61 protein-coding genes and 1 tRNA gene (2 of these 62 only partly in view) are annotated in these 54,314 nt (G+C 57.6%); 25 read left to right on the forward strand and 37 right to left on the reverse strand.

Annotated features, from left to right (window positions below; all coding sequences use genetic code 11):
• From P1Y20_RS17400 to P1Y20_RS17450, 11 genes are all read right to left on the reverse strand, one after another.
• Positions 1-1,423, reverse strand: partial view of a primase-like DNA-binding domain-containing protein gene (locus P1Y20_RS17400; protein WP_245203387.1) — the 5' end (the start) only. 2,915 nt of this gene lie to the left of the window's left edge; only the first 1,423 of its 4,338 coding nucleotides appear in the window; it begins with the start codon at positions 1,421-1,423; its stop codon lies beyond the left edge, outside the window.
• The gene (locus P1Y20_RS17405) at positions 1,389-3,605 is read right to left on the reverse strand and encodes a VirB4 family type IV secretion system protein (RefSeq protein ID WP_368662192.1); all 2,217 of its coding nucleotides are present in this window, start codon (positions 3,603-3,605) and stop codon (positions 1,389-1,391) included. Before P1Y20_RS17405 ends, P1Y20_RS17400 begins: the two co-directional genes overlap by 35 nt.
• Positions 3,589-4,710, reverse strand: a complete 1,122-nt coding sequence (locus P1Y20_RS17410) for a TraC-like domain-containing protein (protein ID WP_304449972.1) — start codon at positions 4,708-4,710, stop codon at positions 3,589-3,591. Before P1Y20_RS17410 ends, P1Y20_RS17405 begins: the two co-directional genes overlap by 17 nt.
• A 6-nt stretch (positions 4,711-4,716) precedes the next feature.
• Positions 4,717-5,778, reverse strand: a complete 1,062-nt coding sequence (locus P1Y20_RS17415) for a TrbL/VirB6 family protein (protein WP_304449973.1) — start codon at positions 5,776-5,778, stop codon at positions 4,717-4,719.
• A gap of 2 nt (positions 5,779-5,780) precedes the next feature.
• Complete coding sequence (locus P1Y20_RS17420) at positions 5,781-6,611, reverse strand: hypothetical protein (protein ID WP_304449974.1); 831 nt, start codon at positions 6,609-6,611, stop codon at positions 5,781-5,783.
• Positions 6,608-8,341: a DUF8186 domain-containing protein gene (locus P1Y20_RS17425; RefSeq protein WP_368662193.1), complete on the reverse strand. Its 1,734-nt coding sequence runs from the start codon at positions 8,339-8,341 to the stop codon at positions 6,608-6,610. Before P1Y20_RS17425 ends, P1Y20_RS17420 begins: the two co-directional genes overlap by 4 nt.
• Positions 8,342-8,370: 29 nt before the next feature.
• Positions 8,371-8,790 (reverse strand): DUF7985 family protein, encoded by a 420-nt coding sequence (locus P1Y20_RS17430; protein WP_136718234.1) that lies wholly within the window; start codon positions 8,788-8,790, stop codon positions 8,371-8,373.
• A 6-nt stretch (positions 8,791-8,796) separates the two neighbouring features.
• The gene (locus P1Y20_RS17435) at positions 8,797-9,075 is read right to left on the reverse strand and encodes a hypothetical protein (protein WP_304449976.1); all 279 of its coding nucleotides are present in this window, start codon (positions 9,073-9,075) and stop codon (positions 8,797-8,799) included.
• 207 nt (positions 9,076-9,282) lie between these two features.
• On the reverse strand, positions 9,283-9,465 hold the full coding sequence (gene xseB / locus P1Y20_RS17440) for an exodeoxyribonuclease VII small subunit (protein ID WP_304449977.1): 183 nt from the start codon (positions 9,463-9,465) through the stop codon (positions 9,283-9,285).
• A gap of 2 nt (positions 9,466-9,467) precedes the next feature.
• Positions 9,468-10,520 (reverse strand): exodeoxyribonuclease VII large subunit, encoded by a 1,053-nt coding sequence (gene xseA / locus P1Y20_RS17445; protein WP_304449978.1) that lies wholly within the window; start codon positions 10,518-10,520, stop codon positions 9,468-9,470.
• A gap of 71 nt (positions 10,521-10,591) precedes the next feature.
• On the reverse strand, positions 10,592-11,020 hold the full coding sequence (locus P1Y20_RS17450; protein WP_304449979.1) for a hypothetical protein: 429 nt from the start codon (positions 11,018-11,020) through the stop codon (positions 10,592-10,594).
• A gap of 126 nt (positions 11,021-11,146) precedes the next feature.
• Between P1Y20_RS17450 and P1Y20_RS17455 the strand changes: the two genes are divergently transcribed.
• Positions 11,147-12,394, forward strand: coding sequence for a magnesium transporter (locus P1Y20_RS17455; RefSeq protein ID WP_304449980.1), 1,248 nt, complete (start codon positions 11,147-11,149; stop codon positions 12,392-12,394).
• A gap of 129 nt (positions 12,395-12,523) precedes the next feature.
• Entirely contained in the window at positions 12,524-13,009 is a 486-nt protein-coding gene (locus P1Y20_RS17460) for a cation:proton antiporter regulatory subunit (RefSeq protein ID WP_304449981.1), read from the forward strand.
• Positions 13,010-13,017: 8 nt separating this feature from the next.
• Here the strand turns inward: P1Y20_RS17460 and P1Y20_RS17465 are convergent, their stop codons facing one another.
• Together P1Y20_RS17465 and P1Y20_RS17470 are read right to left on the reverse strand one after the other, a co-directional pair.
• On the reverse strand, positions 13,018-14,217 hold the full coding sequence (locus P1Y20_RS17465; protein WP_304449982.1) for a cation:proton antiporter: 1,200 nt from the start codon (positions 14,215-14,217) through the stop codon (positions 13,018-13,020).
• 59 nt (positions 14,218-14,276) lie between these two features.
• Positions 14,277-14,759, reverse strand: coding sequence for a cation:proton antiporter regulatory subunit (locus P1Y20_RS17470; RefSeq protein ID WP_304449983.1), 483 nt, complete (start codon positions 14,757-14,759; stop codon positions 14,277-14,279).
• Positions 14,760-14,914: 155 nt separating this feature from the next.
• On the opposite strand from P1Y20_RS17470, the gene P1Y20_RS17475 reads away from it, so the two are divergent.
• Positions 14,915-15,781 (forward strand): ion transporter, encoded by an 867-nt coding sequence (locus P1Y20_RS17475; RefSeq protein ID WP_304449984.1) that lies wholly within the window; start codon positions 14,915-14,917, stop codon positions 15,779-15,781.
• 251 nt (positions 15,782-16,032) lie between these two features.
• Here the strand turns inward: P1Y20_RS17475 and P1Y20_RS17480 are convergent, their stop codons facing one another.
• Positions 16,033-16,431, reverse strand: a complete 399-nt coding sequence (locus P1Y20_RS17480) for a CBS domain-containing protein (RefSeq protein WP_368662199.1) — start codon at positions 16,429-16,431, stop codon at positions 16,033-16,035.
• A 196-nt stretch (positions 16,432-16,627) separates the two neighbouring features.
• Here P1Y20_RS17480 and P1Y20_RS17485 point away from each other — a divergent pair, with 196 nt between their 5' ends.
• From P1Y20_RS17485 to P1Y20_RS17500, 4 genes are all read left to right on the forward strand, one after another.
• Positions 16,628-18,334 (forward strand): cation:proton antiporter, encoded by a 1,707-nt coding sequence (locus P1Y20_RS17485; RefSeq protein WP_304449986.1) that lies wholly within the window; start codon positions 16,628-16,630, stop codon positions 18,332-18,334.
• A complete protein-coding gene (locus P1Y20_RS17490) occupies positions 18,327-19,976 on the forward strand; it encodes a cation:proton antiporter (protein ID WP_304449987.1) in 1,650 nt (549 codons plus the stop codon). The genes P1Y20_RS17485 and P1Y20_RS17490 overlap by 8 nt, the downstream gene beginning before the upstream one ends.
• 113 nt (positions 19,977-20,089) lie before the next feature.
• Entirely contained in the window at positions 20,090-20,974 is an 885-nt protein-coding gene (locus P1Y20_RS17495) for a universal stress protein (protein WP_304449988.1), read from the forward strand.
• 70 nt (positions 20,975-21,044) lie between these two features.
• A complete protein-coding gene (locus P1Y20_RS17500; protein WP_304449989.1) occupies positions 21,045-22,199 on the forward strand; it encodes a mechanosensitive ion channel family protein in 1,155 nt (384 codons plus the stop codon).
• Between the two features lie 313 nt (positions 22,200-22,512).
• Here P1Y20_RS17500 and P1Y20_RS17505 read toward each other — a convergent pair whose 3' ends face one another.
• Both P1Y20_RS17505 and P1Y20_RS17510 read right to left on the reverse strand, forming a co-directional pair.
• The gene (locus P1Y20_RS17505; protein ID WP_304449990.1) at positions 22,513-23,073 is read right to left on the reverse strand and encodes a diadenylate cyclase; all 561 of its coding nucleotides are present in this window, start codon (positions 23,071-23,073) and stop codon (positions 22,513-22,515) included.
• Positions 23,074-23,171: 98 nt separating this feature from the next.
• Complete coding sequence (locus P1Y20_RS17510; protein WP_004048632.1) at positions 23,172-23,339, reverse strand: DNA-binding protein; 168 nt, start codon at positions 23,337-23,339, stop codon at positions 23,172-23,174.
• 136 nt (positions 23,340-23,475) lie between these two features.
• Between P1Y20_RS17510 and P1Y20_RS17515 the strand changes: the two genes are divergently transcribed.
• Both P1Y20_RS17515 and P1Y20_RS17520 read left to right on the forward strand, forming a co-directional pair.
• Positions 23,476-23,772: a PadR family transcriptional regulator gene (locus tag P1Y20_RS17515; RefSeq protein ID WP_004048633.1), complete on the forward strand. Its 297-nt coding sequence runs from the start codon at positions 23,476-23,478 to the stop codon at positions 23,770-23,772.
• A 53-nt stretch (positions 23,773-23,825) separates the two neighbouring features.
• Positions 23,826-24,713, forward strand: coding sequence for a DUF8172 family protein (locus P1Y20_RS17520; protein WP_138247028.1), 888 nt, complete (start codon positions 23,826-23,828; stop codon positions 24,711-24,713).
• Between the two features lie 323 nt (positions 24,714-25,036).
• Here P1Y20_RS17520 and P1Y20_RS17525 read toward each other — a convergent pair whose 3' ends face one another.
• A complete protein-coding gene (locus tag P1Y20_RS17525; RefSeq protein WP_304450042.1) occupies positions 25,037-27,052 on the reverse strand; it encodes a copper-translocating P-type ATPase in 2,016 nt (671 codons plus the stop codon).
• A gap of 398 nt (positions 27,053-27,450) precedes the next feature.
• On the opposite strand from P1Y20_RS17525, the gene P1Y20_RS17530 reads away from it, so the two are divergent.
• The 3 genes from P1Y20_RS17530 to P1Y20_RS17540 all read left to right on the forward strand — a co-directional run bounded on the left by P1Y20_RS17530 (position 27,451) and on the right by P1Y20_RS17540 (position 28,812).
• Positions 27,451-27,525, forward strand: a tRNA-Glu gene (locus tag P1Y20_RS17530).
• A 150-nt stretch (positions 27,526-27,675) separates the two neighbouring features.
• Complete coding sequence (locus P1Y20_RS17535; protein ID WP_006667255.1) at positions 27,676-28,398, forward strand: hypothetical protein; 723 nt, start codon at positions 27,676-27,678, stop codon at positions 28,396-28,398.
• A gap of 75 nt (positions 28,399-28,473) precedes the next feature.
• Positions 28,474-28,812, forward strand: a complete 339-nt coding sequence (locus P1Y20_RS17540) for a DUF5789 family protein (RefSeq protein WP_304449991.1) — start codon at positions 28,474-28,476, stop codon at positions 28,810-28,812.
• Positions 28,813-28,815: 3 nt separating this feature from the next.
• Here P1Y20_RS17540 and P1Y20_RS17545 read toward each other — a convergent pair whose 3' ends face one another.
• Positions 28,816-29,688: a succinate dehydrogenase/fumarate reductase iron-sulfur subunit gene (locus P1Y20_RS17545; RefSeq protein ID WP_304449992.1), complete on the reverse strand. Its 873-nt coding sequence runs from the start codon at positions 29,686-29,688 to the stop codon at positions 28,816-28,818.
• A gap of 441 nt (positions 29,689-30,129) precedes the next feature.
• Between P1Y20_RS17545 and P1Y20_RS17550 the strand changes: the two genes are divergently transcribed.
• Together P1Y20_RS17550 and P1Y20_RS17555 are read left to right on the forward strand one after the other, a co-directional pair.
• On the forward strand, positions 30,130-31,305 hold the full coding sequence (locus P1Y20_RS17550; RefSeq protein ID WP_304449993.1) for a tryptophan--tRNA ligase: 1,176 nt from the start codon (positions 30,130-30,132) through the stop codon (positions 31,303-31,305).
• A gap of 119 nt (positions 31,306-31,424) precedes the next feature.
• A complete protein-coding gene (locus P1Y20_RS17555) occupies positions 31,425-31,898 on the forward strand; it encodes a redoxin domain-containing protein (RefSeq protein ID WP_304449994.1) in 474 nt (157 codons plus the stop codon).
• Between the two features lie 127 nt (positions 31,899-32,025).
• On the opposite strand, the gene P1Y20_RS17560 is transcribed toward P1Y20_RS17555, so the two are convergent.
• Together P1Y20_RS17560 and P1Y20_RS17565 are read right to left on the reverse strand one after the other, a co-directional pair.
• Positions 32,026-32,475 carry a universal stress protein gene (locus tag P1Y20_RS17560; RefSeq protein WP_304449995.1) on the reverse strand — a complete coding sequence of 150 codons (450 nt, stop codon included), beginning with the start codon at positions 32,473-32,475 and terminating at the stop codon, positions 32,026-32,028.
• A 72-nt stretch (positions 32,476-32,547) separates the two neighbouring features.
• Positions 32,548-32,850 carry a cupin domain-containing protein gene (locus P1Y20_RS17565; RefSeq protein ID WP_304449996.1) on the reverse strand — a complete coding sequence of 101 codons (303 nt, stop codon included), beginning with the start codon at positions 32,848-32,850 and terminating at the stop codon, positions 32,548-32,550.
• 175 nt (positions 32,851-33,025) lie between these two features.
• Here P1Y20_RS17565 and P1Y20_RS17570 point away from each other — a divergent pair, with 175 nt between their 5' ends.
• The gene (locus tag P1Y20_RS17570; RefSeq protein ID WP_304449997.1) at positions 33,026-33,313 is read left to right on the forward strand and encodes a hypothetical protein; all 288 of its coding nucleotides are present in this window, start codon (positions 33,026-33,028) and stop codon (positions 33,311-33,313) included.
• 93 nt (positions 33,314-33,406) lie between these two features.
• On the opposite strand, the gene P1Y20_RS17575 is transcribed toward P1Y20_RS17570, so the two are convergent.
• Positions 33,407-33,739, reverse strand: a complete 333-nt coding sequence (locus P1Y20_RS17575) for a CGCGG family putative rSAM-modified RiPP protein (protein ID WP_304449998.1) — start codon at positions 33,737-33,739, stop codon at positions 33,407-33,409.
• 105 nt (positions 33,740-33,844) lie between these two features.
• Here P1Y20_RS17575 and P1Y20_RS17580 point away from each other — a divergent pair, with 105 nt between their 5' ends.
• Entirely contained in the window at positions 33,845-34,945 is a 1,101-nt protein-coding gene (locus tag P1Y20_RS17580; RefSeq protein ID WP_304449999.1) for a hypothetical protein, read from the forward strand.
• Positions 34,946-35,310: 365 nt separating this feature from the next.
• On the opposite strand, the gene P1Y20_RS17585 is transcribed toward P1Y20_RS17580, so the two are convergent.
• The 9 genes from P1Y20_RS17585 to P1Y20_RS17625 all read right to left on the reverse strand — a co-directional run bounded on the left by P1Y20_RS17585 (position 35,311) and on the right by P1Y20_RS17625 (position 44,031).
• The gene (locus P1Y20_RS17585; RefSeq protein WP_006667243.1) at positions 35,311-35,556 is read right to left on the reverse strand and encodes a ferredoxin; all 246 of its coding nucleotides are present in this window, start codon (positions 35,554-35,556) and stop codon (positions 35,311-35,313) included.
• 165 nt (positions 35,557-35,721) lie between these two features.
• Positions 35,722-35,958 (reverse strand): DUF2249 domain-containing protein, encoded by a 237-nt coding sequence (locus tag P1Y20_RS17590; RefSeq protein WP_304450000.1) that lies wholly within the window; start codon positions 35,956-35,958, stop codon positions 35,722-35,724.
• Positions 35,959-36,127: 169 nt separating this feature from the next.
• Positions 36,128-37,918 carry a ribosome biogenesis/translation initiation ATPase RLI gene (locus tag P1Y20_RS17595; protein WP_304450001.1) on the reverse strand — a complete coding sequence of 597 codons (1,791 nt, stop codon included), beginning with the start codon at positions 37,916-37,918 and terminating at the stop codon, positions 36,128-36,130.
• Positions 37,919-38,015: 97 nt separating this feature from the next.
• The gene (locus P1Y20_RS17600; RefSeq protein ID WP_273739190.1) at positions 38,016-38,951 is read right to left on the reverse strand and encodes a thiamine pyrophosphate-dependent enzyme; all 936 of its coding nucleotides are present in this window, start codon (positions 38,949-38,951) and stop codon (positions 38,016-38,018) included.
• A gap of 5 nt (positions 38,952-38,956) precedes the next feature.
• On the reverse strand, positions 38,957-40,876 hold the full coding sequence (locus P1Y20_RS17605) for a 2-oxoacid:acceptor oxidoreductase subunit alpha (protein ID WP_304450043.1): 1,920 nt from the start codon (positions 40,874-40,876) through the stop codon (positions 38,957-38,959).
• Between the two features lie 87 nt (positions 40,877-40,963).
• Positions 40,964-41,254, reverse strand: coding sequence for a DUF5789 family protein (locus P1Y20_RS17610; protein ID WP_273739189.1), 291 nt, complete (start codon positions 41,252-41,254; stop codon positions 40,964-40,966).
• 178 nt (positions 41,255-41,432) lie between these two features.
• Complete coding sequence (locus tag P1Y20_RS17615; protein ID WP_273739188.1) at positions 41,433-42,554, reverse strand: DUF2249 domain-containing protein; 1,122 nt, start codon at positions 42,552-42,554, stop codon at positions 41,433-41,435.
• Positions 42,555-42,669: 115 nt separating this feature from the next.
• Entirely contained in the window at positions 42,670-43,680 is a 1,011-nt protein-coding gene (locus P1Y20_RS17620; protein WP_304450002.1) for a hypothetical protein, read from the reverse strand.
• Between the two features lie 15 nt (positions 43,681-43,695).
• Entirely contained in the window at positions 43,696-44,031 is a 336-nt protein-coding gene (locus tag P1Y20_RS17625; protein ID WP_304450003.1) for a CGCGG family putative rSAM-modified RiPP protein, read from the reverse strand.
• Between the two features lie 107 nt (positions 44,032-44,138).
• Here P1Y20_RS17625 and P1Y20_RS17630 point away from each other — a divergent pair, with 107 nt between their 5' ends.
• From P1Y20_RS17630 to P1Y20_RS17640, 3 genes are all read left to right on the forward strand, one after another.
• Complete coding sequence (locus P1Y20_RS17630) at positions 44,139-44,468, forward strand: antibiotic biosynthesis monooxygenase family protein (RefSeq protein WP_304450004.1); 330 nt, start codon at positions 44,139-44,141, stop codon at positions 44,466-44,468.
• 417 nt (positions 44,469-44,885) lie between these two features.
• Positions 44,886-45,128, forward strand: a complete 243-nt coding sequence (locus P1Y20_RS17635) for a hypothetical protein (protein WP_304450005.1) — start codon at positions 44,886-44,888, stop codon at positions 45,126-45,128.
• 91 nt (positions 45,129-45,219) lie between these two features.
• On the forward strand, positions 45,220-45,498 hold the full coding sequence (locus P1Y20_RS17640; RefSeq protein WP_304450006.1) for a heavy-metal-associated domain-containing protein: 279 nt from the start codon (positions 45,220-45,222) through the stop codon (positions 45,496-45,498).
• 13 nt (positions 45,499-45,511) lie between these two features.
• On the opposite strand, the gene P1Y20_RS18870 is transcribed toward P1Y20_RS17640, so the two are convergent.
• Both P1Y20_RS18870 and P1Y20_RS17650 read right to left on the reverse strand, forming a co-directional pair.
• A complete protein-coding gene (locus P1Y20_RS18870; RefSeq protein WP_438359935.1) occupies positions 45,512-45,829 on the reverse strand; it encodes a CGCGG family putative rSAM-modified RiPP protein in 318 nt (105 codons plus the stop codon).
• Between the two features lie 272 nt (positions 45,830-46,101).
• A complete protein-coding gene (locus tag P1Y20_RS17650; protein ID WP_304450008.1) occupies positions 46,102-46,452 on the reverse strand; it encodes a DsrE family protein in 351 nt (116 codons plus the stop codon).
• A gap of 200 nt (positions 46,453-46,652) precedes the next feature.
• Here P1Y20_RS17650 and P1Y20_RS17655 point away from each other — a divergent pair, with 200 nt between their 5' ends.
• A complete protein-coding gene (locus P1Y20_RS17655) occupies positions 46,653-47,033 on the forward strand; it encodes a cupin domain-containing protein (protein WP_304450009.1) in 381 nt (126 codons plus the stop codon).
• Between the two features lie 2 nt (positions 47,034-47,035).
• Complete coding sequence (locus P1Y20_RS17660; protein WP_304450010.1) at positions 47,036-47,341, forward strand: cupin domain-containing protein; 306 nt, start codon at positions 47,036-47,038, stop codon at positions 47,339-47,341.
• A 54-nt stretch (positions 47,342-47,395) separates the two neighbouring features.
• Here the strand turns inward: P1Y20_RS17660 and P1Y20_RS17665 are convergent, their stop codons facing one another.
• The gene (locus P1Y20_RS17665; RefSeq protein ID WP_304450011.1) at positions 47,396-47,680 is read right to left on the reverse strand and encodes a sulfurtransferase TusA family protein; all 285 of its coding nucleotides are present in this window, start codon (positions 47,678-47,680) and stop codon (positions 47,396-47,398) included.
• The gene (locus P1Y20_RS17670) at positions 47,673-48,656 is read right to left on the reverse strand and encodes a CopD family protein (RefSeq protein ID WP_304450012.1); all 984 of its coding nucleotides are present in this window, start codon (positions 48,654-48,656) and stop codon (positions 47,673-47,675) included. The genes P1Y20_RS17665 and P1Y20_RS17670 overlap by 8 nt, the downstream gene beginning before the upstream one ends.
• A 190-nt stretch (positions 48,657-48,846) precedes the next feature.
• Here P1Y20_RS17670 and P1Y20_RS17675 point away from each other — a divergent pair, with 190 nt between their 5' ends.
• On the forward strand, positions 48,847-49,716 hold the full coding sequence (locus P1Y20_RS17675; protein ID WP_304450013.1) for a hypothetical protein: 870 nt from the start codon (positions 48,847-48,849) through the stop codon (positions 49,714-49,716).
• 43 nt (positions 49,717-49,759) lie between these two features.
• Here P1Y20_RS17675 and P1Y20_RS17680 read toward each other — a convergent pair whose 3' ends face one another.
• Positions 49,760-49,996, reverse strand: coding sequence for a DUF2249 domain-containing protein (locus tag P1Y20_RS17680; RefSeq protein WP_304450014.1), 237 nt, complete (start codon positions 49,994-49,996; stop codon positions 49,760-49,762).
• Between the two features lie 60 nt (positions 49,997-50,056).
• Positions 50,057-50,515 (reverse strand): metal-dependent transcriptional regulator, encoded by a 459-nt coding sequence (locus P1Y20_RS17685; RefSeq protein ID WP_304450015.1) that lies wholly within the window; start codon positions 50,513-50,515, stop codon positions 50,057-50,059.
• A gap of 90 nt (positions 50,516-50,605) precedes the next feature.
• On the opposite strand from P1Y20_RS17685, the gene P1Y20_RS17690 reads away from it, so the two are divergent.
• The 3 genes from P1Y20_RS17690 (at position 50,606) to P1Y20_RS17700 (ending at position 53,215) form a co-directional block, all read left to right on the forward strand.
• A complete protein-coding gene (locus P1Y20_RS17690; protein ID WP_304450016.1) occupies positions 50,606-50,992 on the forward strand; it encodes a DUF488 domain-containing protein in 387 nt (128 codons plus the stop codon).
• A 90-nt stretch (positions 50,993-51,082) separates the two neighbouring features.
• On the forward strand, positions 51,083-51,862 hold the full coding sequence (gene ric, locus P1Y20_RS17695; RefSeq protein ID WP_304450017.1) for an iron-sulfur cluster repair di-iron protein: 780 nt from the start codon (positions 51,083-51,085) through the stop codon (positions 51,860-51,862).
• 240 nt (positions 51,863-52,102) lie between these two features.
• The gene (locus P1Y20_RS17700; RefSeq protein WP_304450018.1) at positions 52,103-53,215 is read left to right on the forward strand and encodes a hypothetical protein; all 1,113 of its coding nucleotides are present in this window, start codon (positions 52,103-52,105) and stop codon (positions 53,213-53,215) included.
• Between the two features lie 159 nt (positions 53,216-53,374).
• Here P1Y20_RS17700 and P1Y20_RS17705 read toward each other — a convergent pair whose 3' ends face one another.
• Positions 53,375-54,314: the 3' portion of a heme-copper oxidase family protein gene (locus P1Y20_RS17705; protein ID WP_304450019.1), read on the reverse strand. It continues 422 nt past the right edge of the window; only the last 940 of its 1,362 coding nucleotides appear in the window; its start codon lies beyond the right edge, outside the window — the gene reads right to left on this strand; it ends in the stop codon at positions 53,375-53,377.

Consider the following 54,314-nt stretch of genomic DNA (forward strand, 5'->3'; position numbering starts at 1 on the left):
TAAGGTCCTGGTGCGGACGGGGCAACGGATTCCGACTCTGCTGTTCCGCACGCGTCCCACGTGCCCCCTCGACAGTAAGCTGCTCCGAGGAGGGGACGAGTACGAAGTGCGCGAGTTCTCGACCACTCAGGACGAACTCCGGTCGGGTCGTCCCACGACCGGTCGTGATCTCACGATCCAAGAGCCGCTGCAGCGCCGCTCGTGCGTTCCGTTCTTTTGTGGCTGCCCGCAAGCCGCTGTCACGTATTCGTTCGGCTGCAACCTGGTAGTACGGCCCGTCAAGCGGGTCGAATACTGGGACAAGTGACTGTATCCGCTCATCGAGATCATCGCGACCGTTACCACCGGATGGAATCCCGACTGCTCGGATGTTCGCGGTGAACGACCGCTTCGGATTTTTCGCCTCGATTGCTGCGACACGTTTTGCAACCGCGTCGCTCAGCTGGTTTCTGTCCCGGTTCTCCGGCTGATCGTCAAGTTCGAAGAGGGAGCCAATAATCTCCTGAGCGAGTGTGTCTCGGCCGTCGATGACGTCCTCCTTGCGAAGGTCGGCATCGGACTGCCAGCTCTCGCGTCGCTGGAAGACGACTTGGAATGCTACTGGTGCTGTCGCCTCCATTAGGTGGTCGACGAGCGACGCGAGCGCACCTCCTGGCTGATCGACGGCTGGGAGTTCCGCTTCGTCGTCTGCAGTAAATGGCGAGAGTGAGGTCATCCAGTCTTGCTTCCGAGTTGCCGACCCTTGCCACCGCACGCCGAGTGGGGAGACGGATTCGGTCGCTGGCCGCGCGAGTATCGTCCCCTCCGATGTTACCGTTGGTTTGGCAAGCGTCGTGAGTGGCTCATCCTCGGGAATCGCATCTGGTGGGGCGAGTTCGAGGGCAGTATCGCCGATCTCGATGATGTGGTCGGCAGACTGGTCACCGACCGTTCCTCCATCCGCGACCGATTCGGCGTCCCCTGGCCCCGATTGTTTGTTGTCGTCAGTGCCACGTTCGTATTGCTCGTCAGGGTCGAATTCGTACTGGAGGTCGCCCGCCTCATAGTGCTCGACGAATGTCTCGCGGTCGAATTCGACAGGCTGTACGAGTCGGGATGCGATGTCGACCTCGGTACGCTCGATGTCGAACGTCTCGGGATAGACCGACCGGAGCCGCTTCTCAAGGGTATCCAGATGGTCGTCGGCACCGTAGTAGAATTCGACGAGGTCATCTTTCCCCTCGCTGAGCGCGAGGAATTCGAAGCGTAGCGGTGTGTCGCTATGTAGCGGATTGAGTTTGTCAGCTAGCCCTGTCGAGTCCGTGGAGGTCAGTTTGTGGAGGCTCTCCAGTGCCTGCGGCAGACGCTCCGGATTGAGCCGTTCGGAGGTTGGCGTCACGCGAAGGTACTCACGCATCGCCGTCACCTCCCGCTGCGCCACCATCAGTCTCTGCTGGCGTCTGCTCAGGTGGGCGTTGTCCGTTGTCGGTCGCTCGGCTTTCAATATCGTCTTGGAACGCCTGCACCTCCGCGTCCACAGCATTCTCACCAGTCCCCGGGAGTGAGTCTCGCCGTTGCTCGGTTGGCTCGAAGTCGATGACCTGCTTCTCCTTGGGCATCGCTTTGACCTGAATGCCGCGCCACTCGCCGTCGACGCCCACGAGGGCCTCGGAGAAACCGGCGTCCTCGTTGCCAGGAACGGCGTCCTGAACGAACCGCATCTGCGCGTAGTTCAGCCCGAACTCGTCGGCCCACTCTTCGTCCATCCCGTCGAGGCGGTGGAACTGTTTGACCGCACACTGATCCAGGATCGCCTCAGATTCGGCGTGCTCGAAGAACTCGTCGACGGTTTGCGTGACCAGCCGGATCGAGAGGTCGTGGTGTCGGTGGTGGCGGAATACCGTTTCGAGGAACGCCAGGCTTGCGGCGTCCTGCATGATGTAGCGCGCCTCGTCGATGTAGAACACGACCTCCTTGTCCGAGACTTTCGCCCGCTCGTACACCAGCGAGATGAGTAGCTGCATCGTCAGCGCCGTGCTGCTGTCGACGCTGCCCTCCTGCTGGGCGAGGTCGAGGTAGATGACCTTCTCGTCCCGGATGTCGAAGTCAGATTCTTGGCCCAGGTTGGCGTGGCGACCGTCGTCCTCGAAGGGGCGGAGCTGGTCGAGGAGCCACGTCGCGTCCTCCTTGATCTTCCTGGCCTCCTCGTCGGACCGGACGACGAACTCCTCGGGGTCGTTGACCATCTCCTCGAAGACGTCCATCATATCCTGAATCGTCGGGCTCGGATTGTCGTGCGTCGAGATGTCATCGGTGATCCCGTTTCGCTTGTACGCCCGCTTGAGCCCGAGTTCTAGCGTCGTCCGGCGGTCGCCCAGCGAGATGCCGCGGAGCGCGAAGAAGTTCGTCAGGAAGCTCATCGCGTCGTCGAGCTTCTCGTTGAACGGGCTGGCGTCCTCGCCCATCGCCCGCTGGACGTGCTCGGGCGTCTCCCGAATCTCCAAGGGGTTCAAGCCGAGCGTCCCGCCGACCGTGATGCGTTTGGCGTCGAGGGCTTCGGCGACGCCGGCCCAGTTGTTCAGCGGCTCGAGGATGATGCCGATACGGTCCTTGCTCTGCTCGATGGAGCGGATGAAGTTCTGCTTGGAGCTGAACGACTTCCCCGAGCCGGTGTCGCCGACGGTGAACATCGCGTACCCGTTGTCCCGAGCGAACGGGTCGATGACCACCGGACTCTGGTTGTCCTTGTGAATCCCGAACTCGACGCCACCCTCCTCGAGGATCGTTGCGTTGTGCGGCGAGGAGAGCAACGCACCGACGGCGCCGCCGAGCGCAATCGACGTCCGCCCGAACTCGTTGTCGCCGATGGGCGCGGCTGACTGAAGGGCGAGATCCTGCCGACAGATCGCCGTCTTCGGCGTGAGGTTCGCCGGGTCGTCACGGAGCGCGCTCTTGACCTTCTGGACGGCGTCCCTGAGGTCCTCCTTCTCGTCGGCCCGGACAGTGATGAACATCCCCTGGTCGAAGACGTTCGCGCCGTTCTCGACGGCCTTGTACGTCGCTGCGGCCTCGTTGGCACGTTCCTGCAGGTAGGCACTCCGCACGCTCTGTTCAAGGTCAGCGTCGACCTGGAGGTCGTCAGCGATATCCTGCAGTTCGTTCCGCGCCCGCTCCTGGTTCTTCGGCGTGATGTGGGCTGTCAGATCGAACTGCACGTCCGTCATCTCGAAGAGCTCGGAGAGGTAGCCGTCGTTGGGGTAGTCCGGGTAGTCAGCGATGTACAGCGTCGTCGTCCACTGCTCGCCGACCCGTGCCGCGCGCGTCTCCCATTCGATCGCCGCCGGCGCGGTTACCGTCTTGTGTGACTCGGCGATGTCGTCGAGAAGCTGGCGTTCGGCCGCGCCCTGTTCGATGGTCTCCTCGTCGAGCAGATCCGAGAACTCGACCTCTTCCTCGTCGTCTTCGGTGTACCAGTCCCAGAGGAGTTTCCCGCCGATCCCGACCAGTACCGCGAGCAGGATGTAGAGAGCCGCACCTTCCGCTGAGGTTGGGTTCGTGAGCCACTCCGTGAGCTGGCCGACGGCTCCGCTGTCCGTCTGGAGGACGAGGTTACGCATCGTGGTCATCCTCCCGGCGCGAATGGCCGATGATGGGTTGTTCGCGAACGACGCTCTCTGCGTCGTCGTACTCGTGTTCGCGGCCGTTCCAGAAGTCCATATTCAACACGAAGAGTTCGACCGTGCTGAGCCGGCGTGCGGACCAGCCCGACGCCTGCTGGATGAACTCCGAGCGCACGTCGTTGACCCGGCTATCCAGCTTCTCGAACATCTGTGCGCGGCGCTCGACGTCGGTGAGGTCCTCACGGCGGGTCACGAACGGGTTGAACAGGAACCCGATGACGGGGAACTGCGTCAGCTTCTCGGCCGGCGTCCCCTCGTCGCGGAACCGGTCGTAGACTTCCAGTGGGGTGACCTCGACGCCGATGTAGTACCGCACCTGCTGGATGCCCCGTTCGCGCATCTCCTTCGGCCGCGTCTCCCGATACTCTTCGAGGAGTTCCCGGAAGATCGGGTTTTCTTTGACGTCCTCGTCGTTCAGGCGGTCTTCGATGTTCTCCGTAATCTGTTCGACCGGGAACGAGCGGGTCGTCGCGTGGAGTTTGAGCTTCGAGTCCAGTTCCTTGTTGGCGAACTCCTCGCCGGCGTCCTGGAGCTGTGCCCAGTCGTCGGACATCGCGAAGTCCATGTTGCCGGGGTCGATCTCGATGAACGCCTCCATCGTGCCGTCCGCGCGCTGGATCGCGCCAGCGCCCGGCCACGCCCGTTCGATGTTCGTGAGGTCTTGCGTCCGCTCGTCGGGCTTGAACGGTGTGTAGTTCGCGAGCCCGCCCTCGTTGCGCTCTGTCTCGTTGGTACTACTGTCGGCCTCCTCCGGAGCACTGAACGTGATCTGGGGGCGCTTGACGTAGCGATAGACGTCTTTCGTCCACGTCCACGCATTCAGGTGGTCGGGCGAGACGTAGACGATCGCGACGCCGAACCCGAAGCCACCTGCGACGAACGGTAGAGCGAGTGATTCGATGCCGGTTAGGCCAGCGATGAACAGGCCGACGGTTGGGAAGGCGATCAGGACGCCCACGTCACCTTCCTCGATGTTGAGGTAGGGGATGCGGCTCTCCTCACCGAACTGGTCCATGATGCGCCGTGCGGCTGCGTCTTCGTCGATGGACATGGATTGTTAGTAACCTCCAGGGTCGTTCTCGGTCCGCCGGTAGGACGGCGTCCCGCTGTCATCGTCACTATTCGCGCCTCGTGCTGCCGCCTTCTGGGCGACAGCGTGTCCCGCAGCGGCTTTCGGTCCCCAGCGGGCCGCGGTCGTCGCGACGCCGGCACCGCCGACGTAGGCCCCGGCAGCAACGCCGCCGATAAGGGCTGCTCCCTTGGTTGCACCGCCGAGGACTTTCGCCGTTAGCGGGGTCGCGTATTTGAACGTCTTCCACGTGACATATAGCGCAACGAGCGGAAGTGAAGATGCGACGAGATACTTGAGGAACGCTGTTTCCGGCGTCAAAGCCCCTCCAGAGTAGAGTAAATCGTACCCCTTGAGAACTATCGCTGCAGGCAGGGGAAGGATGGCCATTGGGACGAACCGTTTGCTGAACCCCATCGCGACATCAGAGAGGACAGGGATATTGCCATACGCGACGGCGAATGCGATGGGCATCCCATACAGGTAGACGTAGAGGAGAATCTGCCGGATGTAGAACAGCGCTTCCAGTGCCCACATCGAGATTCCGCCGATAAGAGCAAAGAGGAGACCAAGACCGGGATTGGTAATTGACCCCGTTATGAACTGCAACATAGCAGAGGCCAGCGAGGACAGCTCCGGCATCAGCGCTATTGTGAACCCGTCGACAAGGTAGAGAGCGAGCGCTCCGATCCAGTACCACGTAATGATCAGGAACGCACCGACCCAGGCAGTCTTCTTGGTCTTCCGAGCCTCGTATGCACTCCCGATATTGAAGATACGGATGGTGTGCCGTCCCTGAACGCTCATCACAAGGAGCAGCAGAGAGATCAACATTATCTCGCCGCCGATGAGCCCTTCTTGGATTGCTGGCCAAGGGGCGTTACTTGGTTCTCCGAAAATGAAGGCCCCGTCGGTCTGGGGAGTTGGAGTGCCAAACATCTCTTCGGTCAGCGTCTGATACCCCGACCGAAGCCCGTCCATGAACAGACCGATGAACCAATCGACGACGTCTTTGAACCCCTCGAGAACGACGTCTATCAGGTCCACCATCGTTAGGCCTCCGTGATTGAAACCTCGCAATCACTCATCTCCGTGGATCCGGAGTACTGTACATCGAAGGTCTTGGATACCTGGTCGCCGCCAACTTGAGTTCGGACTGTGACGGTGAACTGGCCGCTGTTTCCGTCCGGGGAGCATCCCATCCCCTCTTCAGATTCGGAACCAAACGGGAACGAACTACTGAACAGGTCGGTAGTTTCTCCCGGTGAGATCACCACCTGCTCGGTTTCATACATCCCGCTACCTCGGGGATCTTCGACAGGGTTTGGTACATCACCGGTGAAAATTAACTCAACAACCGCTTCTGGTCCGCTTCCGGTGTTTTCGACGGTGACGTACGCTTCCCCGTTCTTTAGCCGATCCGTCTCAGTATCTCCGTAGACTTCGTCCCACGACTTCTCCGGGTTATTCCGGTAAAGACCAACATCTTGAATTCCAATTTCCGGCTGAATCAGTGAGGAACTCTCAGCTATCGTTTCTTCACCGCTGAGAGCCACGACAGTATACTCTCCAGGCTCGTAAGAAGTTCCGATCTCGAAAGAGACCTGTTGTGACCCAGCAGCAGTTTCTTGTTGACCGAACAGCTCCCCATTCGGCTGGACGAGGTTGATCTGATCGACTCCCTCCTCTGACGTGTATTCAATGACGAGTTCTGTCCCCTCTACGGTGACTTGCTGGATGATTCCCTCTTCATCAGACGGGGTTGAGTTCCCGCTACCCGGGGAATCGCCGTTGTTGAGGCATCCGGCCACGCTCACGAGAGCGGCGCCGGTGACTGTTCGGAGGGCGGTCCGTCTACTGAGGTGGGGATTATCCTGAGTCATGGGTTTTGCTGGAAGATGTCTTCTGGGCCGAGCATCCGCAGGAGGCGCTTGCCAGCGTAGAACATCACGAAGAACGGCAGGAGCTGCCAGCCGACCTCAAAGATGAGGGCGAACCAGCCTTCAATCGTTCCGAGTGGATGCCAGCGGGCCGTCGCGGAATCGCTCACGTACGCGGGATTATGGCCGAGCCACGAACCCGGATGGTAGCGGGCCGTGTAGATCCCCGGCTCGTCGATCGTCACGATGGCCACGCCCGATTCGTTGGTCTCGACGCGCTGATCTGCGACGGTGATGTATCCATTCCGGGTGGTTCCGCCAATCGGGTACTGGCGGCTATCGTCGAGCGTGATGGGAGCGCCGGTCTGATTGTCCCGCAGTTCAATCCGGAGTGTCGCCTGTGACTGGTTCTGCTCGAGTACCTCAACGGTGAGGTTACTGCGACGGAGCTGTCGCTCGGAGCCACCGTCCGGCTCGACGATCGAGGCGTTCACGCCACGGACGATACCCGCAACGTGGAGCGCTTCACGGTCGACGGTCTCCGCTCGAACGGCGACGCCGTACGTCGTCGTGTACGATTGGTTGACAATGTCGATGTTGATGTTCTCCCCGATGGTGCCGACCGGCGACGGGCGGTCTGTCCCCCACGTTTTGATGAGTTCGGGGCCATCTCGAACCGGCTCGGCACGCGGTCCGATGCGAGACGGATAGGCGTGGACGTACACGGGAATCGCATCCGACTCGACGGTGGCGCTATCTGTCCGGTTCGACCGAACGAGCGTGTCCCAGTTGGTGTTCCGAGCAGTGTAGAACCGCCAGACACCGCGCACCCGGGCATCGCCATCTTCGGTGAGGGTATAGCCTTGCCACGGGCGGGACTGGAAGATCGCCACGCCGGCGTCGCCGTTGGGGTACTCGGCGTAGTAGGGATACGCCGAGAGGTCGTAGATCTCGACGTCGATCGCGTCCGAGACGTTGCGTGATTCCGTCTGGTAGGTGACGTTGACGTCCGTCCGGTTGCCCTGGTCGAACCGAGTGGTCTTCTTCAGGCGGGCACTGATCTCCGCTTCGAGCGTGAGATTCGCACTCCAGTCCTCCTCGATCTGATAGTCGAGGGCTGGCGTATGGGACCCGTCCTGCGTCGCGATGGTCTCACCATCTTTCTTCAGCCGGACTTCCTCTATTTCGTGCTCCGTGAGCGACCACTCGATGGTCGTGTTCCCGGACGAACTCCCGTTCGGAACCCGAACTCGATAGTCAACGAAGCCCCGCATCGTCCCGTTCGGTGCGATGTAGAGTGGGGTTTCACCTGACTCGAGGTGCCCGCGCGTTGAGGGCTGGACCGCGAAGATGGTGGCGTGGGCATCCTCGATGAAGACGCCGTCCTCGAGGTCTGCGTGCGGTGGATGTACGGACGTATCTGGGCCGCCGGCGTCGAGGTCCTCGAAGTCGTTCCGCGTCCACGTCGCCGCAGTCGCCGGCGGTCGTTTGAACGTAACGTCCGTTCCGTTGGCGACCTGATGGACAGCGGAGCGGTCCTCGCCGTAGCGCTGGCGGTACTCCTCCTGGCTGATGTAGCTGTCCGAATCACGTGACCAGAGCGTCGCAGACTCGTTCTCGGTGAGCCCGTTCTCCTCCGTCCCTGGCCGCGGCGGATCGGCGGCGACGATACCCGTGACTAAGCTCGTCACGAGCAAGCCGGCCATGAGTACGGAGAGCTCTCGGTGGTCCATAGGGCTCGCAACGGGGATTGTGGGGTTGCTTACCAGGGGACGAGGTCAACGCACTGCGCAAGCGGCAGCCCCATCATAGACCCCGCGACGGTGTAGAGCGGGCCGAGGACGACAAGGACGACCGCGGACTTCATCGCGGAGCGCTTGTGCCGCTTGAGGCCCTTCTTCTGCTCGGGATTGAGGGTGAACATCTCGATGAGGGAGTCAGCCTGCCAGACGATGGCGAGGCCGACGATCCCCAGCGCGGTGGTCAGCTGGAAGAACCCCTCAATCATGCTCGGGAGGTTGTCTGCGCTACAGACCGCGTTACTCTGGGCGGCGACCGGCTGGACAGCGAACAGGCTCAGGAAGACGACTGTTAGTGCGGCCTGTCGTGGAACCTTGCCGGTCAGGGATGACTCGGTGTCGGTGCTACGTTCAGGGTCGGAGGGAGTCTTGTTCTGGGACATTGCGGGTCAATCATCAGTCGCGTCTCCAGCCGTAGGCTGGTTCTGCTGTTCTTCGACGAGCGACTGGAGGTCGTCGAAGCGGTTGGTGTCCTCTGCGATCTCTTCGAGCGTGTAGCCCTGCTCGCGGGCCCGGTCCAGGAGGTCGCGGAGTTCATCGGGGTCAACACCGCGGACTTCCATTTCCTCGCGGAGGGCGCGGCGATAGAGGGCGGAAGCGTTGATGTGGTCGTTCCACATCAGGTACAGATCATCGATGTCCTCGATGGTGACTGACCTCGTAATCATACATGCGGGTATGGGTATGCACCGGCTGAGTCCCGGTACATATTTGCTGACTATCTGGAAAATAGATAAATATTTTCTGGTTGTTCGGGATTGAGATTCGCCATGCAAATTATCGGAAAATAATTTAGGAACGTTTCAGGTGTGTCTTAACCAACGGGTGGAGTCTTATCGCGTGGGTGTTGGTTAAACTCTCACAATAGAACCGTTCTACTCGATCTCGACGATGTCCCCACTTCCATCATCAAGGAGACTGCGTACTTCGTCAAGGAGTTGCTGACCTTCTTCGTTGAGTGCTGTTCCTTCATCGAGGTTGCACTCGTCCGTGTCGAGTTGCTCAATGATCTCTTCGACGCGACTCAGCCGATCGTGGATGTCTGGATCTTTTGCCACGGTTAGATCACCCCCAGCCAAAGCCCGGTGATGACCAATAACAGCAACAGCAGCATGACGATCGCGGCCTTGTAGTAAATCGGTGGGAGGCCCTCGGGTGCGGTCGCTTCACCAACTGCTTCGGCGAGCTCCTGTTCGTGTTCGTGCTCCTGCTGGAAGGTCTCGTACGCGGCGTCGAGCTGTTGCTCCAGCGGCTCGATCTCACTCGCAAGGAACTCTTGGCGGGAGTTCACGATGTACTCGCCGGCGGCGGTCGGCGTGATCGTCGCGACGTCCGCCACCTGATCCGCGATGAGCCGGTCATCGGTGTGTCCAATCGCGGTGACCACCGGGGTATTCGCGGTGAAGATCGCCTCCGCAACCCGCTCGGTGTTGAAGGCTTGGAGGTTCGAATCGCTCCCACCGCCCCGACCGACGATGATGGCGTCGACGTCCTCCGAGCGGTCGAGATGGTGAATGCCGTTCGCGATGGACGTCGGCGCGTTCGACCCCTGGACGGTTGCGTCCTTCACCAGGATGTCGACGGTGGGGTCCTGTCCGTGGATCGCGTTCTGGATGTCGTACCGAGCGTCTCCTCGAAGGGACGTGACGACGCCGATCCGCTCCGGGAACGCCGGCGGTTGCTGTTTCTGCTCGTCGTCGAACCAGCCACGCTCTTCGAGTTCGCTTCGCAGTCGCTCGACGGCAGCCGCCTGGTCGCCGTCGCCGACGACGATCACCTCCCACGGTTTGAGGTCGATTTTCCCGCCCTCTGTCCAGTAGTCGATATCGCCTTCGAGGATGACTTCGGTCCCGTCCTCGAGGTCGGCGTCCATCTCCCGGTAACGGTTCGCCCAAATCATACAGGGGAGTTCGGCGTCGCCGTCGGTGAGCGTGAAGTAGAGCGCCGTGCTGTTCTTGTGAAGGTCGGTGACTTCGCCGATACAGCGGACGCCGTTGAGGGCAGGCGTGTCCTGGACGACCGACGCGATTCGGCCGTTCAGCTGGGACACGCTAAGGACCTCTCTCGCATCGGGTTCGACCGCCTGCCGTTCGGTATCCGGTGCGTCCGCCATTTCCGTCTATTAAATTCTGGACAGCATCCTCAAAAAGGTACCTTCAGTTGATGGTTCGAGTGGATAAACCGTCATTCATGCTCGGCGTTTTCGGCATCTAGATCCCGGATCACTGTTACTTCGATACCCGTCGCTTCCTCGATCACTTCCTCTGGGTCTCGCTCTATCCCGAACATCACGCTGAGGAGACGTTGCCATCGATTCCGTCGCTGCTCGCTGAGGACGATCATATCCATCTCGAATTCGATCGCGATCTCGATGACCGCTTCCTCTACAAAGAACCCATCTCGAATAACGTAGTTTGCGTCGATCTCCCCCACTGCAGATTCAACCGCGGCTCGGAGCTCTTTCCGACTGACACGACGGTCCTCTAGAACTTGGTTAAGGTGGAAAATCAACAGTTCAGTTCCTTCACGACCGTCGGTTAAGTCCTGGCCGCGGCGGATGGCCCGTCTATTCGTCTCCGTGAGAGGATATTGGACAGGAACGAGAACGTTCATTCACTACCGCTAGCGATGCCGGGGGTTAAATGTATATTTGTCCCACAGGCGCAGTCGCTCGGAAGATGAGTGTGCAGAATCTATGAAGCTTCAACACACTCCGGATACTACCGCCAGTACTGACCTATGGCGGAGGATTTAGCAGAGATTCAGCAGGAGATTGCGGCTTCGTCCCATCCCACAGCAGAATTTAGCCAACTGAGTCGAAGTCGACAGCGGGACGTGTTCTTTCTGCTTCCACAGACACTTCAGGAATCGCTCGTCGAGGATCTGACCGGAGAAGAGCTCCAGCGATTCGTTCGCCGGCTCGACCCCGACGAGGTAGCTGACGTTCTCGGATTCGCGGACGAAACCACGAGAACAGACGTCCTGCAAAGACTCGACGAGGATCGCCGAGAGAAGGCCGAGTTCCTGCTCGAATTCAGTCCGGAGAGTGCTGCTGGCTTGATGCACCTGGACTACGTCACGGTCGATGCGACTAGGGATATCGACGACGTCGCCCACCGAGTACAGCGATACGAGGACCGAACGGGGAACGTGCCGACGATCTTCGTGACCGAGGACGACGAACTCGTCGGCGAACTTCCCGGGCAAGCGCTCGCGATGGCAGACACCGACGACGTCGACCTCCATGACTACGTCCAGGAAACGCCTGCTGTAACGTACGATACACCAGACACGGAGGTCGTCGACGTGCTCCGAGAGCATCCGGAGAGCTCAGTCGCAGTCCTCGACGACGACCGAACCATTCTAGGGGTTATCTACGCCGGAGACCTCCTCCGGGTCATCGAAGAGGAAGCCGGGGAGACGCTTTACGAATTCACCGGGGTTCGAGAAGAGGAGAGCATTCTCGACGGGCCACTCACGAAGGTTCGGTACCGGTACAAGTGGTTGATCATCAATCTCGGGACAGCGTTTCTTGCCGCTGCGGCGGTTGGCTTCTTCGAGGACACGATCGCTGCGTTCACGCTCCTGGCCGTGTACATGCCCGTCGTCGCCGGGATGGGTGGGAACGCCGGGACGCAGTCAATGGCGGTGACCGTCCGTGGCATCGCACTCGAACAGGTCTCGCTGTCGACCGGGCGTCGAGCGGTGATCAACGAAATCATCGCAGGTGGAGCGAACGGCCTCATCACCGGTGTCCTCGTCGCAGCGATAGCGTCGGTATTCAATCAGAGTCCGCTGCTGGGGCTCGTGCTCGGGGTCTCGATGATCCTGAACCTCATCATCGCCGGGTTCTTCGGAACGACGATTCCCCTGGTGCTCGAACGTATCGGCAAGGATCCCGCGACGTCGGCGACGATCTTCATCACGACGGCGACGGACGTTCTCGGGTTCTTCATCTTTCTCGGATTGGCGCAATCCGTTCTCTGAACTCTCTCCTTCAGTTTGCTGGCAATTATGAACCTCTGAAGTCACGGCCCGGATGCCCCAGTGATCTTTGCGAGTTTACACGCTGTTGTGAGGCCACAGTATTATTCGGACGGCTGACGGAGAGTCGGTATGACCGTCTACGAGACCGACCTCCCCGGGGTTGGCCGCAAATTCGACCTTGAATTAGCTGATGACAGTCTTGCATCGGTCGTCATCCATCACGACGGCCGGTGTGAACTCTATAAACGGCCCAACCGTGAAGCGAACGGTGAGAAACTCCTTGACCTGACGGGAGAGGAAGCGAACAAACTCGGGTCGATCCTCGAAGGGGCGTACTTCGAGTCGGTGAACGTGGATGAACTAACCGTCCCGCTCGGTGACGCTATCATCGAATGGATCGACATCCCTGAGGACTCGCCTATCGCAGGACAGACACTCGAGGAAAGCAAAATCAAACGCCAAACAGGCACGACGGTAATCGCCGTTCAGCGGGATACCGAAACGATACCGAATCCGGGAGCTGATTTCGAACTCCACAGCGAGGATATCCTCGTTGCTATCGGGACACGTGAAGAGCACGCGGCTCTGGACGATTTGGTCGAACGCGGTCCCTGATCGCGTCGTCACTCGGTGTGGAACGTACGTGCTACCCGTTCGATGAGATGTGCGTTCCGCATGAGTATCGTGCCGAGGATACTCGTGAGCAGGACGTACCCGACGGTGAACGCCGGGATCGTTTCCCTGAGAGCGTCTGTGGTCCCCGCAGTGACGAGGAACGCGGCGATCACCAGCGAGAACTCCCCGCGGGGAGCGAGCGCACTCGCCATCCTCGATGCCTGCTCAATCGAGAGACCGAAGCTCCGACCGGCGAAGAACCCACTCACAATCTGCCCGAACACCGTGACGACGACGGCAACAAGAACGAACCCCGCGACCGAGAGCACGAGTCGCGGATCGGTCTGGAGACCGATGACGAAGAAGAACACCGCCGCGAAGAGGTCACGGCTCGGGGCGAGTTTACTCTCGATACGCTCGACGTGCGATGTCTGTCCAAACGCCAGGCCGACGAGGAACGCCACGATAGCGTCACTGACACCGGCAGCGAAACCGAGACCGGCCACGAGCGTAGTCACACCGAGGACGCCGAGGAGGAATAGTTCGCTCGACCGGATATCGAACATTCTATCGAGCCACTCACCGCCGTAGTAGGCGAACAGCGTCAGTACCACTAACACGATCGCTGCCTGTCCGAGTGTCCGACCGAGTGAAGCAATGTCGGCAGCGCCCAGGAGGACAGCAGAGAGGATTGCGAACACAGCGGCGGTGAGCACGTCTTCAATGACTATCACGCCGAGAATCCCTTCGCTCTCCGGATTAACGATCCACTCCAGGTCAAGGAGGGATTTGGCGATAATGACCGTCGACGAGTTGAACGCAATCAGCCCGATGAACAGTGACTCGAGGAGGGTGAACCCAAAGAGAAGACCGACGACGATACCGAGCGGGAAACTGACGCCGACGTCGATTGCGCCGGCACGGAAGAACTGCGAGCGCTTCTGGATCAGCGACGTCAGGCTCAGCTCCAGGCCGACGAAGAACAGCAGGAAGATCACACCGAGATCGGCCAGTAGTCGGATGAACTCCGTCGAGTCGACTACCGTGAGAGAGACACCCCCGATCGAGGGCGCGAACGGGCCAATGAGAATGCCGACGAGGATGTACGCGGGGATGACCGACTGGCCGACACGAACGGCAATCAAGCCACCAATCGTGAGGACTGTAAGAAAGATACCAGCCGAAAGTATGAGACTCGTCGTAGCCACGGATATGACCGGTATCTACAGGTGAATTATTGTTCCGGTGGTGGCTTCCTTTTAATGGACTATTTGGGTTTCGAGAGCAGCTCTTCGAGCGCTTGGTGTGCGTCGTCATCACCGACGACGACCAGAACGTCATCTGTTAGTAGCTGTGTGTCTGGTGTCGGATTCGCGATCGTCTGTCCACCGCGTTCGACAGCAAGGACAGAGACACCCGTCTGGGTCCGAATACCGACATCGCCAATCGTCCGTCCGACAACCGGTGAATCATCTGGGATGGCCACCCATTTGATTCGAGCGCCCGAGAGCGCGTCGTCGAGGTCGTCGGAGACGGGATCGAAAAAGACGCCTTCGAATATCTCCGCAATCTTCTCTGCGTCGCGCTCATTCGTCGTGAACAGTTCCTCGCCGTCGGCGTCCGGTTCATCTCGCCAAAAGGCGCTTCGTTTTCCGTCGTTGTGGACGACGATCGTGAAGACTCCTCCGTCGGGAAACGAGATCTGGTAACGTCGTCCGACGCCGGGGAGCTGTGTCTCGAAAACCTTCATATCCATAGTGGACCGAGCAGCGTAATCATTGTTCGGACGACACCGGCATCAAAACGAAACGCAATTTACCCGATCTTCCTTGGTTCACGTCTCTCCGGGATTACGGTCATACCAGCGCTCTTATATCGATCGTTCAATTGAGTAAGCAGTAAATAATGGCGATGGATCCGTCTCGGCCGCCGAAAGAGCGTGTCTACCTTCTGCTCGACGGGAGGCATAGAGAAAGTTGGCTCTCTTTGGGGACGAATCTCTTCATTATGGCACTTATCGTCCTCAACGTCGCGACGTTTATTGCGGGGACGGTGTCATGGATCGGTGCCCGATACGGCCAGCTCTTCGCTGCCTTCGACGTGTTCGCTGTTGGTGTGTTCACGGTCGAGTACCTCCTCCGCGTCTGGTCGTGTACGGTCGACGAGCGCTACTCGAGCCCGATTCGTGGTCGTATCCGGTTCATGCTCTCCCCCTACGCGCTTATCGACCTAATCGCGATCTTCCCGTTCTACCTCCCGATCGTGCTCGGAGAGCAGGGTGCAGAACGGATGCTTCGGATCTTCCGGCTGTTCCGACTGCTGAAGATTGCGCGATACTCGAATTCGCTGACGCTGATCACGAACGTTTTCCGGCGAAAATCGGAGGAATTGCTGATCACCGTCCTCGTGATGAGCATCTGGTTGGTCTTCGTTTCTAGCCTCATGTACTATGTCGAGCGGGCCGCACAGCCCGAGGTGTTTTCCAGCATTCCGGCCGCAATCTGGTGGGGCATCGTCACGCTGACGACAGTGGGATACGGCGACGTCGTCCCCGTGACACCAGTCGGACGTGCACTCGGGGCGACAGTCGCACTCCTCGGTATTGCGCTGTTTGCACTCCCTGCTGGTATCGTCGCATCTGGATTTGTCGAGGAACTGGAGCGCCGACGGCAAGGACCACAGTATTGTCCTCACTGCGGCGAGGAAGTCGACGATCTCATCGACGAACCTCCCAAATCCCATGTTCACGACGAACTGGAACAAAAACAGTGATTTGAGATGGATGTGATCCAACCATACATAATATCTCTCTCGGGTTTAATGGAGTGTATCCAATGAGAAGTACCGATAACGACGGGGTCCTGAGTGAAATTGTCGCATATAATCTCAATCCGTATGTATTGGGGATTCTCGTTCTAGCTGCGGGTCTGTGGGTATTCGGTCAAACTGAATATGCGACTTTTGCCTTCCTCGTATTTCTGCTGGTGTTCACACTCAGAAATATGTGGTTGGCATATTCGGACCTACTTGGATGACTTACCCTCAGACTTCGCGACTGCTTTGGAGATTTCACGATCAGTGAGGTAACCAACGATCTCATTCGCCTTCGTGACGAGCAGATACCGCAGGTTATTTTCTTTCATCATCGCGGCCGCTGTCTCGAGGCTCTCCGATTCGTCGACCGTCACGACCGGTGATAGTGGACAGTCTCCAAGTGACGTAGCGGAGACACCCGTCTCATCATCGACTAACTCAACCACCTCCGTATGGGCGAAGACACCAAGCGGTTCGCCATTCTCCGTCACAACCACTAAATCAGTGTCCGATTCGGTCAGCTTCTCAACTGCCCGGGCAGCCTTCCGCTCCTTCTCCAGTTCCACTGCCCGCTTGCGCATAACTGCTCCAATGTAAAATGGAATCATGAGTGCTGAGAGTGTCAGCACGAATTTATAGCCTGTGGGAGGACCCCATAGAGATCACCCGAATCTGTCGAAATCCCTGACTCAATGAGCGTGGGGACCACGACATCCTCTCAGGAAAAGCGCCTACTCGCTATACGGGGACCGGGCAGCCGCTTAAATCAGTATACTCATTGAGGCCGGGACGTACACTCCGCATGTGATTGGGCTTCTCCAGACTGGGTCACTCCCCTTTGCAACGGACTTTGCGGTCATTATCATCACAGCGGTACTACTGAGTTACATCGCCCGATTGACGGGCCAGCCGACGATCGTCGCGTACATCTTTACCGGGCTCGTTCTCGGCCCAGTCTTCCTCAACGTCGTTTCCCAATCGGAACTCGTAGTCTTGATGAGCGAGCTCGGACTCGGATTTCTCCTCTTCCTCATCGGGATGAAGATGCGTATCGACGACATCCGCGAGATCCTCCGTCCCATCGTCAACATCGCTATCTGGCAGACAATTCTCCAGACTGCACTCGCATTCGTCGTCGCTTTCGCGCTGGGATTCACGCTACTCGAAACGACGATTATCGCGTTAGCGACCGTCTTCGGGGCGACACCGATCATCGTGAAACTGCTTTCCGACAAAGATGAACTAGCGACACTTCCGGGAAAGATCGACGTCGGTGTCCTCATCATTCAGGACATCTATCTCGTCATTCTCCTCGCGGTTCTGAGCGCCGACTCACTCTCGAATCCCCAAGAAATCGCCGTCAGCGTCGGGACGATACTCCTGTTGATGAGTGGGATCGGCATCGTCTCGTATCTCTCCGCACGGTATCTCCTCCCGTCGCTGTTCAGGGCCGTCGCCGACGACAGACGGGCGTTTTTCATCGTCGGTATCGCATGGGCGTTTGTCTTCATTCTCGGGACCGAACAGCTCGACCTCTCACTCGAAGTCGGTGCGTTTCTCGCAGGACTAAGTCTCGCACAGGTTCCATACACGAGCGAACTCACGGAGCGAGTTCGGCCGATCACCGACTTCTTTATGGTCGTGTTCTTCACCAGCATTGGCCTCCAGCTCGCTGCGGATAACCTCCTGGCCTACTGGGTGGAAGCGTTGATCGCATCGGCCGCACTTATGGTCGGAAACTTCCTGATCATCTTCTATCTCATCGACCGCGAACAGTTCACGCCGGAAACGTCGTTCATCGGGAGCCTCAATATGGCTCAGGTGAGCGAGTTCTCGCTCGTCGTCGGCGCTCTTGCAGTTACTCAGGGTTTCATCGACGCGTCGATACTGGGGTACCTCAGCCTGATGGCGATCGTCACGATGAGTCTCTCGACGTACCTCATTAACTACAACTACGAGATTTACGAGCGGATCAAGCCGTATCTAGCACGTTTTGAGAGCGAGGAAAAACAGGATGTCGATCTCCACGTCTATCGAGATCACGCCGTCGTCGTCGGATACGACGAGATTATTCGTGCCGCATTACCGTTACTCCAGGAGCACTTCAGGGATGTCGTCGTCGTCGATCGGAATCCAGCCCACGCAGAGATCCATCAGTCCGCCGATTACGAGTACATCTACGGCGATTTCAAACACGGCGAGATCCGAAACGGCGCCGGACTCAAGCGAGCCGCGTTCGTGTTGAGTTCGACAGTCGAACCAGATATCAACCGAATCCTCCTCAAGGAGGTTGGGGACGAGACGGTCGTCTTCGCCGAGGCCGAGTCAACAGAAGACGCAGCGGACCTATACGACCGCGGTGCCCAATACGTCATCCTCAGTACCGCCCTCACAAGTGAAAAACTGGCCGACCACCTGCGTCGGTATTTCAACGAACCGGAGGAGTTCTGGTCGGTGGTAGACAGCGACATTGGCCACCTCCGCTGGGTCCGAGGTGAGTTCGATGGTTGAGCTCCTGACGCCCCTCGGCGCAATCTTCATCGTCGCCGCCATTTTCCTCGTGTTTGCGACGCGACTGGGGATACCCGCAGTGCCGATCTATATCATCGTGGGAGTAATACTGGCGCCGTTTATCCCGCAAGGGACCACCCTTGAGCTCGCACAATGGGGAGTCGCATTCCTCGTGTTCACCTTCGGTGTTGAAGTCGAACCAGGGCGGTTTCGGGCCGTTGCACGTGACAGCGAGCACGTCGCTGCCCTCCAAGTCCTGCTGATCGGTAGTCTCGTATTCGGCTTGGGACTCGTATTCGGACTCGACACGTTGAACGCAGTCTACTTCGCGAGTGCAGCTGCACTCAGTTCCTCACTCGTCGGCCGAGAGCTTGCGGTACACGACATTCGTCGTAATCTCATTCAGGGACGCCTCATCTCGTCGATACATTTTGCGCAGGACCTGTTCGCAGTCGTGCTCATCCTCGTGTTGAGCGCGGACGTGTTCACTCCTGATGGTATTGCGCTCAAACTCGGGTACGGCGTCGTTATCCTCCTCGTCGCAGCGCTCGTTCGAGTGTACGTGTTCGATCTTCTCGTCTCGCTGTCGGGAGACTCCGACGAACTCATCATCTTGACCGGAGTCGCGCTCCTCCTCGGGTTCATCAGCCTCGCCGAGCTAACCGGCATCTCGATCGTCGTCGGAGCGTTCGCCGCCGGACTGGCGATCACACGGGACTTCCCGGACAAATTGGCGCTCGAAGCGGGTCTCGAGTCGTTCGACGATTTCTTCGCTGCGGTATTCTTTGTCACCGTTGGTAGTCTGATTACAGTCCCCACACCACGAGCACTGCTGTTCGCTGGAGTACTGCTGTTCGTAATCGTCGTACTCAAGCCCCTAGTGACGATCTACGCACTTCTCTATCAGGGATACGAAACCAGAACGGCATCGTTGACGAGCTTCGGGCTCGATCAGGTGAGTGAATTCACCCTCATCATCGCTATCCAGGCGTTGATACTCGAGCGGATTCAACCGGACGTCTTCGAGGCGATTATCCTCGTGGCGGCACTCACAATGATCACGTCAACCGCGACGCGTCAGTACAGCGAGCCACTATACCGAATCCTGATGCGGATTCTGCCGCTGGAATCGACGCACTCCAAACTGAATAACCGAAGTTCCGTCGACTCATCTCTGACAAACCACGTCATTATCGTTGGATACGGCCGACTCGGAACGCTTGCGGCGCGGACGTGTGAAGATGAAGGCCAACCCGTTGTCGTGGTCGAACACGATCCGGACAGGCACGAATTGGCCACAACCCACGAGAATCACATTTTCGGCGATGCAGTCAGCAGCGAAACCTGGGAACGAGCGAACGCCGATGAAGCGCAATTGATTCTCTCGACAGTCTCCGACCGACAGCTTTCTAGCCAAATCCTCGGATTAGAGACGGATGCGGATATCATCCTTCGGTCGGACCGCGTCGATGAAGCGGGAGAATTGCTGGAAGCTGGTGCAGAGTACGTTATCGTTCCCGACTTCCTCGCCTCGGAACAGCTCCTGGAAAAGATTCGAACGGTACTCACCGAAGACGTGTCGCTCGAAGAGTTGCGGTCACGGAACAAACGCCGCTTACACCAGGACCTGGAATTTCGATAGTGATGACAGAACCTTGGGATGGAGCCCACCCAGCCTCGTTGTGAATTCGTACACTCCTCTCCCATATCGGTCGGACCGAACCCCTAAACCCAGTGTGAAACATTCAATACGTAATGACTGATTCGACCACCCAGGGGCCGATTCTCGTTCCAATCGCAAATCCAGAGACGGCAGACCAACTCGTCTCGACGGCTGCGGATATCGCGACTGACACCGGACGTCCACTCGAGGTGCTGACGGTGATCAGAGTTCCCGAGCAGGTACCGCTTTCTGAAGGAGAGCGACTCGTCACCGACGAGCGTGAGATTCTCGACTATGCTGCTGATCTCGTCAGCGATCCCGCTATCCAGGTATCGAGCCGCATTCGTTTTGCTCGCTCGATAGCGAGCGGAATTCTCAGCGTTGCAGAAGAGCAGGGCATCGAGACGATTCTCATGGGCTGGCGAGGGCGTCCACGTCGACGGGACATAATCTTAGGTTCCCATCTCGATCAGGTGCTTCGAAAGGCCTCGTGCGACGTACTCGTTAAACGGATGGACGGCGATGAAGAGCTACAACAAATTCTGCTTCCCGTCGCTGGGGGTCCGAACACCAAACTGGCTGCAACCGTAGCAGGCTCTCTCGCTCGCGTTCACGATGCCGAAATCCGTGTCATCGTCGTCCACTCACCCAACGAAACAACAGATACACGTGACGAGAAAGAAACGATGTTAGAGGGTGTTATCGGCGGATTTACTGGCGTTCCAGTGATTACTCAAGAAATCGTGGAGAGTGACTCCGTTGGTGACACAATAGTCGACCAATCGAAAGACGTTGATCTCGTTGTTCTCGGGGCGACGTCTGAAGACCTCTTCCGCCGTTCTGTTATCGGATCGCTCCCTGAACAGGTGGGGCGACGATCGGCTAGCTCGGTGCTGATGGTCAAAGAGCACCGAAATATCCCCTCTCGACTGACACGGTTCATCTCACACCTCCGACGTGAAATACTTCGTTTCTAACGGTGGCGGAAACCGGAAGTCCGAAATGAGTTCGAGAGCCACTCACTACACACTTATACCGGAATCAACTATGGACAGGACATTGTTCGATATCTCTCACAGCCCAGAATTTCTACTCCAAACCGCTAGCGACATCCCCCTCAGTGACCGGCCGTGGCTACTCGTCATCGCTATCCTCGTCATCTCATACCTTTTTTCACGGCTAATTGAGTGGGGCGGACATAAACTCCTAGACCAATCAGACTACTGGCCAGACGACTCGATCAACCGCGCCTTTTTCCAAGAGATTCACATGCCTCTGTACGTTTCAGTGGCTCTTGGCGGGATTTACCTCAGTCTAAGCGTTCTCGGGGTCGTCGAATCGAGTTACTTCCTCGTCGGTGCCATCCTTTCGATACTCGTCGTGCTGTGGATGCGAGCAGCAAAACGCCTCGGAGGCCAGTGGATCGAGGCCGTGAATGCGACTGAGAGTGACTATGAATTCTCGCCAATTTTCAAGAACTTCTGGACCATCCTCATCGTTCTCGGGACCGGGATCAGCCTCCTCGTCATTTGGGAGATTGATATCACCCCGTTTCTCGCGTCGGCAGGAATCATCGGGATCATCCTTGGGTTGGCTGCACAGGAAGCCATCGGTAATTTGATCGGTGGCGTTTCGCTATACTTCGACGACACCTATAATACCGGAGACGTGATTATCTTGGAGGGCGGCCAGCGAGGGACGGTTACTGACATTGGGATTCGGAGTACGACGGTTCTCACACGCGACAATATCCTAATTACAGTCCCGAACGCGGTATTGAACTCCGCATCGGTCGTTAACGAGTCAGCACCACAGCGACGAAAGCGAATTCGTGTTCCGATTACAGCCGCATATGGAACAGACTACCGTGATGTCGAAGAGATTCTCCTGGGAGTCTGCGACGAAATTCCACTTATCCTCGACTCGCCCTCTCCGCGGGTGATGTTCCGCGAGTTTGGTGATTCTGCACTCATCTTCGAACTCTGGGCCTACGTTGCCCATCCCTTTAGCGAGCAGCGAGCGATTGACCAGATTAATCGGCTGGTCTACGACGAGTTCGACAACGCAGACATCGTCATCCCCTTCCCGCAGCGGGAAATCAGCTTCCTCGAATCGGAACAAGATGGTTTTCCACAACAGTCTGAGGAACGAACATACGTTAATGAGGGGGAAGAACCACTTTCAGATGAATCAAGCAACTAAGTAGATCTCTCCCCCAGCTTGTCCCTGCGATTCTCCGAATTCATTAATGGCGGTCAATTCGTCTCCCTCATATGGAGTGTAACCGTTGTGAATCGGGAGATGGGGTACGAATGGAAGTCCGATTCCAGAGTGAGGCGAAGATTATCACGTATCTGTGTCAGAGCTGCGCCCACTCGATGGCTGACGATCCGGAAATTCTCGAAGTTAACCCCTCTTTCCGTCGATAACCTCGTCTAAATATCTATAACTATTCTCGAAGGAGAGCACATATTCACCGGCCTTCGACATCCCAATTTGAAACGAAGAACTCCGATTACTGCCACGCTTGATAGAGTTCATCACGAGGCGTCGTAGAGTACTCTCCATCGTCGAATACCGTTACGCGCCCTGTTTCAGCGCTAAGGGTCATCGTCGTAACGACATCAGGCCGCGCAGACGTGTCGGCGGCACTCATATGGCGTGACCCCATCCAATCGGCATACTGAATGTGAGATTCGGTTGGCTGATTTGGATCAGCTGAATAATCATGGAATCGGACCATCTGCTCCTGGACGATCCCGTCCACACTGATAACGACAGCTCCGTCACGATTGCGAGCAACCTCAGCCGTTGCTTCATAAAAGCTATCGACGTCATCGAGGACATCACGAGATGTAGATACGGGCCATCTATTCGCCCCCATCGGATCTGCGTGATTCCTCACCGTGTGTCCCGAGACGATGGCAAAGTAGAGCCCCGGACCAGTGACGTACGGTTCATCCCAAGACTCGAACGCCAAACTGATATCCTCGATACAGAACTTGAGTATATCAATCAACTTCATTACACGTTCATGGGACTGATAATCGATATCCAACGACGCAGGAGTAGGCATGCCTATTTTTCGTGGAGTCACCCATAAATATCGCCCGCTACACTTGCTACCGTCCGCGTATTGCGATTTGGTGCTCTGGTCTGACGTACGGAGTCAGGCTATAGGTCGCGGGGCTGGACCGTCTTCCGGTCGTTGGCCTCGGCACGCTCGGCGGCGTCGTCGAGCAGTTCGGCGACCTCTTCGTTGAGGGCGTCGTAGAAATCTGCCGAGACGTTGTGGTCCGAGAGCGCGTCCTTCACGGCTGCTTTGACGATTAGGTCAGACATTCCATCGCGGACTTCTCTTGTCCACCATATAAAGGTTCGAAGTTCTCACGCAGGGTTCTCGCCTCGTCGTATCGAATATTGGCATCTGAGTACCAGAGAGAACATATGCCACCCCTCAAAAATAGAGAACAGGCAGATGCACGATCTAACTGGGTTCCAGCGGGATATCTTGTACGTAACCACCGGGCTCGAGGAACCACATGGGCTCGCAATCAAGGACGAACTCGACGACTACTACGAGCAGGAGATCAATCATGGCCGCCTCTATCCGAATCTCGACGATCTCGTCAACAAAGGACTGCTGGAGAAGGGTGAACTCGACAAGCGGACGAACGTGTACACGGTCACGCAACGCGGATTGCGGGAAATCGAGGCGCGACGTGAGTGGGAAAGTCAGTATTTAGAAGATGTGAACGCACCCACTACGTCGTAGAGTCATTATAAAAACGGGACTGCTTTACCCACTTCCCACGAATCCACAGTAAGATGGCTCGGCTCGTCTTCTATCACCACCCACAGGCCGAGAATTTCTCACTCAAATATAGCTCGGCATCGGTGGCAGAAATCCTGTCTCAGCGAGAGCAATCCGGCGAGTCGACAAAGCTCATCGGGTACCCCTTCGAAGCTCCAGTCTATGTGCTCTACGAAGGCGATTCAGAGATCGAATCAGCCCAAGATATCGACTTCGATCAGGAATGGCTGAGCGACCGTATTCGTGACCTCCCCCGTGCTGGGCAGGTTGTCGCATTCCGATTAGTAGAGTTGCTCGAAGCCGCGGTCGATGTTCGAGATGAGGATGAGTTCCGGCTCTACAAGGAGTTCGAACCGCAAAAGATCCAGCAGGCACTCGATCACGTCTCCTGGGGAGCACCACTTCCGACCGTCGCTGGAGAGGTGATGGCGAATTTGATCCTCCGACATTCCCTCCCGAATGCGAATCATCGAACTAGCATCGCGATGCTGCAGTTCTGTATTGAGAGTGTGGACCCGGATTTTGAGATGCCACGAACGCACGTCGACGACGATACCTGGCGAGAGTGGGTTGATCCCTATATCGTCGATTCCAAGCGGCTCATCACGGTCCGCCGGAACAATCTCCGTTTCAAGCAGCTCGAAGAGTTGGACGTCGACCTCGTCGAACGGAAAGACGGGATTCAAATCCGATTAGCCGAGTTCGAGCTTGATATGCACTGGCGAGAAGCCCTCTCAGAATACGCTGAGCAGCACGAATCCCACTGTACGGACTTCGCGCAGGCGGTTCTCGAACGAGCAGAACGGGACGATCTGCTCGACCGTCAAGGACCCACGAAACAAGAGTTCATCACGTATCTGGAGGCCGGGCTCGTCGAACGGGACTTCAGAGAAATGTTCTGATCAGTCGCGAAGCTCGGCGACCGACTGTCCGACCTCGCGAACGTGTTCACTTCGCTCGAGGTCGAGTTCCTCGGCGAGGTAGTCAACCGTCTCTTCGAGGCTCATATCGGAAAGAAGCCCGTCAAGCGGTATAAACCTAGTGCTGGCGTAGCTATGTAGCCCATCAGAGGAAGCGTCTGTGTATACCGAACTTCGTACTCCTGGCTGAAAACTGTGGAATCGGTGACCGCATAGCGATTCTGCCTAAATTACACAGTGTCGCTATTTGCTCTCCACCAACCGGACTCAATTGAAAGAAGCCCTTCGGAGCAATCCGGAGCGTTTCAGTCTGCAGGTTGTGCGTCAATCGATGGTGTCCCGCTTGGAAGCTCGGGGATGGACAGATCCACGCGCCGAAGCAGTTGGGCGTTGATGGCGACGATGACTGTACTTAGTGACATCAGGAGCGCACCGACAGCCGGTGATAGCAGAACTCCGATCGGGGCAAGGACGCCCGCTGCAAGCGGGAGTGCGAAGACGTTGTACCCGGCCGCCCAAACGATGTTCTCCTGCATCTTCCGATAGCTCGCCTTGCTGAGTTTCACGAGTCGGACCACGTCCATCGGGTTGTTCTGGACGAGGATGACGTCCGCCGACTGGACGGCAACGTCCGTGCCGCTCCCGATAGCGATCCCGATATCGGCCCGCGTCAACGCCGGCGCGTCGTTCACGCCGTCGCCGACCATGCCCACGAGCTTGTCCTGCGCTTGAAGTTCTCGGACTTTCTTGTCCTTGTCCTCTGGGAGGACTTCCGCGAACACCGTGTCGATGCCCAATTCGTCGGCGACGGCGGTTGCGACATCTCGGGAATCACCAGTCAGCATCGCCACCTCGATCCCGAGGTCGTGCAGCGCGTCGACGACTCGATAACTCTCCTCGCGGATCACGTCAGCCATCGCGAATGCTGCTATCAACTCCCCTTCACGAACGAGATACACTACGGTCTGGGTGTTCTGACCGGCCTCGTCAGCGAATCGTTGGAGGTTGCCTGGAATATCGCTATCGAGTTGGGTTAACAGGTTCGGCCCACCGACGTACACCTCATTTCCGTCGACGCTCGCGCGGACACCTCGGCCTTTAATCGCCTCGAAGTCAGTCGCATCAGATGCGCTAAGACCACGCTCGTCGGCTGCCTCGCGGATGGCTCGCGCGATCATATGCTCGGAGTCGCTCTCGACGGCCGCCGCCAAGGCGAGGGCGTCGTCCTCGTCGACGCCATCGTCGGTCACCATATCGACGACGCCATGCTCGCCCTCGGTGAGCGTCCCTGTCTTGTCAAAGATGATGGCGTCCAGATTCCGAGCGTCCTCCATCGCGATCCGATCGCGGACGAGCATCCCGTTGCGGGCCGCGAGTGACGTATTGATCGCGACGACCAACGGGATGGCAAGTCCGAGGGCGTGTGGGCAGGCGATGACGAGTACCGTGACGACCCGCTCGATCACGGTCGCATCGAACGAGACTGCGACTGTCCACGCGAGTGCCGTCACGACTGCTGTCCCGAGTGCGACGTAAAACAGCCATCCAGCCGCTCTGTCAGCCAACACCTGTGTCTTGGATTTGCTTTGCTGGGCTTCCTCAACCAGTCGCATGATGCCCGCGAGCGTTGTCTCCTCGCCTGTCGCACCGACGCGCACGCGGAGGCTGCCGTCGCCGTTGATGGTACCGCCGATGACCTCGTCGCCAGGTTCTTTCGAAACCGGTTTCGACTCACCCGTTATCATCGATTCCTCGACGTCCGAATCGCCCTTCTCGACGACGCCGTCGGCGGGGACGCTCGCGCCCGGCCGGACGAGCACCAGGTCGCCCTCGGAGAGTTCGTCCACGGGGACGTCTTCGGTATTACCGTCGTCGGTGATTCGTTCGGCGGTATCGGGCATTAGTCTCGCCAACTCGTCGACGGCGCTCGATGCACGCCGAACCGACCGCATCTCGATCCAGTGCCCAAGCAGCATAATGTCGATGAGCGTGACGAGCTCCCAGAAGAACGCAGACTCCGTTGGGAAGACTACACTCGCGAGGCTGTAGACAAACGCGACAGTAATCCCCATCGAGATGAGCGTCATCATCCCCGGTGCTCGGTCTTTCAGTTCCGGCACCGCCATCTGGAGGAACGGGATTCCACCGTACGCGAAGACGACGATGGAGAATGCCGGAGCAATCCACTCGCTACCCGGAAACATTGGGACGGAGAAGCCAAGCCACTCCTGCAGCGTTTCGCTATAGAGAAGAACGGGAATCGAGAGGATCGTCGAGACGAAGAAGCGTCGGCGGAACATCTGTTCGTGGCCCTCGTGCATCCCGCCATGGCCGTCATGACCACTCCCGTGATCGCCGTGTTCCTCCTCTTCGTGGTGATGTTGCGGACCTGCCTCGTCTTCGAGTAGCGCTTGTTCTGACCCTGCCCCGATGTGAGAGCTATCGTGTTTGCCTTGGTCCTCTTGATGACGATGATGGTCCGAATCGCCGTCCGAATTTCTTGGCCGTTCGTCCATTATCGACAATTTGCGTCTGTATACGCTTCAACAGGGTGGTCGATCTGTATCTCATTTCGAATTATTTCGCGTCTCGAGATGCTCCGAACCTACAGAAGGATAGTGCAAGCTCACAAACCATTGATTTATCTGTAGAGGACAGACACCCACCTCCGGCGTGTCCGGTGGATAGGTTTAACAGAATCCGGCATCGAAGTAAGCCTGCTCCGTTGGTGTAGCTCGGCCAATCATCTCGGCATCTCACGTCGAGGACCGAGGTTCAAATCCTCGACGGAGCATCAAACTCAGAGCAAGGAGGTTGAGGAAGTTCCATTCTGTGTGGACAGGCCGTCTGGGTTCAACCACGAACGCCTCCTGTGAACCTCGCTACTTGACTGCACAGAGTAATGTGCCTATAGCCAGAATCCTGTGTCAGGGAGACAGTCGATATGAGATGGCAAATCAAGGAGATTGAATGGGAAGCTGTCGCGGGCATCCTAGCGGCTGTTCTCGCGCTCGTACTCCATTTCTTGCACATCGTAGACGAATCCGTACTTCTTCAGATTACGCTCGTTCTCATGGCGTTCTTGTTCATCAGCCATCTTCGACGCGAATCAGAAACGGAGACCCTCTCCGAGTCCGTCGCTCACACCGAACGCACCGTCGAAGAAATCCGAGCTAGTATAGATACTCCCGACCTCGAACTCATCGGTCCAGCACAACTCAGACCGCGGAGTACCCAGTTTGGTCAAGGTGCCCGTGGTGAAATGATCTGGTTCAACGTCTGCCTGCTGATGTTCATCCCCCAGGATTTGTTCGACGCGTTGCTTCGTCCACCGATTGAAAATCCAGAGGTTTCCTCAATTCAGTTCGTCCTTGATGAGAGTGAACGAGAGCGCTGGAAGACACAGGTCAAACCGAAAGTACAGGAATGTACAGGCGCCGAGTCGGTACGGGAACCTGTCTGGCGCGACCTCGATGAAAACGTCTCGTTCATTCTTCGCGGGACTGAAAACGAGCAGACGGACGCGCTGTTGAGTTTCTGGGGCGAACCGTTTATGGCCCGGACGACACAGGACGTCCCCCGCTATATCATCCACGTCGCACGGGATTCTGAACTAATCCCCCAGCTGCAGGATATCGAGCGCGAACACCGCTTGGGAACGAATTGAGGAGCACACTTTTCCCGTGAGCGCCCGAAACACTCATTGAAGGAGTTTTGACCGACCCCATTCACCATTCGACCGGTGGATACCCCCGATAACACATCAACTACAATGAGACCCCCACGCTTACGCGGCTATCTGAACGAGGAATTCGAGTTTCCGGTTGACCGAGCGGGGGTCATCGAACGTGCCGGAGACGTAACGGTTGATGCTCCCGACGACGATGACTCGGAGTCTATTAGTGCGATGCTGGAACGGGACAACGACAACCCGTACGAAACTCTTGAAGACCTCTTCGCGTCGATCTATGGTAGTCTCGACGATAGTTACATCGGACGAAAGTACTACGACGATCGTGGCAGCAACGTCGAAGAGGTGACTGGGGACTACCCGCGCGACGAACGGAACGTCTCCTTCTGACGGCTACCAAAATTTCAGGTTCTGTTTGACGGATTCGCGTTTCATCTCTTGGATCTCCTCGGTGATTGGGATATCCTTCGGGCAGACGGTCGTACACGAGAACTGCGTATGACACTGCCAGACCCCATGTTCTTTGTCGAGTAGTTCCAGTCGACGTTCCTGTGCAGCCTCCCCTTCGCGTTCATCCATGTAGAACCGGTATCCCTTGACGATGGCTGCAGGACCGATGTACTCGTCGTCGAACTGTGAGGGATTACACGACGACGTACAACAGCCACATTGGATGCAACGCGAGGCCATCTTGATCTTCTCACGATTCTGGGGAGATTGGCGCTGTTCTTCGAGTTCCCCATCAGGAAGCTCGTCAGGCTGGAAATATGGTTCGACGGATTCCATCCGTTCGAAGAAGTGATCCATATCCACTACCAGGTCCTTGATCACTGGTTCATGCGGGAGCGGCTCAACACGGACTGGATCGTTGAGATCGGAAATTTGCGTTTGGCAGCCGAGTCGCTGGCTGCCGTTGATGAATAGGCCGTCACTTCCACACACCGCCATTTGGCACGAGTGACGGAATGTGAGACTCGAGTCGAAGTGGTCACGAGCGTAGATGAGTGCATCCAAGACAGTCATCCCCTTTTCGTAGGGAACGTGGAAGTCATCGAATCGGGGTTCTTGCTTGGCTTCGACTTCAGGATCGTACCGGAAGACCTTCAGGAGCGTTGTCTCCTCATCGGCGGAAGACTGTGCTTCAGCGGCCGCTTGTGCCTCCTGCTCTTTTGCTCGTTCCTGTTTCTTATCGAGACGCTGCTGCTGTGGTGTAGAGTCAGTGTCGGATTTCTCTTTTGCCTCTGAGGGTGTTTGTTGGGAGCTCATATTTGTGGGTATAGTACTGAAATTCGCTCAGGAGGGTAGCGGAGTTCCATGTGAGAAGGTAACGGGGAGACCACCGAAATAGCTGTCCCCGAAGACGCACACGAAACTGCCTCATAGACCAATCATATGCATCGGAACCCGGAACGTTGAATCTCTGCTGAGTCGCCGAGTTTATCAGAAATCGAAGTAACAGCACGCCGGCACTTCGTATTCCTGGGGTTGAGAAAAGCAGCAACAGATATACCCGCTCCATACCTTTCACTAGACGTAGTGTCCACTTTCCGTGAAACGGACGTACGGCGCTGGCGGTAGTTAGGGTCCGGAAGTGGACAGTATCGCGGAGTACGGTCAGTCGGTCTCACCCGACTGACCCAACCACGATGCTCACTCGCATTCTCGATTGTATCGCCGTCATCATGACCTCCAAACGCACGCCCACAAATGACAGCAGAAAACGAGTTCACCGTCACGCCCTACAGCGTCGACGGAGAGATCGACTACGAGAAACTCCTCGAACAGTTCGGGGCTGACCCGCTCTCGGACGACCAGATCACAGCCTTCCCCGACCCACCCCATCCGCTTGTTCATCGAAGGGTGTTCTACGCAGAACGTGACATAGACAGGTTCCTCTCCGCTGTTAACGCAGGGCAACCACACTCTATTGTTACGGGTCGTGGCCCATCAGGGCCGATGCATATCGGTCACGTCCTCCCGTTCTACTTCGCCAAGTACCTACAAGAGCAGACAAACGCTCTCGTCTACATTCCAGTGTCCGACGACGAGAAATACTTCCTCAAAGAGATGTCTCTCGAAGTAATCGGCGCTCACACTCGTGAGAACTTACTCGATCTGCTCGCAGTAGGATTTGATCCAGATAGGACGCGTATCATCGTGGATACAGCGGATGGAGACGTGGTGTATCCCCTCGCAACCGCATTTGCAAAAGCGGTGACCCAATCGACTATCGAGGCAACGTACGGAGAACCTGCGAATATTGGTCTGTCATTCTATCCCGCAGTGCAGGCGACACACCTCCTCTTGCCGCAACTCATCGAGGGCCGTCATCCGACGCTCGTCCCGATCGCAATCGATCAAGACCCCCATATCCGCATCTGTCGGGACATTGCGGACAAACAGCGATACGACGTCGATAAACCGAGCGCGTTGCTCTCGAAATTCCTTCCGAGCCTCGCAGGGCCAGGCAAGATGAGCTCTTCGGACGACGCGCCCAGTATTCTCCTCTCCGACGACAGAGAGGCCGTGTTCGAGAAGATTCGGGCCCACGCGTATTCCGGTGGTCAATCGACCATTGACGAGCACAGAGACCTGGGTGGAGATCCCGAGAGAGACACGTCGTTCCAGTTTCTTTCGTATTTCTTCGAAGCGGACGACGAACGGCTGGAACGACTTGCCCAGGAATATCGTGATGGATCGCTGTTGAGTGGTGAACTCAAAGATATCGCGGCAGAGAACATAGCTGATTTTCTCGAACGTCACCAAGAACGACGAAGGCAGTTGGGGTCACTCGTGGATGAGTTACCAGCGTACAGATTGACCGATGCTGAGCGAAAGCGGGCTCGCCAACGAGTCGGATTTCTAGATGAGGAGCTGTTTTAGAAAGGCTGTATCATTGCTCTTATGGCGCACAATCTGGGGTTTGGATATGGGTTCGGTTTGATTTCTTGAAACCGTTCGGCCAAGGGTTTAGGGCGCTTCCGCATTTAAATAGATCTGCTATGGTTTCAACAGGAGATACTGCGCCGAATTTCACAGCGACGTACCGAGGAAGCGAACACGAGACGTTCGAACTTGTCGAGCATCTTGGAGAGGGTCCTACCGTATTAGCGTTCTTCCCCGGGGCGTTTACACCTCCGTGTTCGAACGAGATGGTAGCCCTCCAAGAGCGTCTCGATGAGCTTCAAGATGCGGGAGCGACACTCTTCGGCATCAGCGCCGATTCATCATTCTCCCTCGGTGCGTTCGCAGACGAGTACGATCTCGAGTTCGACCTCGTCAGTGATATGGGGGGCGAAGCGATTCCGGAATACGACCTCTCTATCGACATCCCGGACTTAGGCCTGTACGGTGTCGCCAACCGGGCTGTGATCGTCCTTGACGAAGATCGGACTGTGACCTACAGGTGGGTAGCTGAAGATCCGACGAACGAACCAGACTACGATGAACTCATCGAGGCCGTCGAGGCCGTCTGACAAACAGCGGCTCCGTCAGTTTGAACGACACGCTTTGAGCTGAGTAATCACTGTGAGTAGATTGCTTCTATGATATCCTCCCAAGACTCAGGAATTGTATTTCTATCAAATTATATATAGAATTCGTTTATTCATCGACTTCTGTTTTCACGACGACTGTCGGTCGGGTGGTTAGCCGAAGCACGCGTTCGGTTACACTTCCGAGTAGCGCGCGGTATTCCGCTGGCCGGTGTTTCGTCCCGAGGACGACCATATCGATATCCTGTCGATCCCCATACTCGAGTATCGTTTCGACGGGATGTCCGTGTTTCACTGCCGCGATCATCTCGACCTCACTGTCTTCCGCACTACTCCGGACCTCCTCAATGGCTTCCTGCCCGCGTTCTTCGAGCCCATGCTCGGGCCCCTCTGCCTCGTCGACGTACTCGTCCCCACTGTATGCCGTATAGATGCTCTCATCGACGACGAAGAGCGTATGAAGAATAGCGTCGTGCGTCTCGGCGAGTTCGATTGCATGAGATTCCGCGTTCTTCGACGCAATCGTGCCATCTGTAGCGAGTAGTATCTGGTCGTACATAGAGCAACGTTCGCTCGGCTAGCCAATAAGGGTAGTCATCGCAGTGAGCCGACGCGTTGGAACGAGACGCTGTTAGTCGCTCTTTTTGGCGAGAACGATCAATGCAGTACTATCGGTCTTTGCTGCTGGCGCTACTTCACGCATCCCGTCGAACTGGACGATATCTCCTGACTGTATGATATGAGACTCCCCATCGAGTTGCAGATCGATCTCACCTGAGATCAAATATAGAATAACCTGCCTTTCAGGATGACTGTGTGCACCAACGCTTTCGCCTTCGTCCAGGGATAATCGGATTGTTTTCGGCTCTTCGGCCGGGAACACGTTAGCGTGCGGTACACCTTTACAGTCCTCAATTGATTTCACCGGTGCCATGAATCCATTATGGGACTGAACAGCCCTATGTGCATCGAACTATGGCTCTATTACTTGCTGTGACAGCCACCGCCCAGTAGGAATATTGGCTTTTCTCGGGCTCAAAAGTGGGATTCGCTCCTATGCTTTTTCGCCTTCCACGAGTAGTTTCGAATACGCACCGGACAGCAATACTATGACAAACGGAAAATCCAACATAGTTGTCACATTCAATCCGCAAGAATGGGTCGACGGACCGTACCATCTAGACGATGGGGCAGACAAACAACTGAATCCCGCCGAAAACCGGGATTCAGTAACGTTCGAAGTGCCGTGGGAAGACGGAACCGATGAAGAGGGAACGATATTCCCAGACGAGTCGTACGAAGCAAATCAGTTGCAATCTCACCCTGCGGCTCCAGAGTGGGTCCAAAACTGGGAGGGGCCATACTACGTCCGGACAGAATTAGCTGACGACGAGTAGTAGCTGGCTGACAGCTCAGTCCAAAGTGCTGTGCGTGTAATCGGTCGAGAGGAGCTTTTCCCAATCCTGAGGGTAGTCTCTGATTCGCGCCGATCAGTTAACGTGAACGCGGACGACATGACCACCGCAGCCGCACTGCTCGATATATTCCCACTGGACGTCCTCATCTCCAAACCGATCATCAAGCGCATCGTAGAGGAACCCCTCGGGATGGCCGTGTGCCTGGTGCGTGACGAGATTCACGTGGTGACCGCTGGTCGTGTGCTCGACCGCCTCGATTCCGTGACGCTTGAGTAGCGAGAGGTCGTCTTCGTACTGTGGCTTCTCGAGGTTGGCGGACCAGGAATTATCGTGGTTTCGGTCGGTGACAGGTTCAGTCTCACCGTGTGCGTGGTCGTCGCCGTGATCGTGGGAGTGACTTGCCATCCTCTGATATTGGTCTGCTATTCGGATAAGGGGTTTGGTGGTGTCTCTCCCCTTTTGGGTGGAAAGTCGTCTGGGGTATTTCAGCACAGAGCACGCACTGAACGTATGGACGACCACAAACCCGGAGGGGATTGGGAGGACGCGATACACAGTGGCCTCCCCGACTTCTATAGAGATATCAAATCGGTACCGGTCACGGTTGAAGCGGTTTCGTTCGAGGAAAAGCGTATCGAGACGGAACACCGGACGTTCGAACGAACAATCATTCGTGTTCGCGGCGAAGGCGTAACTGGATTCGGAGAAGACGTGACCCGCTCCAGGGAGGCGCACAATCGACTTCGCGAGGACGGACTAGCGCTCCCGACCGGTGACTGGACGGTCGGAACGTTTTCGGACGCTCTCGATGCCGATTCGAATCTCTTGACACAGACTGCGTCCAGAGACGCTCCCGAGTATTTGCGTTGGGCGATCGAGAGTGCAGTTCTCGATCTGGCACTCAAACAGTCGGGGCAAACGCTGGCATCGGTACTTGACCGTACGTACGAACCGATGGCATTCGTCGTCAGTCTACAGCTCGGGGATCCACCACACATCCGCCCCGTAAACCGGTTCCTCGACGCGGATTCGGATATCGAATTCAAGACCGATGTCCCCGACACGCCGAGCGACGAGTTACTCTCGGCCCTCTCGGATACTGGTGCGGTTCGAATTCTGGACCTGAAAGGACAGTACGGTTCGGACGTCGGGGCTCCCACTGATCCGGACCTCTACCGGCAGTTGTTCGAGACGTTCCCGGATGCACTCATCGAAGACCCGGCCGTCACGGATACGACACGATCTGTGCTCGACGAATATGCTGACCGAGTCTCCTGGGACGCCCCGATAACGGGTGTCGAAAGTATCCGGAACCTCCCGTGGGAACCAACTGCTCTCAACATCAAGCCGTGTCGGTCTGGGACGCTCGAATCACTCTGTCGTATTCTCGAATATGGCTTGCAACACGATGTCGAACTCTATGGAGGTGGAATGTTCGAACTCGACGCTGGCCGAGCGCACTCACAGGCGCTCGCCTCGCTGTTCTATCCAAACGGTCCAAACGACCTTGCACCACCGGCGTATCACACCTACCGAGCCGACAAATCCTATCCCTCGAGTCCGCTGGAGCCACCGGCCAAACCGGCCGGAATCGGGTGGGATATCAGATAACCACAATCACTCCGTTCCAAGGGAACTATATTGGAACAGAAGCATTCTTAGTCGCTACAGGCCGCACTCCGCGCTAATCGCGTTCGGACGCTGATTCCTCATCGTCTGTTCGATCACGACGATCACGCACACAACGTACGGTTGGACAGCGAGCTCTACGGGCTGCGCTGAATGGACGGAGTGCCTTCTCGACCACCAAACGTCGATACGGGTCCGCTGTCACGCTACGCGCTTGGTACCGCGAATATTCGTGAACTAGTGCTCACTGCCGCGGTCTACAACCTCGAACGATCCTTTAAACAGAGACTGCTATACCGGATTCAACAAGGCACAGGAGTCGAAATACTGCGGATTTGATTGTCTCATCAGGGTACTAGTTGGTTGCCCTCCTCATCATAGACGGTAATTGCATCAACGGGGCACACGCGACCAGCCATCTCGGCATCAAATTCTGCTCCGTCTGGAACATCTCGAATGTATAATCCTGGTTCCCTCTCGTCACTTCCAACAAGTGTGGCTTTGCCAGCATCACGATCTTCGATGAATTTCTCCCATTCATGGACGCAGTTGAATATCCCGGTGCACGTGTCTCGATCAAATTCAACATACATGATTATTCACACCTCGTGTCAAATTGTAACCAGTGGGTTTCATTAGTGAGTTCAAAATGCGCTCCGTTAGGTGAATATCTCGTACACCGAGGGTCGTTATCTCGGGTATACATCTCGCGGGATCACCAAGCCGTGATAGAAGTGTCATTCACAACTCATCGCTCTTCATCTTTCAGTAACCGTCACTCGCCACTCGTCGTCTGTTGCTTGAGATGTTTCATGAGTGTATCCATGTTCTTCAAGGACGGGATAGAGTGGTTCCGGTTCGTGGTCGGCGATTAGTACAAGCATTTCATCATCGGCAAGAACGTCAAGCGCTGTCAGTATCTCATCGAAGGGATTTCCAGTAGTTTCACGGCAATCAAATTCGTGGATTCTGTCGTCATCGGTGTCGGCCCCCATATTCTCTGATTCGTGTTGTAGTGGGATAATCATTCTGCCGATGATGCTCGCGTTGTCCGAATATCACCAATCAGAGATCCATACAAATGTGTTCGCGGGATTGCGTATATGAGAAGAGTGACAGCAGGGCACCTCCAATTCTGACGGCCGCTCCCATTCGAGTGGATAATCAGTCCTGATAATAGTATTCGCCGCTCGATTTTTGTTGTCGGTCGAGTTGACTGCCTGGCTTATTCACTCGAGGCCTGCCGGTTCGTCCGTCCCGGCGAAACGTGATTTCGAGGGCAGATAGAAACGCGTTCATGCCGTCCCGCATTGATTGCGGAGAATCTGCATAGCCACTCTGGCTCGGCTCACCCTCGAAAACGATCAACCGATCGGCAACTCGATCGATGACGAAGAGGTTGTGATCCACGACGAGCACGGGTCGATTCGTTCGTTTGCTGAATTGGTGAATCCGATCAGCGAGTACCACTCGACGGTCCACATCGAGGAACGCTGAGGGTTCGTCCAGGAGATAGAGATCTGCATCACGAGCGAGACATAGTGCAATCCCGACACGCTGTAACTCCCCGCCCGAAAGCGAGTCAAGTGAGCGAGTATACAACGATTCGAGGTCGAATGGATTCTGAATTCGTGTTTTGAATGATTGGGCGTGGATATCGGTGACTGATGCAAAGCGTTCACGGACTGCAACGTCGCTATCCGGCGTGATATACTGGGGTTTGTACGATACGAGGACATCTTCCGGAACCCGGCCACTATCGGGAGTTACACTCCCAGCAAGCATTTTCACGAACGTCGTTTTACCCAGCGCGTTCTCTCCGACGATACCCACCGATTCCCCGGCGTGAATCTGACCTGGTTCGACGACGAGCGAAAAGTCCGCGAACGATTTCTCAAGCTGCGGATATACAAGGGCCGGTTCGTTGTTTCCGCTGTCGCGAGAGCCAGCCGACGGGAAGTCGATTGAGTGACGCCGAATTTGGACGTTTTCTTCCGATAATTTTCCCTCCAAAAACTGGTTGATGCCCGTCCGTACTGCCGACCGCTGGGCAACGACGCCGAATCCCCCTGGTTCACCGTACAAGACGTGGATCGCATCAGAGAGTAGGTCGAGCGTCGCAAGGTCGTGTTCTACGACAACAGCCGCGGAATCGGTTTCCTGTACGTGACTGCGGATCGTCCGTGCCACTGACAACCGCTGTTTGATGTCCAAAAACGACGAGGGTTCGTCGAACAGATAGAGATCCGCCGTCCTCGAGAGAGTAACCCCGATAGCAACTCGCTGTCGTTCACCCCCGGACAGATCAGACAGCGACCGATCGAGGATGGAGCGGAGACCAAGTGCATTGACGAATCGATCCGGATCGTCAGAACGGGAAACGAGCAGTTCGCGTACCGTATCAGCCTCGGTCTCGTGGAGGGAGTCGACCCGTTGGTCCTTGTAAACGGTGACGACCGACTCGTCTCGGAGTTGTTCGAGATGAGTCTGCAGGGTCGTCCCCCGAAACGATTCAATCGCCCGGTTCCAGTCTGGCCCTTCACCGCCCCCGCCAAAATTTGGCACTTGGCTACCAGACAAAATGTCCAACGCAGTACTCTTCCCGATGCCATTGCGGCCGAGAAGGCCGATTACAGAACCATCGTCCGGGATGGGGAGATTGTACAACCGGAATCCGTTCTCACCGTACTGGTGGACGAGCTGTCCGGTTTCCGCCGGAAGTGGAATAATTTGGATCGCGTCGTTAGGGATCTTCTTTTCGATGAGTTTGTGCTCGGCCAGGACGTTGGCGTCGTCGATGTGAAGTTCACCATTCTCAGTGACGTGGAACCCTTCGTGTCCAGACCGATTCAGCGGATCGTATTTGACCGCGATATTTCGTACTTCGTCGGTGACCTCATCCTGGTCGATGATTGCGACGTATTCTTGCCTCCGTCCGCTTTGAGGCCCTGTCATGGATTACTTAAACCATCAGTCCGAGTATTCATTGGTGACTGTTGCGGGGGAATATCCCGGTAAACCGAGTGGTACGTGGTGAATTTGGGGTGCTCGATCACCGATGCCGATCAAGCAGGTCAGACGACGGCTTCCACTCGGCGTTTTCGTCAAAGTACTGTTCGACGATCGGGTCGTCGGGCATCTGGCCTGTTTGACGCTTCTCTTCGCTGTAGGACGGTCGCCCTTCTTCCACGAAGAACCGGCCGGTTAGAATTTCTCCCTCGTGGAGACGCGTATCGGCTTCTCGCATCATTTGCGCCGCGTCGTCACGGTCGTGGACGTCGAACTCGAAATCTTCGGAGTCCTGAACGTCGATGTAGGGCACGTACTGCTTGGCGTCCTTGTTCCACGTCGGACACTGAGTGAGGAAATCGACGTGGGCGAAGCCGTCGTGATCCATCGCTTCGACGAGGATTTCCGTCGCCTGCCGGGGATTAACCGCTGCAGTCCGTGCAATATACGTCGCACCCGCATTGAGGCCCCACTCCAGTGGCCGGATCGGGTTCTTCGCCGAACCGGATGGTTGCGTCTTGGATTTGTGTCCCTTCGGACTTGTCGGCGATGTCTGTCCTTTGGTCAACCCGAAAATCTCGTTGTTGAACACGATATAGGTCATATCGTGGTTCTCGCGGGCTGTGTGCGTGAAGTGATTGCCACCGATCCCGTAGCCGTCGCCATCGCCACCCGCGGCGACGACCTCTAGGTCGGGGTTCGCGAGCGTCGCCGCCCGCGCGACCGGGAGTGATCGACCGTGAATCGAGTGGAATCCGTAACTCTCGAAATACGACGAGAGCTTGCCCGAGCATCCGATACCCGTGACGAGCAATACCTCGTCGGGGTTCTTGCCCCGTTCCACCATCGCTTGCTTTAGCGTCTTCAGGACGGCAAAGTCCCCACAGCCGGGACACCACGTCGCCCGCGGTTCGACGCCGGGGGTGAACGCGTCTGTATCTACCTCTTGATCTGCACCGATTGCGTTGAATGCACTCATTGTGGTTACCTCGAGTTGGTTGCTTTCGTTGGTTCGAGACGCGTCGTCGGTGGCGCCACACTCGGATCGTCGGTAATGACGGCACGGACACCGTCGACCACCTCAGCAGGTTCGAAGGGATTGCCGTCGTACTTGAGCAGACTATACAGCCGATCACCGTACGCTCCCAGTTCGCGCTGTACTAAGCCCCGGAATTGCCCGCCGGAGTTCATTTCGACCACGACAGCTTCCTCGACACTCTCGAGGAAGTCAGCGACGTCAGATTCCGGGAACGGCATCATTTCGCTTACCCCTAGTGCCGAAACGGAGTAATCAGTCTCGTTGAGTCGATCGACCGCTTCGAAGACAGTACTCTGTTGACTTCCCCACACCAGGATTCCGTAGCGGGCATCTTCTGTCCCGTATCGGGTCTGGTGAGTCCCCGTTTCGTCGAGTGTCTCGCGAATTGCCTCCTGCTTTGCCCTCCGTCGGTCGACCTGTCGACGGCGATTTTCGGGATCTTCGCTGATGTGGCCCGCAGGGTTGTGCTCGTTTCCGGTCGTCAGGAATCGGCCACCTTTCTGGCCGGGAAGTGTTCGCGGTACGACGCCATCGTCAGCGTCGTACTGGAAGCGGAGATACGATCCGGACGCGTGGTGTGCGGCGTCTTCGATTTCTTCCTCCGTGAGAACTGTGCCTGGATCCGGGTCAGGAGCTGATTCCGTGAAGACGCTGTCCGGGACTGTCCGATACTCCCCCGAGAGCTTCTGGTCGATGACGACGATCGCAGGGAGCTGGTACTCGTAGGCCAGTTCAAACGCTCGACGCGTCTGTTCGTAACACTCCTCGATTGTTCCCGGTGCGAAGACGATTCGGTTGGAATCGCCCTGGCTGGAGTACAGAACGTGGTCGAGGTCGCCCTGTTCTGGCTTGGTCGGCATTCCGGTCGATGGGCCGCCCCGCATGGCCTCGACGAAGACGACCGGTGTCTCAGTCATTTCGGCCGTTCCGAGTAACTCGGACATGAGTGCGAACCCACCCCCTGAGGAGCCGGACATCGCCTTTACACCTGCGTGGGACGCACCGATCGCCATCCCGGCAGCGGCAATCTCGTCTTCGACCTGTTCGGAAACACCACCGTACTCGGGGAGATGCTGGGACAGAATCGTGAACACTTCCGTCCACGGCGTCATGGGATAGCCAGAGATGAATCGGCAGCCGGCATCGAGCGCACCGTACGCGACGCCGTGCGATCCGGAGAGGAGGACCGGAACCTCCTCGTGCGTTCCCTCCGGAAGGACGACGTCGTGGTCGATTTCGTGTTCATCCCGCACTTGATCGTACGCTGCTTGAAGGATCGTCAGATTCGCCTCGAGTGCATCGCCGCCCATCGAATCTGACATCAACGCTTCGATGGGATCGAGATCCAGCGATATGAGCGCCGCCGTTGCACCGACGCCCGCCGTGTTGCGCATCACCTCACGACCGTGTTCTGTCGCGATGTCCCGAAGGTCGAGCGGATAGACGTGCCAATCGTGTTCTGCAGCGAGAGCTTCGAGTGACGTCTCAAGCACGCTATCGACGTCGTCGATGTCGATCAGCCCTTCGTCGTAGACGATGATGCCCCCATCACGGAGGTCATCGAGGTTTTCTACGAGGGGCTTGACTTCCTCGTTTCCGTAGTAGGCCTCCTCGTCCGGGCTCCGTGCAAACGAGTCGCCCAGCGCCAGGAGAAAGTTGTATCCGTCTCCTCTGGATCGTACTGGCGTCGCCTTCGATCGAATCTCAGCGTACGTGTGGCCACCACGTATCCGTGATGGATAGTGACGATGGGTGAATACGTGGAGGCCCGACCGCATCAGTACTTTCGCGAAGTTCTGACTCGTCGAGTCGATGCCGTCGCCGGACCCTCCTGCGAGTCGCCAAATGAGTTCGTTTTCTGTCATGGTGTCTGGTGTCTCATCGTATTCGGGATACATGGCGGGGTTGTAAGTAGTATCACGGGAATATACTCGTCTCGCTTATGCGAGACATCAGAACGAATAGGTCCGGTCTCGGTGGTCGAAATCCCAGACCCCGCCCCGGTCATCGTAGAACTTGCGTCCGACGAACGACTCGTCTAGATTCCCGAGGATGGTCTGATACACGTCGTCAACTGACTCGTAGCTTCGTTCGTTGGTGGTCTTCAGCACGGTCCCAACCGTTGTGGGTTCTCCAGTAGGAGGCCTCAGTTCCGCCTCACCGAGTTCGTCGATGAGAGCATCGTGCGTAATGGGAAAATCGACCTCTCGCTCACACAGACGCTGAATTTCAATCGGTCCCATATGCAATCCTCGTCCGCCACTCCGATAAGGATTGGGCACTGTTGACAAGATTCGTGTGAGATATTATCACGATCTGAACCCGCACTACCTACGTTCTCGACGATCGGGTAGGTACCCCGTCGATTTGAGTCCGGACAAGCGACCAATTCCGCCTGTTCCCAGCTACCGGTAACGCCGTTCAGAATGGGGTTCCCTCTTCTGCGGGATCCGACGACGCCTCCTGATCTTTGGGTTCGACCTTGCCGACGAGCACCCGGAACTCCCCGGGTTCCTTCTGACGGTACTGCCAGTGGAATTCTGGCCCTTCCTCAGAGGTGAACTGGTGGTAGAGCGGCTTTGGATCGTGGTCGTTGACGAGGACGAACGCTTCGCCTCGTTCGAGGTCGTCGTACGCTTGGAAGATCAGCTCGTGGCGACGGGCTGGCGGATACTCCCTGACGTCGAGTTCCTGACTGACTTCGACGGGGAGGTCCTCGTCAGCTCCGGACGATGCTTCCTGGTCTCCATCGAGCCCCTCGCTGGCGTGGTGTACGTGATGGGCATCCTCGCCGGCACAGGAGCTCGCCTCGGCGTCTTCATCGTCGACGTCCGCGCGCTTCGTGATTCGGACGGCGACGCGCCCCGGTTCCTGCTCAACGATTCGCCACTCGAAGGCGTCGCCATATCGCTGCTGGAACTCCTGTTTCAGCGGCCGGGGTTCGTGCGGAGCAACGATCTCCATCGCTTCGCCTTCGGGGATCATCCCGTATCGGTGGTGAATCGACGGGTGTCGCTCGGATTTGGGGATCTGACGAACGTCGTACCGGGTGATGATGTCGTCGTCCGGCGCAGTCGACTCCTCGGTCTTCTCGATGGCGACGCGCCACTCACGTCCCCCTTCGTCCAGATATTCCCACTCGAAGGTGTCACCGCGCGTCGATTGGAGCTCGTGGTACAGTGGCTTCGGGTCGTGGTCGTTGACGAGCACGAACCCTTCCTCGGGGACGAGTTCGTCGAAGCCTTCGAGCAACACCTCGTGGCGTCGCTGTGGCGGCATGACGCGGACGTCGAAGTCCGGGAACGCGTCGGCGGCGAGGTCACCCTCCACCACGATTGCCACCCGAACCTCGTCTGCTTCCCTTATCACGTCCCACGAGAGCTGGACGTTACGTTCGATTTGATACCGCAGCAACGTGAAGCCGGGCACCTGATCTGCGATCAGATGAAACGTATCCCCCGCTTCGCCATCGTCGAACTGCTCGTAAAGGCGATCTCGAATAGCGTCACGAGACGCACCGGTCAGGTCAATCTCCGTACCCATACTATCGACTTTAGGGCCAGGGTGGATAGGCACTGGGGCGAACACTTCCACTGACACTTCGCAGCGGCCACCATACAGTTCGTTCTCCGGCTCAGGTCAGCAGCCCGACGGCTCGTCACGGTGGCTCTTTATTGTTTGATCTGGCGTGTCCTCGATGGGTCCTCTCGTGAAACACGTGGAGATCGAGCGGCGACCCTGTCCGATCGGTGGGACCGGCCTGTGCGGCCACCTTACCCTCTCTTTCGTTGTACGGTGAGTCTAAATCCGTAGTCTCGATCCGTGGTGTGACGCCTGGCCAATCGTCCGGAACGACCCCCACGAGTTCAATTCGATCCATCCCTGCCACGTGGTGAGCGGATTCGAGGTGGTCATTGGCGAGCACCCAACCGCCCGCTCGCAAGTTCCGCTCTACGATTGCCTCCTCGACGAGTCCTGCATTTCGAAGGATGATCACGTCGGCGCCGCCAGCCACGGAATAATCTGTAGCATCGCCCCAACGGGCCGCATACCCCGCTGCTGCCAGGTCGTCCATCGCCGCCACGTCGGCGTCGACGTACGTAACCCCGGCCTCGGGAAACGCGACCGATGGGCTCACATCGTGACCCGACCCAGGGTGGTACACGACATCGGCGTCGATACCGAACCGGTTGGCGACGGCTCGGTACTGGGCGGTTCTGTCTGCAAAGGTGACTGGCGACGAACCGGCGTTCATCGACAGCCGGCGGGCGGGACACAGCTCGGCTGGCAGCAGGTAGTCGCGTTCACCCGTCTCAGGGTGGGTTCCATACCCGGCTGCATGAACCGCCAGTGTCGCCTTCCGCACCGGTTCGGTTGCGTCGACGACTTCGGACCAGTCAGAATGCCTCCGATCTCGGGCTCGCTGAACGTACCTCGCCACCGCGTCGCTGGCTACGTGGTAGCGATCAAGGACGTCGTTTGCGATCTCGGCGCCTGACTCCTGAGTTACTTCTTGCATCGTCGTGTCCCGTTCTGCCGGTGTAGCGTGGTCGTCGTTCGAGAGTGTCTCGCTTGCGCCCCGCCAACCATTGAGAAACGACTCATAGTCTGCGAGTGCGTTCCGCAACCGCTCGGCAGCGGACAGAAGGTCACTGACGGTGGTCGTCATCTTTCGGGTGTCAAGTCACGGCTGTTCGTTCGCACACTCATACTCGACGCGGACGATGTGACCACCGCAGTTGCACTGACAGACGTACTCCCATCGGACAGCGTCGCCGAACGTTCCCCCGAGTGGTTCGTAGAGATACTCTTTTGGGTGTCCGTGTGCCTCGTGAGTGACGAGCTGGACGAGAGATCCCTCGACGGTATTCTCGACCGCTGTGATTGCCTCCTCGACCAGTAGCTCTCGGTCTGCCGCGTGTTCGGGTCGCTCGAGGTCTGCTGCCCACGCGCTCCCGTGGACGTGATCGGTGACCGGTTCGGTCCCGTGGTTCTCGTGATCGCTGCGGGTGTCGGCCATTGTCGAAACTACCACGGCTATAACCATAAACTCACGAACGAACGTCCTCGGCGCGAACATATCCGAACGAGAATTTAGGAGACGACGGTACTAACGATCTCACAGGAATGATAGTCGTTTCTAACCGGGTTACCGTTCCGGACGAGCGGGTAGAGACGTTTGAAGAGCGCCTCCGAACGAGTCACGGAATCGAAGACAGGCCGGGGTTCCGCGGGATGACCGTCCTCGCACCCGTCGACGCGGAGGGCCACATCACCATGACGTTCTGGGAAACGAGAGAAGACTACGAAGCGTGGCGAGAAAGTACCGCCTTCGAGTCAGCACACCAGGAGGCATCCGCGGAACGGGCCTTCAAGAACAAGAATAAGGTGGAGATTCACGAGGTCGCTGTCGATCGATCGACGACAGAATCACCAGTACACGTCAGTGGGGAGTGAGAGTTCCGTGTCCCCAATTGTGGAGCGCGGACCCAAACGGCCGTTAGTCGATACGGTTCTCCAGTGTGGATTCGCCCTCCAACCGATGATCGATACAACACCGCGTCGGATCGACTTGACAACATCATCCGACCTATGGACGTGATGAGACGAGGGTGGACGTTCGGTGTCGGGTTCGCAATCATAGGAGCACTCGCCGTCGTCGCCGTCCGAGGGATCGATTCTGTCCTGCTCGGTGCGGTCGTGGGCTTTTTTGTTGGTAAGACGGTTCAAAGTCTCCTCCTGACGGTCGGCGGCCTGTAGATCCAATGACACGTATCTATGGGTCGCGGCTATGGAATAGAGTCGTTATTGGCTCCGACATGGTCCAGGGCAGCAGTGATTTGGGAACGATCGATCATTGCTAGGTTGAGTGAAATGGAAGATACAGAAGACGTGGAGCGGTATTTGTATCTGATTCGAACGAGGCCGGGTCGGGACGAGTACGTCGTTGCCACGATTCGGAAGTACTACGGGGAGTTGCTAATCGACGTGGAGACTGACCCAAACGGAGGTGAGAACTGTCTCATCATCATGGCTGTTACTGAAATCCCAATCGAGGCAATCGAACGCATTGGGGAGGTCGAGACAGTTAACCGGTTTTCTGCCGGAGCCCAGTAACCGCCCGATCTATCTGAACGTGCGACAGGCCATACACTCGTACTGGGCGAGAATGCTCTCCGATAAATTGGGTGGATATCCTCGACGGTCAATGATACTCGGAACAAATTCGCGTGAATCGTTACCAGGGTTCGACATCAACTGTCAAGACGATATGGACTCGATTGCTACCGTACCGGTCACCGATACTGTCTTCGAGTGCGACAACTGCGAGAACACGATCGTCACCGTCCTGGAAGGAACCGCTGGGGTCGATGGAGTGTCCATTGAGACGGATGATCGAGTCTTGTCGATCGCGTACGATCCCGAGACTACTACCGACGAAGAGTTACACGACCTCGTCGAGACGTGGGGATATGCACCCGAGTGATTTCGGCCCTCCTCTAATCGGACCCTGAGATCCTACGCACGACGGTAATGACGTAGCCGCCACAAGTACACCGGCGATGTCGGGTCACAGCGATGTCGGGGACTGTTGATCGCAGAGGATCGAGAAGGTAGTCCGTGGGATCGCCGTGACACTCGTGGGTCACGAGGTCAACGGGAACGCCGAGGCGAGTCTCTTCGATGGCGTCGATAGCCTCCGCGACGACAAGACGGCTGTCGTTCGCGTGTCGATCCGACTCAAGATCGGCAGCCCACGGTTGGTCGTGCTCACGGATGGTAACTGGTTCGCGCCCGTCAGCTGGATCTACCGACATCAGTATGACCCCACTTTCGGGAGGGATCGAATCGCGATCAACTCGGCTGGAATCGCTCGAAACTTCCACATAGTCGTCGATATCACCGAAACCTTGTGATAGTTGGTTCGAACATATACGCGGGTCTCACGAATTTCATCGCTCGAGGGATCCTCAATCACCACGTTCCGTTCCTTGATGAACGGCGGCAAACCCGGAACTACAGACTCGTTTCGCCGCGAGTCGGGACGTTCGATCATCGGCACATCGGTCGATAACCAGACCGTCGTCGCTCAAACGATGTGAAGTTCGTACCCGTCGTCGACGAGCCCCGCAACGTCCGGGGCGTGCTCGGTCCCTTGGATTTCAAAGCCCTCGGCCTCGACGGCGTCAGTGACCCCTTTGAACGTCGCACAGTGATCGCAGACGCCAGCAATCAGTCCCAGATCCTTGGCGTCCTCGTAGGCCCGAACCGCCGGATCCGGGTGGTCCTCGATCCCATCAAACCAGTAGGTCGCCGCGCCGTCGAAGTACACGGCAACCTGGTGGCCCGCCTCGTCGAGCTGACGTGCGTAGGTAAGTGGATTGGCGAATTTCCCCGGCGTCTCCGGTGAGGACAGGAGCAGGAAGGCGTGTTTTGCCATAGACGCATCGACGTTGGATGGCCAATTCCGTGGGTATGGAGGCGAACATATCCAGTCGATCACTACCTCCACGAGTCGCCGGTCGGAAACATTCGGACCAAAGCTCTTCGCCCGTACACGCCAACCACCAGTCGTATGCGCGATACAGTCTCATCTCGCTCGACGGAGAGACGAACAGAGAGGCCGGCAAGGTGGTCGCTGTGACCGAGACGAACTTCGACACCGAACGGGCCTACGACGACCGTAAGTTCAACGCCGTGGAGGTCTTCAAAAGCGACCGAATGAAGGTTGTCTGTGGATACTTCGAGCCCGGTCAGTTCATCCCCGTACACGCTCCATCGAGCGACGTCGCGATACACGTTCACTCGGGGACCGGACGCGTCCGCGACGGCGACGACGAACACGCCATCGAACCTGGCGACGTGGTCGTCGTCGAAGCCGACACCGACCGCGGGATCAAGGCTGACAAGGATAGTCGGCTCGAAGCATTCCTGGTTACTGCCCCGCCGCCGACGGACGCCGAACACGACCCCGTTCGCGAGGGGATCAAACAAGGAGAATTCGACCCAAGGAGTGCGTGACAATGGTTAAGATCGAATCCATCGGGGATCTGGACGGAGCGCCCCACGCAAACGTCTTTCCCGACGCCGAACCGAAGACGATCAGATTGACGCTGGATGCGGGCGAAGCGGTAGCGGCCCACGACCACCCGGACCGCGAGATTGTCCTCTATCTGATCGAGGGAGCGATCGAACTCACCCTCGACGACGAGGAGTACGACCTGAATGCGGGCGACATCGTTCGTTTTGACGGGCGCCGGGAAGTCTCTCCACGGGCAATCGAACCGAGCGTCGCACTGATCGTCCTCGCTGAACGGTCGAGCGACTGATCGCGATCGTTGATTTCGACCGCTTCGACGTATCAGCCCGGCTGGAGGAGCCGGTCAGTTCTCGTGGATGCGAAGGTACGTAGTGTACTCGGTTCTGAGCAGTCCGGTTCGATCTTTCGTGATTGCAATCAATTCGTGGGGCGTCTGTTCAGCCAGCTGTGGATACTCCGTTCGAGCACGTTTGTCAGTGCTCTTCACGACGAGGACCGATCCGTCGTCGAGGTCTTCGAGCGCTTTTTGAACGCGTACGATACCACTCGCGCAACCGCGACCCCGATTGTCTACGACCATGTCGGGAGCGATGTCCGGGTCCGTCGTAGTATCCGTGACTTCAGTCATCGGTAGACACGACGCTGTCAGTCTCCACCCGCGACGCTCCGATCTCCTCGAGGTCACAAACACCCTCGATGGGTGAACAGGCCCGCCACAGGGGGCACAGTTTGAAGATGATGACGAGTACTCCGATGAATCCGGCCTTCGCGAGAATCGCGAGGCCGATCGTCGACGTAACGTACACCGAGACGTTCAGGCCGATAGCGTCGACTGCCTGATACGCTCCGGTAAGGAAGATCGTCGGAATGACGAAGCGGACGGCCCACCGGAAGCGTTCCAGTTGCTCGGCGGCCGCGGCCACGACGTCGACCCGCGGGCGCTCCTGTCCCGACGGGACCGCCACGAAAATGTTCCAGACAGCGCCACCGATCCAGACGGCAAAGGCGAGCAGATGGAGCATCCGAACCACAGTACCAGCCGGTTCGAGACCACGCATCGCGACTTCGGCAATAGCCGTCGCGAGCAGTGTGAGCAGACCGAACGTCAGCGCGAGTAGCCCCGCTCGACTTCTGAACTGGGATTCGACTGTCCGATCCGCGAGGATAGTCCAGGCGACGATTCCAACCGTAGTCAAGCCGAGCATGGCGAGGGAAGCAACTTCGACGGTCGTTCCAAATCGGCCGACGTACCGCCAGAGTACGACGCTCCCCGCGAGAACTGTGACGATCACCGCAAGGCTGGCGATACGATCGAACCGCTCGTACATCGCTGCACAGTAATCGCGAGCACCAGTCCCGAGGTCCGCCGGACGAACGAACAGATGCTTCCAGAGCAGTCCGCCCACGAGCGTCCCCAGTGCGACGAGAAACGCCCACGTCGCGACTGCAGAGGCGATGCCACTGTCGCCGGCCAACGTGGTAGAGACCCAGCTGCCGAGCAAGGACGCAGCTACGATGATCGTGAGTGCGACCTTCGGAAGGAGGTACCGGTCAAAGAGTGCCTCCGTGGTGGGACTAGACGCGGATTGAGTGGGGTTTGACATCGTGGGGCCGCCTCGTGTTTGACATTAGGCCTGTCAAAACTAAACCTGCGTCCGGATATATTCGATACGGGCCCAGCACAACACCGCAAGACCGAATTCTCACGAGTTGATGACTGAAAATCCGTCATGTTCCCACTAGGCGAATACATCCGTGGCGAAGTTTTCCTGTACGGAGTGTGAAGCCGCATATATGAAGGGAGAGGCTGGAACGTCGACGACTTCGATCAGCTGGCGGCGTCATCCGGATGTCGACGATCGGAAACCGGTCGTTCGAACGGTTCCTTATGCCGAGTTCGTACTCGAGCACCCTGACTTGGATCCGACGACACTTAATACAGAATTCTTCCCCGACGCCGTTCCGTATACCGATGGTTCGAGAGAGCGAGTCTTCTATTGGCGGTCTGCCCTCCGTGATTCGTCGCCGCCAGCTACCGACTGGTCGTTCGTGTACGCGACCACTCACGATCTCGTCGGTTGTTCCGAAACCGCTGTCGGAATTCGAGGCCTTACGACGGAACTAGCGACTGGCGTCGCGATCGTGGTCGACGGGACAGCGGGTGGCGATGCGAGTATGGCACACGTTCGAGATTACGAAGCTCCCAATCTCCGTATCGTCGACGTGACTCCCGACTCAATCCGTCTCGCGGTGGACGGTGACGACGTTGAAGTGGCAGTAGGTGGCCGACAGCGGATCGAACTGTCACCACACATCGTGGAGCGGATCAGCGATGACGAACCCGAGGAGATCACACCCGAACTGTCGGTTCGCTATCCTGGCCGCCGCGAGATACACCATCCAGTTTCGAACGCTTCCGACCGGTTGTTCCCCTCGTTCGACCTCGACCTCGCGTCGCTGTCGAATCCACTCGCCGTCCCCCTCCAGAATGGAGAGCTCGATCACGCCGCTCTCGCCACCGATCTGGGCGTCAGTCTCGAAGAGCGTCCGTATCCCGAGCGGGTCCTCTGGCAGGCGTTTGCGTATACGGCCTTCGACCCACGTCGAGAGTCAGTCCCGGATATTGGACGAACGGATGACCACCTCGTTGTTACCCCCCGTTGAGCGACGCGATAGAACCGTATGCAGCAAGAGTCTGGTCGTTCCCTCAAGCGTGTTCAATACGGACATGCCACTGGCCCGGACCACGCTGCTCAGTTTCGTACTCGAACCCGCGCTCAGTCAGGACCTCATACAGCGGTTCGGGTTCGAAACTGTTGACGAGCAACAGCGTCTCTCCCTCGGGAAGTTCGCCAAGTGCGGTCATAATCGGATCGAACGGTTGACCGTCTATCTTTCGGACATCGAGTACTTCGTCTGCATCTGTGTCTAGGTCGGCACTCATGGAACCAAATTGATGACGGGTCGTCCAATACACGACCCCGATTATGTTCGAACGAACCCGCTATGCGATGCGACACCCATCGTAGTCCTGTCTCGTCTGTGGGCAGCGTTCGATGCAGGGATGGTCGACCAGATCACGCAATCGCTTGATAGCCTCAGGAGGAAGCGTATAGCCGATTTCGTAGGACTGCTCATCGTCGAGATCCGCGGAGAGTTCCGCCTCGAAAAAATTCTCGACGACGCAGAGTCGCCAGGCGAGTTCACGAGCGACCTCGCTGCCTTTATCGGTCAGCTTCACGCCAGTGTATCTCTTCACTGTCACCAGCCCTGCGTCCTCTAGCTTCGAACCCATTTCCGTGACGCTCGCTCCGCTAACGTCCAGACGGGCCGCAATCTCACCAGGCGCCACTCGGTCGGTGTCCTCGGATAGCCAATCAATTGCCAACAGATACTGCCCCGTACGCCGACCGACGCTCGCCCCGACAAGTCCGGTGGCTGTCGAGGTGATTTCGGTTGCCATACGTTTCCGTCGACTCTCCGACGATGAAGTCTCTCTCCCGAATTCGTTCACGTGACGTCGCGCCATTTCCCTGAAGACGTCCGAATAGACGTGACCATCAAGTCCCAGGCCGATGAGGAGCTTTCTATGAAGATCATTACGAAACGGATCTACGACGACCCTGACAACGATACAACGCGGGTGCTCGTTGACCGGCTTTGGCCTCGGGGAGTTTCGAAGGAGGAGGCGCAACTCGATGCGTGGATCAAGGAGGTTGCGCCGTCCGACGGGCTCCGGACGTGGTACGACCACGACCCAGACCGATGGACGGAGTTCAAAGAGCGGTACGTCTCGGAACTCGAACAGAAGGACGACGCCGTCGAACGTGTTCTCGACGTCGCCAAGGACGATCAGCTGACGTTGCTGTACGCCGCTACTGACCGGGATCACAATAACGCCGTCGTCCTGCGTGAGTATCTTGAATCACGCGTAGATTGATCGAGGGGGATGCGCACGAATTCGAGGAGCAATATCGCCGACCCCGTATTCATGGACTTCCTACGACCGCAGGTGGCTCGTAGTCCGGCAATGTTCGGCTTCACCCTCAAGAACCTACGGACGCGATCATCACGTAGATCCGAGATGTCCAACGCGACCATTGATCCACAGCGACCGATAGGGGAACTCGCCCGTGAGGTACCATCCTACACCCGTGTTTTCGAGGCAGCGGGTATCGACTACTGCTGTGGTGGGGATGCCTCCCTTGCGATGGCGTGTAATCAGGCCGGGGTCAATCTGGACGATGTCCGCGAAGAACTCGCCGACGTCCAGACAGACGACGCTCAAGCGATTGACTGGGACGACCTCGCGGAACTGATCGACGACGTCGTCGAAACCCACCACCAGTACCTGCGTGAGGAACTGCCGGCACTGGAGGGGCTCGTCAGAAAGGTCGCTCGCGTCCACGGAGAGAACCATCCCGAACTGGAGGCGCTCCAAGCAGTATATCTCGACCTCGCGCCAGCGATGAAGGAACACATTCGGGAGGAAGAAGAGGAAGTTTTCCCGATCATCGAGAAGCTCGACCGTGGGGATTCGCTCTCCGATGCGGAACGCCGACGACTTCGGGAGGTAATCGAGGAGATGGAGGCGGACCACGAGGAAACGGCAGAACTGCTGGATCTCATCGCGGAATTAACGGACGGGTACACCGTCCCGGCCGACGCGTGTCCGAGTTACGAGAGCATGGTCGAGCGTCTCGATGCCCTCGAGCGAGACACACACGAACACGTCCACAAGGAGAACAACGTCCTCTTCGTTGAAGCGGAGACGAAACTATCGGACGGTGTCGAATCCCGAAATTCCTAATCGCCATCTCTCGTGGATGGATCGATTCGGGTTCTGTACCGAGTCGGATCGGACACGGGTTGTAATGGCTCCTGACTTCGCCGGGAGTGTCTCGTCTCGAACGGGGGCGACGCACAGCAATAGCACCGGCGGGCCGGCGCAATTAGCTTATTGTGATCGGCCTCGTCGGCAACGCTCGTGAACCGAGCTGGTGGCGTCAGTCGCTGGACGCACGCGTTTGCCGTCGCCAGCGCCCTCGGGATGGTCGGCCTCCAGGCGACGTATCTGCTCGATTGGCCGATCCGGGTGATCGGCTTGTTCGGGCTGTTGGGCGCCGTCCTGCCGATGACCTTCGGCATGGCGTATCTGTTGCTCCCGGCATATGTCGGAACGACCCTCGCGACACCGCGGCTCCCCGGCGTCCACCTCGTCGTCTCATACGCCGGCGCTGCCGTGCTCGTGGCCGGACAGCTGACGACGCTTTCCCGGCCACTCGTCACAGCGGGTGCCACCCTCTGGAGTATCGGTGTCGGTTGTTTCCTGGCCGCACTGGGTGCGACAATCGTTCCTATTCTTCGGGCGGATTCGAGCGTGGTGATCCGCGGCAGGGACCGCCCGCAACGATCGACGCGTGCCGCTACCGGGACAGTCCCGCTCGCGATTCTATACCTAGCCGTCGGTACCATCACACACCTCACGAGGATGTCCGGCATACAGGTGATTCCCAGCGTCGTGCACTACTACGCTGTGGGCTTCGCAGCGCTGTTGATTGTGAGCCTGGGCGCGCGACTCCTCGTCGGCTTCTATCACGTTGTCCCGCCACGGCCGCTCACGTGGGGTGCTCTCGGTGGTGGTGCCGTCGCCCCCGCCCTCATCGCCGGTAGTTTCTGGTCGTGGCCACTGTTCCAGGTGGGTGCCGTCGTTCTGGCGTTCGGCATACTGTGCTATCTCGGGATGGTGGCCGTCGTCGCACTTCGGACCGACCGCCGACGCATTGGTCTCGTCGGCGTCCTGGCGGGCGCATTCGCAGGGGTAGGGGGTGTACTCGTCGCCGCGACGGTTGCAATCAGTGGGGAGGACGCCTGGCTACTCGAAGCACACGTCCCACTCGTACTCGACGGCTTTCTCCTGCTGACGATCATCGGCTATGCATACGAGTTTTTCCCAATTGGAACGGGCCAGTTCACTGGTGCGAGCGAGCGTGTCGGCCTCGCGACGATCGGCATACTCGGGTTCGGAGTCGTACTGCGAGCGGTAGAGCCACTACTCGGCGCACCGATGGTAGGGGACGCCGGTGCCACGCTCGGTATCGTGGGGACGAGTGTCTACGCCTACGTACTGACGAGACGTCTTGCTGGTATCCACGCGAGCTGAGTGCCAAATGGACTACTCAAACCGCTGCTCCGAAAGAGACGGGATGCTGACTACGATGGGCGGTGCAATCCGAGGAACGTTGTCTCGGTTATCCCGTCCGATCATGTACGAGCCTCAGCTGGATGCGTCAATGTGGTCCCATGGATTCTCCGGGTCCGCTCACCGCGGGTCCTTTGACGTGGTGTCGGTCGACGAGCCCGGCGACACGCCAGGAACGAGTACACCCACGAGCCCGTTCGGACTGTGGGTTCGAATCACGGAACCCATGTTCCAGCCGAACACAAGAATGCCAGCACCGATCAAGAGCCCGCCAAACCCTGCGAGGAGTGACGAGAGGGGCGTCCAATCCGCGACAACGAGCGCAAGGCCGCCGAGCGTGAACAGCCCGAGGTCGAGGGCTGCCAGCCTGTCGTCGTAGAGGTCGTCGATCATCGGCACGGCTTCGTACCCGAGGAGATCGCTGTAGTGGTGCACCCAGACGATGAAGGGAACGATGTGGTAGATCGTTCCGAGGACGACGAAGCCGATCACGCCGAGCCCGAGCAGGTGTGTAGCTCCCGGCGCGCCAAATCGGGTTGCCGGTGCGACCGGGTCGGCGATCCATACGGGAACAGTCGCGAGGGCCCACACAGCCATCGCCACTGCCGCAACAGTGTACCGTGAGAGCATCGGCGTCCACGGGACCTGTGTTTCGTAGAGGCGACGGGCAAGGATGATACTCATACACCCGATACCACCGAGGATTAGGAGCCCGCCCACGCGGGCGAGCGCGACGTGCCCGACCAGCCGACCAATCGCCAGGGTTACCACGCCGATCGGGTAGCCGACCTCCTCGAAGCGCTGGAGGTACGTGTCGATCCCGTGGAGGTCAGTCTGGGTGAACATCGTGCCCAACTGATAGAGGGCGCCGAGGACCGTCGTCAGGACGGCGCCGTAGATGGCGAGGGTGGCGTGGGCGGAGATGACATCGACGCGGGAGAGACCAACGGGGACGAACACCGGTCGAACGAAATCGACTGCGAGTGCGACGCCGAACAGCGTGAGCGCCACGAAGAACGCGAGTGCGAACGCGAAGTGTCGTTCGGTCACGTCATATCGA

Source organism: Halomarina ordinaria (assembly GCF_030553305.1).
Taxonomy (GTDB): domain Archaea; phylum Halobacteriota; class Halobacteria; order Halobacteriales; family Haloarculaceae; genus Halomarina; species Halomarina ordinaria.

What these genes read in the sequence shown, in the direction of transcription:
- P1Y20_RS17505 (WP_304449990.1), bottom strand. Translation starts at nt 23,073, where the DNA reads ATGCCTACTCCTGCGTCGTTGGATATCGATTATCAGTCCCATGAACGT.
- P1Y20_RS17600 (WP_273739190.1), bottom strand. Translation starts at nt 38,951, where the DNA reads ATGAGTGCATTCAACGCAATCGGTGCAGATCAAGAGGTAGATACAGAC.
- P1Y20_RS17700 (WP_304450018.1), top strand. Translation starts at nt 52,103, where the DNA reads ATGGTCGGCCTCCAGGCGACGTATCTGCTCGATTGGCCGATCCGGGTG.
- ric (WP_304450017.1), top strand. Translation starts at nt 51,083, where the DNA reads ATGTTCGGCTTCACCCTCAAGAACCTACGGACGCGATCATCACGTAGA.
- P1Y20_RS17515 (WP_004048633.1), top strand. Translation starts at nt 23,476, where the DNA reads ATGCACGATCTAACTGGGTTCCAGCGGGATATCTTGTACGTAACCACC.
- P1Y20_RS17575 (WP_304449998.1), bottom strand. Translation starts at nt 33,739, where the DNA reads ATGGCAAGTCACTCCCACGATCACGGCGACGACCACGCACACGGTGAG.
- P1Y20_RS17565 (WP_304449996.1), bottom strand. Translation starts at nt 32,850, where the DNA reads ATGGCACCGGTGAAATCAATTGAGGACTGTAAAGGTGTACCGCACGCT.
- P1Y20_RS17470 (WP_304449983.1), bottom strand. Translation starts at nt 14,759, where the DNA reads ATGAAGGTTTTCGAGACACAGCTCCCCGGCGTCGGACGACGTTACCAG.
- P1Y20_RS17545 (WP_304449992.1), bottom strand. Translation starts at nt 29,688, where the DNA reads ATGAGCTCCCAACAAACACCCTCAGAGGCAAAAGAGAAATCCGACACT.
- P1Y20_RS17495 (WP_304449988.1), top strand. Translation starts at nt 20,090, where the DNA reads ATGACTGATTCGACCACCCAGGGGCCGATTCTCGTTCCAATCGCAAAT.
- P1Y20_RS17680 (WP_304450014.1), bottom strand. Translation starts at nt 49,996, where the DNA reads ATGAGTGCCGACCTAGACACAGATGCAGACGAAGTACTCGATGTCCGA.
- P1Y20_RS17475 (WP_304449984.1), top strand. Translation starts at nt 14,915, where the DNA reads ATGGCGATGGATCCGTCTCGGCCGCCGAAAGAGCGTGTCTACCTTCTG.
- P1Y20_RS17590 (WP_304450000.1), bottom strand. Translation starts at nt 35,958, where the DNA reads ATGGGGGCCGACACCGATGACGACAGAATCCACGAATTTGATTGCCGT.
- P1Y20_RS17635 (WP_304450005.1), top strand. Translation starts at nt 44,886, where the DNA reads ATGGAAGATACAGAAGACGTGGAGCGGTATTTGTATCTGATTCGAACG.
- P1Y20_RS17520 (WP_138247028.1), top strand. Translation starts at nt 23,826, where the DNA reads ATGGCTCGGCTCGTCTTCTATCACCACCCACAGGCCGAGAATTTCTCA.
- P1Y20_RS17570 (WP_304449997.1), top strand. Translation starts at nt 33,026, where the DNA reads ATGACAAACGGAAAATCCAACATAGTTGTCACATTCAATCCGCAAGAA.
- P1Y20_RS17660 (WP_304450010.1), top strand. Translation starts at nt 47,036, where the DNA reads ATGGTTAAGATCGAATCCATCGGGGATCTGGACGGAGCGCCCCACGCA.
- P1Y20_RS17555 (WP_304449994.1), top strand. Translation starts at nt 31,425, where the DNA reads ATGGTTTCAACAGGAGATACTGCGCCGAATTTCACAGCGACGTACCGA.
- P1Y20_RS17425 (WP_368662193.1), bottom strand. Translation starts at nt 8,341, where the DNA reads ATGGACCACCGAGAGCTCTCCGTACTCATGGCCGGCTTGCTCGTGACG.
- P1Y20_RS17550 (WP_304449993.1), top strand. Translation starts at nt 30,130, where the DNA reads ATGACAGCAGAAAACGAGTTCACCGTCACGCCCTACAGCGTCGACGGA.
- P1Y20_RS17605 (WP_304450043.1), bottom strand. Translation starts at nt 40,876, where the DNA reads ATGACAGAAAACGAACTCATTTGGCGACTCGCAGGAGGGTCCGGCGAC.
- P1Y20_RS17580 (WP_304449999.1), top strand. Translation starts at nt 33,845, where the DNA reads ATGGACGACCACAAACCCGGAGGGGATTGGGAGGACGCGATACACAGT.
- P1Y20_RS17480 (WP_368662199.1), bottom strand. Translation starts at nt 16,431, where the DNA reads ATGATTCCATTTTACATTGGAGCAGTTATGCGCAAGCGGGCAGTGGAA.
- P1Y20_RS17585 (WP_006667243.1), bottom strand. Translation starts at nt 35,556, where the DNA reads ATGTATGTTGAATTTGATCGAGACACGTGCACCGGGATATTCAACTGC.
- P1Y20_RS17535 (WP_006667255.1), top strand. Translation starts at nt 27,676, where the DNA reads ATGAGATGGCAAATCAAGGAGATTGAATGGGAAGCTGTCGCGGGCATC.
- P1Y20_RS17625 (WP_304450003.1), bottom strand. Translation starts at nt 44,031, where the DNA reads ATGGCCGACACCCGCAGCGATCACGAGAACCACGGGACCGAACCGGTC.
- P1Y20_RS17510 (WP_004048632.1), bottom strand. Translation starts at nt 23,339, where the DNA reads ATGTCTGACCTAATCGTCAAAGCAGCCGTGAAGGACGCGCTCTCGGAC.
- P1Y20_RS17670 (WP_304450012.1), bottom strand. Translation starts at nt 48,656, where the DNA reads ATGTCAAACCCCACTCAATCCGCGTCTAGTCCCACCACGGAGGCACTC.
- P1Y20_RS17420 (WP_304449974.1), bottom strand. Translation starts at nt 6,611, where the DNA reads ATGACTCAGGATAATCCCCACCTCAGTAGACGGACCGCCCTCCGAACA.
- P1Y20_RS17615 (WP_273739188.1), bottom strand. Translation starts at nt 42,554, where the DNA reads ATGGGTACGGAGATTGACCTGACCGGTGCGTCTCGTGACGCTATTCGA.
- P1Y20_RS17610 (WP_273739189.1), bottom strand. Translation starts at nt 41,254, where the DNA reads ATGGGACCGATTGAAATTCAGCGTCTGTGTGAGCGAGAGGTCGATTTT.
- P1Y20_RS17500 (WP_304449989.1), top strand. Translation starts at nt 21,045, where the DNA reads ATGGACAGGACATTGTTCGATATCTCTCACAGCCCAGAATTTCTACTC.
- P1Y20_RS17415 (WP_304449973.1), bottom strand. Translation starts at nt 5,778, where the DNA reads ATGGTGGACCTGATAGACGTCGTTCTCGAGGGGTTCAAAGACGTCGTC.
- P1Y20_RS17665 (WP_304450011.1), bottom strand. Translation starts at nt 47,680, where the DNA reads ATGACTGAAGTCACGGATACTACGACGGACCCGGACATCGCTCCCGAC.
- P1Y20_RS17640 (WP_304450006.1), top strand. Translation starts at nt 45,220, where the DNA reads ATGATACTCGGAACAAATTCGCGTGAATCGTTACCAGGGTTCGACATC.
- P1Y20_RS17455 (WP_304449980.1), top strand. Translation starts at nt 11,147, where the DNA reads ATGGCGGAGGATTTAGCAGAGATTCAGCAGGAGATTGCGGCTTCGTCC.
- P1Y20_RS17685 (WP_304450015.1), bottom strand. Translation starts at nt 50,515, where the DNA reads ATGGCAACCGAAATCACCTCGACAGCCACCGGACTTGTCGGGGCGAGC.
- P1Y20_RS17650 (WP_304450008.1), bottom strand. Translation starts at nt 46,452, where the DNA reads ATGGCAAAACACGCCTTCCTGCTCCTGTCCTCACCGGAGACGCCGGGG.
- P1Y20_RS17460 (WP_304449981.1), top strand. Translation starts at nt 12,524, where the DNA reads ATGACCGTCTACGAGACCGACCTCCCCGGGGTTGGCCGCAAATTCGAC.
- P1Y20_RS17410 (WP_304449972.1), bottom strand. Translation starts at nt 4,710, where the DNA reads ATGTCCATCGACGAAGACGCAGCCGCACGGCGCATCATGGACCAGTTC.
- P1Y20_RS17595 (WP_304450001.1), bottom strand. Translation starts at nt 37,918, where the DNA reads ATGACAGGGCCTCAAAGCGGACGGAGGCAAGAATACGTCGCAATCATC.
- P1Y20_RS17675 (WP_304450013.1), top strand. Translation starts at nt 48,847, where the DNA reads ATGAAGGGAGAGGCTGGAACGTCGACGACTTCGATCAGCTGGCGGCGT.
- P1Y20_RS17620 (WP_304450002.1), bottom strand. Translation starts at nt 43,680, where the DNA reads ATGACGACCACCGTCAGTGACCTTCTGTCCGCTGCCGAGCGGTTGCGG.
- P1Y20_RS17435 (WP_304449976.1), bottom strand. Translation starts at nt 9,075, where the DNA reads ATGATTACGAGGTCAGTCACCATCGAGGACATCGATGATCTGTACCTG.
- P1Y20_RS17490 (WP_304449987.1), top strand. Translation starts at nt 18,327, where the DNA reads ATGGTTGAGCTCCTGACGCCCCTCGGCGCAATCTTCATCGTCGCCGCC.
- xseA (WP_304449978.1), bottom strand. Translation starts at nt 10,520, where the DNA reads ATGGCGGACGCACCGGATACCGAACGGCAGGCGGTCGAACCCGATGCG.
- P1Y20_RS17630 (WP_304450004.1), top strand. Translation starts at nt 44,139, where the DNA reads ATGATAGTCGTTTCTAACCGGGTTACCGTTCCGGACGAGCGGGTAGAG.
- P1Y20_RS17405 (WP_368662192.1), bottom strand. Translation starts at nt 3,605, where the DNA reads ATGACCACGATGCGTAACCTCGTCCTCCAGACGGACAGCGGAGCCGTC.
- P1Y20_RS17525 (WP_304450042.1), bottom strand. Translation starts at nt 27,052, where the DNA reads ATGCACGAGGGCCACGAACAGATGTTCCGCCGACGCTTCTTCGTCTCG.
- P1Y20_RS17560 (WP_304449995.1), bottom strand. Translation starts at nt 32,475, where the DNA reads ATGTACGACCAGATACTACTCGCTACAGATGGCACGATTGCGTCGAAG.
- P1Y20_RS17450 (WP_304449979.1), bottom strand. Translation starts at nt 11,020, where the DNA reads ATGAACGTTCTCGTTCCTGTCCAATATCCTCTCACGGAGACGAATAGA.
- P1Y20_RS18870 (WP_438359935.1), bottom strand. Translation starts at nt 45,829, where the DNA reads ATGTCGGTAGATCCAGCTGACGGGCGCGAACCAGTTACCATCCGTGAG.
- P1Y20_RS17430 (WP_136718234.1), bottom strand. Translation starts at nt 8,790, where the DNA reads ATGTCCCAGAACAAGACTCCCTCCGACCCTGAACGTAGCACCGACACC.